General features: G+C 63.0%; 48 protein-coding genes (2 of these 48 running past the window's edge). 29 read left to right on the forward strand and 19 right to left on the reverse strand.

All coding sequences use genetic code 11. The features are described 5' to 3' along the window. Both FQ705_RS18485 and FQ705_RS18490 read left to right on the forward strand, forming a co-directional pair. Window positions 1-1,124, forward strand: partial view of a flippase gene (locus FQ705_RS18485; RefSeq protein WP_144143472.1) — the 3' portion only. The gene continues 343 nt to the left of window position 1, outside the view; only the last 1,124 of its 1,467 coding nucleotides appear in the window; its start codon lies off the left edge, out of view; the stop codon is at window positions 1,122-1,124. Next, entirely contained in the window at window positions 1,121-3,568 is a 2,448-nt protein-coding gene (locus FQ705_RS18490; RefSeq protein ID WP_144143473.1) for a glycosyltransferase family 4 protein, read from the forward strand. The genes FQ705_RS18485 and FQ705_RS18490 overlap by 4 nt, the downstream gene beginning before the upstream one ends. Before the next feature lie 174 nt (window positions 3,569-3,742). On the opposite strand, the gene FQ705_RS18495 is transcribed toward FQ705_RS18490, so the two are convergent. Further along, window positions 3,743-4,945, reverse strand: a complete 1,203-nt coding sequence (locus FQ705_RS18495) for an acyltransferase family protein (RefSeq protein WP_144143474.1) — start codon at window positions 4,943-4,945, stop codon at window positions 3,743-3,745. A 251-nt stretch (window positions 4,946-5,196) separates the two neighbouring features. Between FQ705_RS18495 and FQ705_RS34125 the strand changes: the two genes are divergently transcribed. Together FQ705_RS34125 and galU are read left to right on the forward strand one after the other, a co-directional pair. Next, a complete protein-coding gene (locus tag FQ705_RS34125) occupies window positions 5,197-5,340 on the forward strand; it encodes a hypothetical protein (RefSeq protein ID WP_186307893.1) in 144 nt (47 codons plus the stop codon). Between the two features lie 307 nt (window positions 5,341-5,647). Next, window positions 5,648-6,562, forward strand: coding sequence for a UTP--glucose-1-phosphate uridylyltransferase GalU (galU, locus tag FQ705_RS18500; RefSeq protein WP_144143475.1), 915 nt, complete (start codon window positions 5,648-5,650; stop codon window positions 6,560-6,562). A gap of 398 nt (window positions 6,563-6,960) precedes the next feature. On the opposite strand, the gene FQ705_RS18505 is transcribed toward galU, so the two are convergent. The 5 genes from FQ705_RS18505 to glcD form a co-directional block, all read right to left on the reverse strand. Beyond that, window positions 6,961-9,135 carry a malate synthase G gene (locus tag FQ705_RS18505; RefSeq protein WP_144143476.1) on the reverse strand — a complete coding sequence of 725 codons (2,175 nt, stop codon included), beginning with the start codon at window positions 9,133-9,135 and terminating at the stop codon, window positions 6,961-6,963. Window positions 9,136-9,231: 96 nt separating this feature from the next. Then, a complete protein-coding gene (locus FQ705_RS18510; RefSeq protein ID WP_144143477.1) occupies window positions 9,232-9,636 on the reverse strand; it encodes a heme-binding protein in 405 nt (134 codons plus the stop codon). 19 nt (window positions 9,637-9,655) lie between these two features. Further along, window positions 9,656-10,909 carry a glycolate oxidase subunit GlcF gene (glcF, locus tag FQ705_RS18515; protein WP_144143478.1) on the reverse strand — a complete coding sequence of 418 codons (1,254 nt, stop codon included), beginning with the start codon at window positions 10,907-10,909 and terminating at the stop codon, window positions 9,656-9,658. Window positions 10,910-10,931: 22 nt separating this feature from the next. Next, window positions 10,932-11,999 (reverse strand): glycolate oxidase subunit GlcE, encoded by a 1,068-nt coding sequence (glcE, locus tag FQ705_RS18520; RefSeq protein WP_144143479.1) that lies wholly within the window; start codon window positions 11,997-11,999, stop codon window positions 10,932-10,934. Beyond that, window positions 11,999-13,498: a glycolate oxidase subunit GlcD gene (glcD, locus tag FQ705_RS18525; protein WP_144143480.1), complete on the reverse strand. Its 1,500-nt coding sequence runs from the start codon at window positions 13,496-13,498 to the stop codon at window positions 11,999-12,001. Before glcD ends, glcE begins: the two co-directional genes overlap by 1 nt. 252 nt (window positions 13,499-13,750) lie before the next feature. Between glcD and glcC the strand changes: the two genes are divergently transcribed. After that, a complete protein-coding gene (glcC, locus tag FQ705_RS18530) occupies window positions 13,751-14,518 on the forward strand; it encodes a transcriptional regulator GlcC (protein ID WP_144143481.1) in 768 nt (255 codons plus the stop codon). A gap of 100 nt (window positions 14,519-14,618) precedes the next feature. Further along, window positions 14,619-15,497 carry an MOSC domain-containing protein gene (locus tag FQ705_RS18535; RefSeq protein WP_144143482.1) on the forward strand — a complete coding sequence of 293 codons (879 nt, stop codon included), beginning with the start codon at window positions 14,619-14,621 and terminating at the stop codon, window positions 15,495-15,497. A 79-nt stretch (window positions 15,498-15,576) separates the two neighbouring features. Here the strand turns inward: FQ705_RS18535 and FQ705_RS18540 are convergent, their stop codons facing one another. Together FQ705_RS18540 and cobA are read right to left on the reverse strand one after the other, a co-directional pair. Beyond that, window positions 15,577-15,957: a response regulator gene (locus FQ705_RS18540; protein ID WP_144143483.1), complete on the reverse strand. Its 381-nt coding sequence runs from the start codon at window positions 15,955-15,957 to the stop codon at window positions 15,577-15,579. Window positions 15,958-16,033: 76 nt separating this feature from the next. Further along, a complete protein-coding gene (cobA, locus tag FQ705_RS18545) occupies window positions 16,034-16,801 on the reverse strand; it encodes a uroporphyrinogen-III C-methyltransferase (protein WP_144143484.1) in 768 nt (255 codons plus the stop codon). Window positions 16,802-17,445: 644 nt separating this feature from the next. Here cobA and nirB point away from each other — a divergent pair. The 4 genes from nirB to FQ705_RS18565 all read left to right on the forward strand — a co-directional run bounded on the left by nirB (window position 17,446) and on the right by FQ705_RS18565 (window position 26,144). After that, window positions 17,446-19,986: a nitrite reductase large subunit NirB gene (gene nirB, locus FQ705_RS18550; protein ID WP_144143485.1), complete on the forward strand. Its 2,541-nt coding sequence runs from the start codon at window positions 17,446-17,448 to the stop codon at window positions 19,984-19,986. Between the two features lie 48 nt (window positions 19,987-20,034). Further along, window positions 20,035-20,388, forward strand: a complete 354-nt coding sequence (gene nirD, locus FQ705_RS18555) for a nitrite reductase small subunit NirD (RefSeq protein WP_144143486.1) — start codon at window positions 20,035-20,037, stop codon at window positions 20,386-20,388. 17 nt (window positions 20,389-20,405) lie between these two features. After that, window positions 20,406-24,602, forward strand: coding sequence for a bifunctional nitrate reductase/sulfite reductase flavoprotein subunit alpha (locus FQ705_RS18560; RefSeq protein ID WP_144143487.1), 4,197 nt, complete (start codon window positions 20,406-20,408; stop codon window positions 24,600-24,602). A 174-nt stretch (window positions 24,603-24,776) separates the two neighbouring features. Next, a complete protein-coding gene (locus FQ705_RS18565; protein WP_144143488.1) occupies window positions 24,777-26,144 on the forward strand; it encodes an MFS transporter in 1,368 nt (455 codons plus the stop codon). Window positions 26,145-26,246: 102 nt separating this feature from the next. Here FQ705_RS18565 and FQ705_RS18570 read toward each other — a convergent pair whose 3' ends face one another. Then, complete coding sequence (locus FQ705_RS18570; RefSeq protein WP_144143489.1) at window positions 26,247-27,404, reverse strand: porin; 1,158 nt, start codon at window positions 27,402-27,404, stop codon at window positions 26,247-26,249. A gap of 287 nt (window positions 27,405-27,691) precedes the next feature. On the opposite strand from FQ705_RS18570, the gene aldA reads away from it, so the two are divergent. The 4 genes from aldA (at window position 27,692) to FQ705_RS18590 (ending at window position 33,586) form a co-directional block, all read left to right on the forward strand. Then, window positions 27,692-29,134 (forward strand): aldehyde dehydrogenase, encoded by a 1,443-nt coding sequence (gene aldA, locus FQ705_RS18575; protein WP_144143490.1) that lies wholly within the window; start codon window positions 27,692-27,694, stop codon window positions 29,132-29,134. A 174-nt stretch (window positions 29,135-29,308) separates the two neighbouring features. Next, entirely contained in the window at window positions 29,309-30,634 is a 1,326-nt protein-coding gene (locus FQ705_RS18580; protein ID WP_144143491.1) for an MFS transporter, read from the forward strand. Continuing rightward, window positions 30,635-31,852 carry a mandelate racemase/muconate lactonizing enzyme family protein gene (locus tag FQ705_RS18585; protein ID WP_144143492.1) on the forward strand — a complete coding sequence of 406 codons (1,218 nt, stop codon included), beginning with the start codon at window positions 30,635-30,637 and terminating at the stop codon, window positions 31,850-31,852. 72 nt (window positions 31,853-31,924) lie between these two features. Then, complete coding sequence (locus FQ705_RS18590; RefSeq protein WP_144143493.1) at window positions 31,925-33,586, forward strand: GMC family oxidoreductase; 1,662 nt, start codon at window positions 31,925-31,927, stop codon at window positions 33,584-33,586. Between the two features lie 33 nt (window positions 33,587-33,619). Here the strand turns inward: FQ705_RS18590 and FQ705_RS18595 are convergent, their stop codons facing one another. From FQ705_RS18595 to tam, 3 genes are all read right to left on the reverse strand, one after another. After that, on the reverse strand, window positions 33,620-34,555 hold the full coding sequence (locus FQ705_RS18595) for a LysR substrate-binding domain-containing protein (RefSeq protein WP_144143494.1): 936 nt from the start codon (window positions 34,553-34,555) through the stop codon (window positions 33,620-33,622). A gap of 122 nt (window positions 34,556-34,677) precedes the next feature. Beyond that, complete coding sequence (locus FQ705_RS18600) at window positions 34,678-35,043, reverse strand: hypothetical protein (RefSeq protein WP_144143495.1); 366 nt, start codon at window positions 35,041-35,043, stop codon at window positions 34,678-34,680. 174 nt (window positions 35,044-35,217) lie between these two features. After that, complete coding sequence (tam, locus tag FQ705_RS18605; protein WP_144143496.1) at window positions 35,218-35,994, reverse strand: trans-aconitate 2-methyltransferase; 777 nt, start codon at window positions 35,992-35,994, stop codon at window positions 35,218-35,220. Window positions 35,995-36,116: 122 nt separating this feature from the next. On the opposite strand from tam, the gene FQ705_RS18610 reads away from it, so the two are divergent. Next, window positions 36,117-37,013, forward strand: coding sequence for a LysR family transcriptional regulator (locus FQ705_RS18610; protein ID WP_144143497.1), 897 nt, complete (start codon window positions 36,117-36,119; stop codon window positions 37,011-37,013). Between the two features lie 9 nt (window positions 37,014-37,022). Here the strand turns inward: FQ705_RS18610 and FQ705_RS18615 are convergent, their stop codons facing one another. Beyond that, window positions 37,023-37,853: an oxidoreductase gene (locus tag FQ705_RS18615; RefSeq protein WP_144143498.1), complete on the reverse strand. Its 831-nt coding sequence runs from the start codon at window positions 37,851-37,853 to the stop codon at window positions 37,023-37,025. Window positions 37,854-38,079: 226 nt separating this feature from the next. Here FQ705_RS18615 and FQ705_RS18620 point away from each other — a divergent pair, with 226 nt between their 5' ends. The 4 genes from FQ705_RS18620 to FQ705_RS18635 all read left to right on the forward strand — a co-directional run bounded on the left by FQ705_RS18620 (window position 38,080) and on the right by FQ705_RS18635 (window position 40,849). After that, entirely contained in the window at window positions 38,080-39,027 is a 948-nt protein-coding gene (locus FQ705_RS18620) for an AraC family transcriptional regulator (protein WP_144143499.1), read from the forward strand. 72 nt (window positions 39,028-39,099) lie between these two features. Then, window positions 39,100-39,723, forward strand: coding sequence for a glutathione S-transferase family protein (locus FQ705_RS18625; protein ID WP_144143500.1), 624 nt, complete (start codon window positions 39,100-39,102; stop codon window positions 39,721-39,723). Window positions 39,724-39,839: 116 nt separating this feature from the next. Further along, a complete protein-coding gene (locus FQ705_RS18630; RefSeq protein WP_144143501.1) occupies window positions 39,840-40,184 on the forward strand; it encodes a hypothetical protein in 345 nt (114 codons plus the stop codon). A 20-nt stretch (window positions 40,185-40,204) separates the two neighbouring features. Then, complete coding sequence (locus FQ705_RS18635; RefSeq protein WP_144143502.1) at window positions 40,205-40,849, forward strand: TetR/AcrR family transcriptional regulator; 645 nt, start codon at window positions 40,205-40,207, stop codon at window positions 40,847-40,849. Window positions 40,850-40,870: 21 nt separating this feature from the next. Here the strand turns inward: FQ705_RS18635 and fabV are convergent, their stop codons facing one another. Continuing rightward, a complete protein-coding gene (gene fabV, locus FQ705_RS18640; protein ID WP_144143503.1) occupies window positions 40,871-42,067 on the reverse strand; it encodes an enoyl-ACP reductase FabV in 1,197 nt (398 codons plus the stop codon). 150 nt (window positions 42,068-42,217) lie between these two features. Between fabV and FQ705_RS18645 the strand changes: the two genes are divergently transcribed. Further along, the gene (locus FQ705_RS18645; RefSeq protein WP_144143504.1) at window positions 42,218-44,743 is read left to right on the forward strand and encodes a penicillin-binding protein 1A; all 2,526 of its coding nucleotides are present in this window, start codon (window positions 42,218-42,220) and stop codon (window positions 44,741-44,743) included. Window positions 44,744-44,801: 58 nt separating this feature from the next. Here the strand turns inward: FQ705_RS18645 and FQ705_RS18650 are convergent, their stop codons facing one another. After that, window positions 44,802-46,652: a glycoside hydrolase family 15 protein gene (locus FQ705_RS18650; protein WP_144143505.1), complete on the reverse strand. Its 1,851-nt coding sequence runs from the start codon at window positions 46,650-46,652 to the stop codon at window positions 44,802-44,804. Window positions 46,653-46,910: 258 nt separating this feature from the next. Here FQ705_RS18650 and FQ705_RS18655 point away from each other — a divergent pair, with 258 nt between their 5' ends. Then, window positions 46,911-47,294 carry a hypothetical protein gene (locus FQ705_RS18655; RefSeq protein WP_409934720.1) on the forward strand — a complete coding sequence of 128 codons (384 nt, stop codon included), beginning with the start codon at window positions 46,911-46,913 and terminating at the stop codon, window positions 47,292-47,294. A gap of 90 nt (window positions 47,295-47,384) precedes the next feature. Here the strand turns inward: FQ705_RS18655 and FQ705_RS18660 are convergent, their stop codons facing one another. Both FQ705_RS18660 and FQ705_RS18665 read right to left on the reverse strand, forming a co-directional pair. Continuing rightward, window positions 47,385-47,816, reverse strand: coding sequence for a cupin domain-containing protein (locus FQ705_RS18660; RefSeq protein ID WP_144143507.1), 432 nt, complete (start codon window positions 47,814-47,816; stop codon window positions 47,385-47,387). Continuing rightward, on the reverse strand, window positions 47,813-48,502 hold the full coding sequence (locus FQ705_RS18665) for an FMN-dependent NADH-azoreductase (protein WP_144143508.1): 690 nt from the start codon (window positions 48,500-48,502) through the stop codon (window positions 47,813-47,815). The genes FQ705_RS18660 and FQ705_RS18665 overlap by 4 nt, the downstream gene beginning before the upstream one ends. Before the next feature lie 227 nt (window positions 48,503-48,729). On the opposite strand from FQ705_RS18665, the gene FQ705_RS18670 reads away from it, so the two are divergent. From FQ705_RS18670 to FQ705_RS18685, 4 genes are all read left to right on the forward strand, one after another. Next, the gene (locus FQ705_RS18670; RefSeq protein ID WP_144143509.1) at window positions 48,730-49,167 is read left to right on the forward strand and encodes a MarR family winged helix-turn-helix transcriptional regulator; all 438 of its coding nucleotides are present in this window, start codon (window positions 48,730-48,732) and stop codon (window positions 49,165-49,167) included. A 98-nt stretch (window positions 49,168-49,265) separates the two neighbouring features. Beyond that, a complete protein-coding gene (locus tag FQ705_RS18675; RefSeq protein WP_144143510.1) occupies window positions 49,266-50,789 on the forward strand; it encodes an efflux transporter outer membrane subunit in 1,524 nt (507 codons plus the stop codon). A gap of 43 nt (window positions 50,790-50,832) precedes the next feature. After that, window positions 50,833-52,098 (forward strand): HlyD family efflux transporter periplasmic adaptor subunit, encoded by a 1,266-nt coding sequence (locus FQ705_RS18680; protein WP_144143511.1) that lies wholly within the window; start codon window positions 50,833-50,835, stop codon window positions 52,096-52,098. Between the two features lie 82 nt (window positions 52,099-52,180). Then, the gene (locus tag FQ705_RS18685) at window positions 52,181-53,743 is read left to right on the forward strand and encodes a DHA2 family efflux MFS transporter permease subunit (RefSeq protein WP_144143512.1); all 1,563 of its coding nucleotides are present in this window, start codon (window positions 52,181-52,183) and stop codon (window positions 53,741-53,743) included. A 12-nt stretch (window positions 53,744-53,755) separates the two neighbouring features. Here the strand turns inward: FQ705_RS18685 and FQ705_RS34565 are convergent, their stop codons facing one another. Beyond that, the gene (locus FQ705_RS34565; protein ID WP_260854557.1) at window positions 53,756-53,890 is read right to left on the reverse strand and encodes a hypothetical protein; all 135 of its coding nucleotides are present in this window, start codon (window positions 53,888-53,890) and stop codon (window positions 53,756-53,758) included. Between the two features lie 103 nt (window positions 53,891-53,993). On the opposite strand from FQ705_RS34565, the gene FQ705_RS18690 reads away from it, so the two are divergent. Further along, entirely contained in the window at window positions 53,994-54,386 is a 393-nt protein-coding gene (locus FQ705_RS18690; protein ID WP_144143513.1) for a VOC family protein, read from the forward strand. Between the two features lie 23 nt (window positions 54,387-54,409). On the opposite strand, the gene FQ705_RS18695 is transcribed toward FQ705_RS18690, so the two are convergent. Continuing rightward, window positions 54,410-55,831: a dienelactone hydrolase family protein gene (locus FQ705_RS18695; RefSeq protein ID WP_144143514.1), complete on the reverse strand. Its 1,422-nt coding sequence runs from the start codon at window positions 55,829-55,831 to the stop codon at window positions 54,410-54,412. A gap of 195 nt (window positions 55,832-56,026) precedes the next feature. Here FQ705_RS18695 and FQ705_RS18700 point away from each other — a divergent pair, with 195 nt between their 5' ends. The 3 genes from FQ705_RS18700 to FQ705_RS18710 form a co-directional block, all read left to right on the forward strand. Further along, window positions 56,027-56,350, forward strand: coding sequence for a hypothetical protein (locus tag FQ705_RS18700; protein ID WP_144143575.1), 324 nt, complete (start codon window positions 56,027-56,029; stop codon window positions 56,348-56,350). Between the two features lie 49 nt (window positions 56,351-56,399). Then, window positions 56,400-56,888: a GNAT family N-acetyltransferase gene (locus FQ705_RS18705; RefSeq protein ID WP_144143515.1), complete on the forward strand. Its 489-nt coding sequence runs from the start codon at window positions 56,400-56,402 to the stop codon at window positions 56,886-56,888. A gap of 148 nt (window positions 56,889-57,036) precedes the next feature. After that, a protein-coding gene (locus tag FQ705_RS18710) for a M3 family metallopeptidase (protein ID WP_144143516.1) crosses the window boundary here: on the forward strand, window positions 57,037-57,671 show its start. It continues 1,405 nt past the right edge of the window; only the first 635 of its 2,040 coding nucleotides appear in the window; its start codon is at window positions 57,037-57,039; its stop codon lies off the right edge, out of view.

Below are 57,671 nucleotides of genomic sequence, written 5' to 3' on the forward strand. Positions count from 1 at the left end.
TGTCGCCCGAGTTGCAGCACGAGGTTTATATGGCGCTGCCGTGGCTCGCGGTGGCGATTCCGATCGCCAACGTGTCGTGGGTGTTCGCGGGCGCGATCAACGGCGCGGAACGCTTCGCCGTCTACAACACCAATCAGACCATCGGTACGTTTCTGTTCCAGTTGCTGCCGCTCGGCGCCGCCCTATGGATGGGCGCGACCTTGCAGAACGTGCTCGCCGCAGCCGTGTTCGCGCGGATCATCGCGGCCTTGCTGCTCGGCCGCTCCGCGCTGAAGGTGCTGGAGATTCGCAGCATCCTGCCGCCGCAGTTCGGCGTGGCGAAGGGGCTGTTCAATTTCGGCGGCTGGATGCTGATTGCGAGCGTGACGACCATGATCGCCGATTCGCTCGATCGCGTGATGCTCGGCACGAGTCTCGGGGCACGTTTCGTGACCTACTACACGGTGCCGCAAAACCTCGTGACGCGTTTGAATATCGTGCCGACCGCCTTGGTGCGCACGTTATTTCCGCGCCTCTCCGCCGTGGGTCGCGCCGACGCCGACACCATCACCCAGCAGTCGCTCGAATTCCTCAATGGCGTGTTTACGCCGGTCGCGCTGGTCGCGATGCTCGTGCTCGAACCGTTCCTGCATCTGTGGGTCGGCAATGAGATCGCCACGGTCGCGGCGCCGGTCGGCCGGATCATGATCATCGCGGTGTGGCTCGTCGGCCAGGCCAATGTGACGCGGATTCTGATCCAGTCGCAGGTGCATCCGGCCACTGCCGCGCGTGTCGGTTTGTTCGAATTGCCCCTGTTTGCCGGGGCATTGTGGTTCGGCATTACGCATTACGGGTTGACCGGCGCGGCCTTCGCGGTGGCCGGCCGTGCGTTGTTCGATTACGCGGTGCTGCTGCGCTTTGCGAAGATCCGCTCGCGCCAGATCGCGCTCGACATGCTCGCCCACCTTGCTTTCCTGCTGGCGAGCCTGTGGCTCGCGAGCTTTCTGCCGGGTCTCGCGGTGGCGATCGTCGCCGGCCTGTTGATGGTCGGTGCGAATGTCGCCTGGTCCATCACGATGACCCCCGCTTTGCGCGATCTTGCGCGTTCACTGCTGTTGCGACTGAATCCGAGGAAAAGCGCATGAACCAGGAAGTCCTTGAAGAAGCCGCGCTGCAACCCGCCAAGCGTAGCGCACTGGCTGAACTCACTACGGTGCCGGCGGTTGCGGCGCCGCCGCGCCGCGCCGCCTTGCGCGCCGATAAGACCGTGCGCGTGGCGATCGTGCACGACTGGCTCGTCACCTATGCGGGTGCGGAGAAAGTGCTCGAGCAGATCGTCGCGTGCTTTCCGGACGCGGATCTCTTCAGCCTCGTCGACTTTCTCGACGACCGCAGCTTTTTGCGTGGCAAGCCGGTGACGACTTCGTTCATCCAGAAGCTGCCGCGCGCGCGCACCAAGTACCGGGCGTATCTGCCGTTGATGCCGCTCGCGATCGAACAACTCGACGTGTCGGCCTACGACGTGGTGATTTCGAGCAGCCACGCGGTCGCCAAGGGCATTCTCACGGGCCCCGATCAGGTGCATATCAGCTATGTGCATTCGCCGATCCGCTACGCGTGGGATTTGCAGCATCAGTATCTGCAGCAGTCGAAGCTGACCAATGGACCGAAGTCGGCCATGGCGCGGCTGATTCTGCATTACATCCGCAACTGGGATATCCGCACCTCGAATTCGGTGGATGGCTTCATCGCCAATTCCGACTTCATCGCGCGGCGCATCAAGAAGGTCTATCAGCGCGAAGCCCAGGTGATTTTTCCACCCGTGGACGTCGAAGCCTTTTCTCTTTGCACCGACAAGGAAGACTTCTATCTGACCGCCTCGCGGATGGTCCCGTACAAGAAGATCGATCTGATCGTCGAAGCTTTCGCGCGCATGCCCGAGCGCAGGCTGGTCGTGATCGGCGACGGCCCCGACATGCAGAAGATCCGCGCCAAAGCGGGCCCGAACGTGGAGATCATGGGCTACCAGCCGTTCAAGGTGCTCGAGGACCGCATGAGCCGCGCCAAGGCCTTCGTGTTCGCTGCCGAGGAAGACTTCGGCATTTCGGTGGTCGAAGCCCAGGCGTGCGGCACGCCGGTCATCGCTTACGGCAAGGGCGGGGCGCTCGAAACCGTGCGCGATCTGTCCGAGACGCGGCCCACGGGCATGTTCTTCGACGAACAGAACGCCGAGTCGATCATCGCCGCCGTCGAGCGTTTCGACGAATTCGGGCAGCGATTTTCGCCGGTGGATTGCCGCGCCAATGCCGAGCAGTTTTCGGCGGCGAATTTCCGCGAGCGTTTCTTCGGACATGTACGGGCCTCGGTGCCGGCGTTGCGTACCGCGACGCTGCCGCCCTATGTGCCCTACAAGGCTGAAGCCGCAGCCGACGCCCCGCGCATTCTCGCGGTCGATCAAAGCGGCGTGCTCGGCGGCGCCGAGTTGTCGCTGCTGGAAATCGTCAAGGCGCTGCGCTCGCGCATCGAGGTCGTGCTGTTCGACGACGGGCCGTTCCGCACCGCGCTGGCGAAAGCCGGTGTGACGGTCAACGTGCTCGAAGCCGGCGCGCTGCGTCACGTGCGCAAACAGGGCGGCTCGCTGCCCATGGGCCAGGCGCTGAAGGGTTTGATGTCGCTCGTGCGCGCCACCGCCAAACGCGCGCGCAATGTCGACGTGATCTACGCGAACACGCAGCGCGCGATGGTGATCGGCGCGATCGCCGGCAAGCTGGCGCGGCGTCCGGTGGTCTGGCATCTGCGCGACATCGTGAGTCCCGAGCATTTCGGCAACAAGCAACTGGCCATCATCAAGTGGTGCGCGCGATTCGGGCTTGCGCACGTGATCGCCAATTCAGCCGCCTCGGCGCGTGCATTTGCCGAGCTCACGCAATTCGACGACAAGCGCATCGACGTGGTGTTCAACGGTATCTCCGCGGCGCCGTTCGACGCGTTGCGCACGGTCCCGCAAGCCGCCTTGCGCCAGCGCCTGAATTTGCCGCCGGACGCGTTTCTGGTCGGCTCGTTCAGCCGGCTCGCGCGCTGGAAGGGGCAACACGTGCTCCTCGAGGCGATGGTCCTGAATCCGCAGATGCACGCTGTGCTGGTGGGCGCGCCGCTGTTCGGCGAAGACCAGTACGAAATCGAATTGCACGCCTTCGTCGCCGCGCACAATCTGGGCGACCGGGTGCATTTTCTCGGCTTTCAGCACGATATCCCCGCCTGCATGTGCGCGGTCGATGCGGTCGTGCATACGTCGATCACGCCGGAGCCGTTCGGCCGGGTGATCGTCGAAGGCATGTTGGCGCAGCGGCCCGTGGTGGCGGCGCGCGCGGGCGGCGTGCTGGAGATCGTCGACGATTATCAGAACGGTGTGTTGTGCACGCCAGGCGACGCGCATGGCCTCGCCGACGTGCTCGCCGAACTGCGCTCGAACGACGAACTGCGCAACAAACTCGTCAGGAACGGCTATCAGACGGCGCTGAGCCGGTTTGGTACGGAAACCTATGTGGCGGGCGTCGAACGGATTCTGAAGCGCGTGGCGGGGCGTTAAACGCGACGCTGGGCGGCTACCGGCAGGTGGCCGCCTCGTGTGGCGGTTCAGCAGGTTTTTACGCGGGGGTAGGCAGGGACTTGGCCGGTTCCAGTCGTTGGCGCAGCGGAGCGACAGTCGAAAGACTCTCGCTCCGTTTTTTTATGTCGCGGTCGGCGCAGACGTTCCGCAGACTCAGGCGGTCTTCTTCGGTTTGAAGCTCGCGGACCACTTCATCGCGGGCAGCTCGACCAGCCGATAGAACACGTAAGCCACCGGCACGGCCACGAACATATAAGCGAACGAAGGCCAGATCGACATCTGCAAGGCCGAGCGGAACAGCAGCGACGACAGCAGCACGAAGATCGGCAGATGGATCAGATACAGCGAGAAGCTGAAATCGCCGAAACGCGACAGCAGGCGCGTACCGAATGTTGCGCGTTGCACAGCCTGGCGGCGGTCCAGCGCTTTATACAGGTAGAGCGCGAAGCCGATCGCCCAGAACTGGAACGCCCCGTACTGACCGAAATGAAAGGCCACGCAGCCCAGCGCGATGAACGCCGCGGCAAGCCCGTAGAGCCAGACCGGTGAGCGAGTTTGCGGCGTGCTGCGGACACGGGCGTCGGCGATCCAGGCGCCGAGCGTCCACGAAAACCAGTACGACGTGAAGAACTGGATGTCGTGCCGCTCCAGCACCAGGGCCGACACGACGTTGATCACCGCCACGGCCGCCAGCACGTTGGTCATGCCGATACGACGGCGCAGCGCGAATAGCAGCGGGTAGATCGCATAGAACTGCACCTCGAGCGAGAGCGTCCAGAGTGCTCCGTTCGAGCCGAAGGTCTTGCCGGCCACGCCTTGCAGCGAAAACAGATTGACCAGAAAGGACTGCAGCCCGATCTCGCGAATCTTGTGATTCACCGGCGGCAATTGCAGGCTGAACCAGTCGAGTGCGAAGGTCAGCACCAGCGCGGCGAGCAGCACCGGATAGATGCGCGCGAAGCGGCGCACCCAGAAATTGCCCGCATCGAGCCGGTAAGCGGGATTGCCGGCGAGCCGCAGCGCGCCGCCCCGGTGAATGCAATAACCGCTGATCACGAAGAAAATCGGCACGCCGGCCGAGCCCCACGCAATCGGGAAGGTCAGATAGGCGGCGATCGCGCTCAGACTGAATGAATGTCCGACGCTCTGGTGAAACGCCTGCATGCCGACCCATTCGACCTGGCGGCAATGAAAATACGCCACCAGTAGCGCGGCGAAACCGCGCATCGCGTCGATCACATGCTCTTTACCGGCGCTGTCGACCCGCGCGTCGCTATGGACTCGCGGCGCGGCGGCCGTACGGGGGGAAGACAGGGGCAGGGATGAGCCGGCGGCATCCAAAGCTGAGTCGCTCATGCGCGGTCCTTATTCTGGAGAAGAAAAATGCGGACTCGCGGGCGCGATGTCGCGTCGCAGTGTGCCCGGAGTGCATGACATGCTAGTGCACCCGCGCGGCAAAAAATCGATAAAAAAATCTGCTCCAATTCGAATTAGGCGGCGATTTTGTGACGAATTGTAATTGAGCATAAGCAGTTGCTGCATTGAATTATTTGCTGGTTTTGTCGTGCTAATTTAAGCCACGGATTCTCTTGACCTGAGGTGAAGTCATGAACCTGCATTTACTCGCCGGCATCGCCGTGCTGCTGATCCTCGTGGCTGCGTCGGCCTACCGTGAAGCGTTGCGCAACGAGCCCATCCGCCGTTTTCGCGTGAATCCGGGCAAGCTGCCGCAACTCGACGAAAACGAATGAAGCCGCTGACAAAGGGTGGATGAACGTTAGCTTTCAATAAGCCTGACGTTGCCCGGATGCGGTAAGCAAGTTGGTCGCATGCGTAAATTTTTCGGATTCGCTGAAAAATAATTCGATTTCTATCTGCAATTGTTGCCAGTGTTTTTCCACTATGTGGCAGATCGAAATCGAATAGATCGATTCATTCCGAATTTAATTTTCACACGTGAATTTACCGACATTTTTTGCTAGTCTTTTCCAGCGATATCGATTGGCCGCTGGCCCGCGAAACCATACTAATTTCTAACCGACAGTGGGAATGCCTACCATGCTGAAAGTCACCAAAGCCGTGTTTCCCGTAGCGGGCCTCGGGACACGATTCCTGCCGGCTACCAAGGCAAGTCCTAAGGAAATGCTGCCGATCGTCGACAAGCCGCTGATTCAATACGCGGTCGAAGAAGCGATTGCCGCCGGCATCACCGAGATGATCTTTGTCACCGGCCGCAGCAAGCGCGCCATCGAAGATCATTTCGACAAGTCCTACGAGATCGAGGCCGAACTCGAGGCACGCAACAAGCAGAAGCTGCTCGATCTCGTGCGCAGCATCAAGCCGGCTAACGTCGATTGTTTTTATGTGCGTCAGGCCGAAGCACTCGGTCTTGGCCATGCCGTGTTGTGCGCCGAAAAACTGGTGGGCGACAGCCCGTTCGCAGTGATTCTGGCCGACGACTTGCTGCACAGCTCGAAGCCGGTGATGAGCCAGCTGGTCGACACGTTCAATCACTATCACAGCTCGGTGATCGGCGTCGAAACCATCGCGCGTGAGGACAGCCGCTCGTATGGCGTGGTCGATGGCCGCGAGTGGGAAGACAATGTCATCAAGCTCTCGGGCATCATCGAAAAGCCGGCGCCGGACAAGGCGCCGTCGAATCTCGGCGTGGTAGGCCGTTATGTGTTGATGCCGACGATCTTCAAGCATATCCGCGCGTTGAAGCCGGGTGCGGGCGGCGAGTTGCAATTGACCGATGCGGTGCAGTCGCTGCTGACGGAAGAGCAGGTGCTCGCGTATCGTTACTTTGGCACTCGTTTTGATTGCGGCAGCAAGCTGGGTTATCTGAAGGCGACGGTGGAATTCGCGCTGCGTCATCCAGAAGTGAAGGCGGAATTCGAGGCTTATCTGCAGGCGTATATGCAGAATAATATGCAAGGCGAGCCGACGCAGTACACGGCGGAGGCGGCTTGAGTTAAGGGCTGAAGGGTTTGTAGGGCTCAGGAGGCCAGACGGTCGCTTGACCTTTACCTCACCATCGCATCACGGAAGCACCACGCAAATTGGAACGGGCGCCGCTCACGCGGTGCCCGTCTTTTTTTGCTCGTGCGGTTCGTTGATCTTGATCGGTAGTTGACGCGACCTTTGCAAAACGTGACAAAAACAAGGTGGGCGCAGGGGCATTTGTTCGATATCTTTTTGCTAATTAGTTAGCAAACCTCGTAATGATTGCCGTCGAACCTTGTGCGATCGCGAAGCTGCGTAGGTAGGCACGGAGTGGCATAGCGAGTAAAAAAACGGACGCCGCGAACGTGCGGCGCCCATCGTTCTTTATCCGGTTCTCACTTTACATGCTGCCCGGTGCAACACCCTCAACCTTCCTTCTTCACCTCCAACCGGAACTTATGCAGCAACGGTTCCGTGTACCCACTCGGCTGCTGACGCCCTTCGAAAACCAGCGCCTGCGCCGCCTTGAACGCGATCGTATCGAACCCCGGCGCCATCGGTTTGTAATGCGGATCGCCGGCGTTCTGCTCGTCGACTACCTTCGCCATACGCTTGAAGGTTTCCTCGACCAGATCCCGCGTCACCACGCCGTGATACAGCCAGTTGGCAATATGCTGGCTCGAAATCCGCAGCGTGGCACGGTCTTCCATCAAGCCGACGTTGTGAATATCCGGCACCTTCGAGCAGCCCACGCCCTGATCGATCCAGCGCACCACGTAACCGAGAATGCCCTGCGCGTTGTTGTCGATCTCGCTGCGGATCTCTTCCTCGCTCCATTTCGCCGATTCGACGACCGGAATCGTCAGCAGCCCGTCGAGCAGTTCGTCACGCACGTTCGCGTAATCCGTGCGCTCCAGTTCGCGCTGAACCGCTTGCACGTCGACCTGGTGATAGTGCAGCGCGTGTAGCGTCGCCGCGGTCGGCGAGGGCACCCAGGCGGTGTTCGCGCCGGCCTTCGGATGAGCGATCTTCTGTTCGAGCATGGCGTGCATCAGATCGGGCATTGCCCACATCCCCTTGCCGATCTGCGAGCGGCCGCGCAGGCCCGCATTAAGACCAACCAGCACGTTGCTGCGCTCGTACGCCGCAATCCAGGCGCTCGATTTCATCTCGCCCTTGCGCATCATCGGACCGGCTTCCATCGCCGTATGCATTTCGTCGCCGGTGCGGTCGAGGAAACCCGTGTTGATGAACGCGACACGCTCCGATGCTTCGGCGATACAGGCGAGCAGGTTGACGCTGGTGCGGCGCTCCTCGTCCATGATGCCCATCTTGATCGTGTTGCGCGGCAGCTTCAGCAAATCTTCGACGCGCGCAAACAACTCGCTGGCAAACGCGACTTCCGCCGGGCCGTGCATCTTCGGCTTGACGATGTAGATCGAGCCGGTGCGCGAATTCAGCTGGTGCTTGCGATCGTGCAATGCGCACAGCGTGGTGATGACCGCATCGAGAATGCCTTCCGGAATCTCGTGGCCGTCTTTCGTGAGCACGGCCGGGTTGGTCATCAAATGGCCGACGTTGCGGATGAACAGCAGCGAGCGGCCATGCAGCACGACCGGCGCGGTGCCGTTCGCGGCGGTGTACACCCGATCCGCATTCAGGCGACGCGTGAAGGTCTTGCCGTTCTTCGTGACTTCTTCGGTCAGGTCGCCGGTCATCAGGCCGAGCCAGTTGCGATACAGCAGGACCTTGTCGTCCGCATCCACCGCCGCGACCGAGTCTTCGCAGTCGATGATCGTGCTCACCGCCGCTTCGACCAGAACGTCCTTCACGTGTGCCGCGTCGGTCTTGCCGATCGAATCGTTCGCGTCGATCTGGATTTCGAAGTGCAGGCCGTTGTGCTTGAGCAGCAGAGCCGTCGGCGCACTTTCCTCGCCCTGATAACCGATGAATTGCGCCGGCGTCTTCAGCTCGCTCGTGCCGTTCTTCAAGGTGACGATCAGCTTGCCGGCTTCGATGCTATAGCGCACCGCGTCGACATGCGATCCATTGGCGAGCGGCGCGGCCTGATCGAGAAACTTGCGCGCATAGGCAATGACCGCGGCGCCACGCACCGGATTGAAGGCCTGCTGTTTTTCCGCGCCGTTAGTTTCGGGGATCGCATCGGTCCCATACAGCGCGTCGTACAGGCTGCCCCAGCGCGCGTTCGCGGCGTTCAGCGCATAGCGCTGATTCGACAGCGGCACCACGAGTTGCGGCCCGGCCTGTTCGGCGATTTCGGTGTCTACCTGGTCGGTCGTGGCCTGGACGCTGGCCGGTGCAGGCACGATATAGCCGATGCCTTCGAGAAACGCACGATAGGCACGCAGATCGCGCACCGGACCCGGATTGGCGCGATGCCATGTGTCGAGTTCGGTTTGCAGGCGGTCGCGTTCGGCGAGCAGCGCACGATTTTTGGGCGCCAGTTCGTGCACGAGGGCGTCGAAACCTGACCAGAATGCTGCGCTGTCGATTCCGGTGCCGGGCAGGGCTTCGGTTTCGACGAACTGGTCGAGGTTGGCGGCGACTTGCAGTCCACCGCGCGGGTTCATCTGAGTCATCGACTGCTCCATCTGTCTGAATGGGGCCGATGAGGGGGCATCGGCCCGCGTTGAGCTACTGCTGATTAACGTCTTTCTTCGTTGGCAAGCTCGGGCTCAGGCGGCGATGGCCTGAATACCCGCTTTGGCGATCTGCGCGTCCTGATCCGACTTCACACCCGACACGCCGACCGCGCCAACCACCTGGCCGTCGACGATCACCGGTACGCCGCCTTCCAGCGTGCCTTGCAGCGGCGCGCTCAGGAACGCGGTGCGGCCGTTGTTGATCATGTCTTCGTATACCTTCGTTTCGCGGCGGCCGATCGCCGAAGTGCGGGCTTTTTCCGTCGCGATGTACGAGCTGGCCGGGGCGCTGCCGTCCAGGCGCAGCATGCCGAGTTGATGACCGCCATCGTCGACCACCACGATGGCGACGGCCCACTGATGCTTCTCGGCCTCCGCACGGGCGGCTTCGAGGATGCGGGTCGTTTCAGCGATGGTCAACACGGGTTTGCTCAGCATAATGAATTTCCTGGTTCGGTTATGGTAAGGAAGCTTCTACAAGTTCTATCCAGTGATGCACCGGAGTCCGCCCGGCGCCGTCCAGATGCATCTGGCAGCCGATGTTGGCCGTGACGATCAACTCCGGCTTGCCGCTCTCCAGTGCATCGAGCCGGTTGTCGCGCAGGGTCTGCGCAAGCTCGGGCTGGGTGATCGAATACGTGCCTGCCGAGCCGCAGCACAGATGCGCGTCGGGCACGGCGGTGAGATCGAAGCCGAGCCTCTGCAGGATCGACTCGACCGCGCCGCCCAACTTCTGCGCGTGCTGCAACGTGCACGGGCAATGAAAGGCGATTCTCCGGCGTGCTTCGTTTCGGGCTTCCTTGCGTGTCTCGTCTTGCGACTGCACCGACAACGGATCGAGCGGCTCGTTAGCCAGCACCTCGACGAGGTCTCGCGCCAGTTCGCTGACCCGCTGCGCTTTTGACGCATAGCGAGGGTCATCGCGCAACAGATGCCCATACTCCTTGACGAACGCGCCGCAGCCACTCGCGGTTTGCACGATGGCTTCGGCGCCGGCCTCGATGGCGGGCCACCACGCGTCGATATTGCGCCGTGCCCGCGCGAGGCCTGCCTCTTGCGCATCCAGATGATAATCGGTCGCCCCGCAGCAGCCGACCCGCCCGGCATTCACGATGCTGATGCCGAGCCGGTCGAGCACGCGCGCGGCGGCCGCGTTGGTGTTCGGTGACAGCGCGGGTTGCACGCAGCCTTCCAGCATCAGCATTTTGCGCGGATGCCGCGGCGCCGGCCGTGCTTTCGGGCGCGCGCTCCGCCTGGGGATTTTACGTCCAAGCGCGGCCGGAAGAAACGGCCGCATCGCCCGGCCGGTTTTCAGCAGCGCGTCGAATACCGCCGGATGCGGGATAACCCGGCGCAAACCCTCGCGCAGCAGGCGTTCGGACGCCGGACGCCGAATCCGTCGCTCCAGTTCGGCGCGGCCGATATCCAGCAGCGCGTGGTAGGTGACACCGGACGGGCAGGTGGTTTCACAGTTGCGGCAGGTCAGGCAGCGGTCGAGGTGCAACCGGGTTTTCTGCGTCACCGGTTCGCCTTCGAGCATCTGCTTGATCAGATAGATACGCCCGCGCGGCCCGTCGAGTTCGTTGCCGAGTAGCTGATACGTCGGACAGGTCGCGTTGCAGAAGCCGCAGTGCACGCAGGCGCGCAGGATCTGCTCGGCTTCGTCCGCACGCGACAGGGTTTTGGCGGCATCGCTGAGATTGGTTTGCATGGTGTCGTGTGCCTTCGTGTCTTCACAGGCTGGCGTACAGGCGGCCGGGGTTGAAGAGACCGCGCGGGTCGATCTGCTGTTTGAGTTGCCGGTGAAAACGCAGCAACGCCGGCGCCAGGGGCGTGAACGGCTCGGCATCCACGCGGGGCGTGAAGCAGGTCGCGTGACCGCCGGCCGCGTGCGCGATCTGGCGGATCGTCGCGGCCGGGGCGTCGCTTTTCAGCCAGCGTTGCGCGCCGGCCCAGTCGAGCAGCGCGTCGCCGGGCAGTGGGGTCAAGGGCGATGCGCCCGGCAAGGACAGACGCCACAACGGACGCGGGTCGCTGAAAAAGGCCAGCCGATGTTCGCGCAGATCGTCCCAGAAGCGCGGCTCGAGTTCGGCACCGCCGATGCGATCCACCGCCGACGCAACCGAGCCCACGCCACCTTCGAGCCGCACATGAAGACGGCCGTCGACCTGACACGCGGCACTGATCGGCAGAGCCGCGCGGCGCCATGCGGACAGCTCACGCAGTGCTTCGGGCGCATCGAGTTCAAGCGCGAGGCAGGCAAGTGCACGCGGTTTGGGCAAGACCTTCAGCGAGACTTCCGTCATCAGGGCGAGGCTGCCGAAGCTGCCCGCAAGCAGTCGCGACACGTCGAAACCCGCCACGTTCTTCATCACTTCGCCGCCGAAGCGCAGATGCTTCGCCTCGCCGGTGATCACGCGGCAACCCAGCACGAAGTCGCGCACCGAGCCGGACCACGGCCGGCGCGGACCGGCCATGCCGGCCGCCACCATGCCGCCGACGGTCGCCGCGCCATCGAACGTGGGCGGCTCGCAGGGGAGCATCTGTCCCGCGGCGTCGAGCGTGGCATTCAGTTCCGCGACGGGCGTGCCGGCGCGCGCGGTGATCACGAGTTCGGTCGGGTCGTAGCTCACCACGCCGCGATGCGAGCGTGTGTCGAGCGGTGTGCCTTGTACCGGCCGACCGAGAAAAGCCTTGCTGTTGCCGCCACGAATCCTGAGCGGCGTGCCGCTTTGCAGCGCTTGCGAGACTTCGGCGACGAGGCGCTCGCTGTCGTCCATCGAAACGGGTTCGATCAGCATCAGAAACGCTCCAGTTCGGGGAAGGGCAACGCGCCGCGATGCACGTGCATCGAGCCGAATTCGGCACAGCGGTGCAGGGTTGGCACGTTCTTGCCGGGATTGAGCAAGCCGCCCGGATCGAAGGCGGCTTTCAGCGCATGGAAGAAGGTGAGCTCGTCGTGGTTGAACTGAGCGCACATCTGATTGATTTTTTCGCGGCCGACGCCGTGTTCGCCGGTGATGCTGCCGCCCACCGCCACACATAGTTCGAGAATGCGCGCGCCGAGCGCTTCGGCGCGGTCGGTTTCGCCGGGTGCGTTGGCATCGAACAGGATCAGCGGATGCATATTGCCGTCGCCGGCATGAAAGACGTTCGCCACTTTCAGACCGTATTCGAGCGAGAGGTCTTCGATGCCCTTCAGCACGCGCGGCAACTCACGGCGTGGAATCGTGCCGTCCATGCAGTAATAGTCGGGTGAGATGCGGCCCACCGCAGGAAACGCATTCTTGCGACCCGCCCAGAAGCGCTGGCGCTCGGCCTCGTCTCTGGCAATGCGGATGTCGGTGGCACCGGCTTCGCGCAGCAGCGCCTCGACGCATTCCACGTCTTCCTGCACGTCGCTTTCCGCGCCGTCGACTTCGCACAGCAGGATCGCGGCGGCATCGACGGGATAGCCCGCGTGAATGAAATCTTCCGCTGCACGGATCGCGAGGTTGTCCATCATTTCCAGACCGCCCGGAATCACGCCTGCGCCGATGATGCGCGCGACCGCCGCGCCGGCCTGCTCGACGTCGTCGAAACTGGCGAGCAACACCTTGGCGCTTTGCGGCCGGGTGAGCAGCTTGACCGTGACCTCGGTGACGATGCCGAGCATGCCCTCCGAGCCGGTGAAGAGCGCGAGGAAGTCGAAGCCGGGTGCGTCGAGCGCTTCGGAGCCGAGCGTGATGCGCTCGCCGTCGATGGTGAGAATCTCGAGCTTGAGGATATTGTTGACGGTCAGCCCGTACTTCAGGCAATGCACGCCGCCCGCGTTTTCCGCGACATTGCCGCCGATCGAGCAGGCGATCTGCGAGGACGGGTCTGGCGCGTAATAGAGCCCGTGAGGCGCGGCGGCCTGCGAGATCGCGAGATTGCGCACCCCTGGTTGCACGCGGGCTACGCAGGCTTCAGGGTCGATGTCGAGAATCCGGTTGAAGCGCGCCATCACCAGCAGAATGCCTTTTTCCAGTGGCAGCGCGCCGCCCGACAGACCCGTGCCGGCTCCTCGGGCGACGACCGGAATCTTTTTCGCACTGGCGAATTTCAGCAGCGCTTCGACCTGTTCGACCTTGTCGGGCAGTGCGACCAGCATCGGCGTCGCGCGATAGGCGGCGAGGCCGTCGCATTCGAAAGGGCGCAGGTCTTCCTGTTCGTGAAGTAATTGCAAGTCGGGAATCAGCGCCTGCAATTGCGCGACGACGACGGCTTTGTCGTGGGTCGCGAGCGGGCCGTCGACGTTTTCGTCGTAGTGGTAACTCATGGCGGGGGTCTCCTGGCAGCGCGCCGAATCTGGCGGGAATCCAGGGGATTCGGGCGCGCGGGCGTGTGTCCCATGGGATTGTTGCGGGTATGAAGCGGGGTGTCGAGGCTCACGGCCAGTGGTCGTACCAGTTTTTGAAAGCGAGTTGTTGGAGAAAAGTGGCCGAAAACACGATCAAACATGACTCACACGACCTGCGTGCAGAAGCCACGTGATAGGATTAAAAAGTGGTCATACCAGTTGGGACAAGCAATGCAAATAGCGGATCAGGAGAGCCCGCGCCAGGTCGCGGACGTGGTGGCCGAACGCATCGAGCGCCTGATCGTCGACGGCGTGCTGAAAACCGGCCAGGCGTTGCCTTCCGAGCGGCGTCTGACAGACAAGCTCGGCGTGTCGCGCACGGCGTTGCGTGAAGGCCTCAAGCTGCTGCGGGCGCGCGGCATCATCGAGACGTCGCACGGCAGGGGCTCGTTCGTCGCGAGCCTTACCGTGCAACCGGCGCTCACGCCGATGATGCATCTGCTCGGCTCGCAACCGCGCACGCTTTACGACCTGTTCGAAGTGCGCGCTTTGCTCGAAGGCGAATCGGCACGACTCGCGGCGCTGCGCGGTACGCCCGCCGACTTTGTGATGATTACGCGGCGCTACGAGGAAATGATCGCGGCGCACGGCGCCGAGACGAGTGCGTCGACGCATGCGCGACTCGATCACGCGTTTCATCTCGCGATCTGCGAGGCATCGCATAACCCAGTGCTGGTCCATACCTTGAGTTCGCTGACCGATCTGCTGCTGAGTTCGGTGTTTGCGTCGGTCAACAATCTCTATCACCGCGAGCCGCAAAAGAAGGTGATCGACCGGCAACACGCGCGGCTCTACAACGCAGTGACCGGCAAGCTGCCCGACCAGGCGCGCAAGGCGGCCACCAACCATGTCGACAGCGTGTGCGCCAATCTGCGCGAAATCGAGCAGGAAGAACAACGACTCGTGCGCGCGACATTGCGGCTGGAAGGCTGGGAATGACAGCTTGATCTAGCAGCTTGAATCAACGGCCTGATTTGATGCGCCTTACAATCGAGCCTCGAACCCAAGCATTCACATGCACTTCACGCGTATTGAGATCATGCCGACCATCAGCGAGCTTTTCGTTTATCCGATCAAATCTTGTGCCGGCATTGCGCTGCACGAAGCGCGTCTGCTTGCCACCGGCCTCGAATACGACCGTTACTGGATGGTGACCGACCCGGCCGGCGCCATGCTCACGCAGCGCAAGTATCCGCGCATGGCGCTGATCGCGGTCGAACTCGCCGACACGGAGCTGGTGATTCGCGCGCCCGGCATGAGCGAATTGCGCACGCCGCTCGACGCCGCACAACTTGCTTCAACGCACAAGGTCGAGACGCGGGTCTGGCGCGATGCAGCCTACGGACTCGACACGGGCGAAGCGAGCGCCGTGTGGTTTTCGAGCTTTCTCGGCGTGCCGGCGCGGCTTCTGCGTTTCGATCCCGAGGGCGAGCGCGTCGTCGATCCTGACTACACGACCAGCGTGGGCGGCGCCACGACCCATTTCGCGGACGGTTTTCCGCTGCTGGTGATCGGCCAGGCCTCGCTCGACGATCTGAATACGCGTTTGAACAGCAAGGGCGCGCCGTCGATTCCCATCGATCGGTTTCGTCCCAATCTCGTGTTGAGCGGCCTCGAAGCGTACGAAGAAGACTACGTGGAGACGCTGAGCGTGGACGGCGAAGCAGACGGCGCGGCCGTGCAGTTGCAACTCGTCAAGCCGTGCACGCGCTGTCCCTTGCCGACCGTCGATCAGGCGACCGGCGCGCCCAATCCTCACTGGCCAAACGAGCCGACCGACACGATGAGCGTGTATCGGGGCAACCCGCAGTTCAACGGCGCGATCACCTTCGGCAATAACGCGCTGGTCGCGCGCGGCGCCGGAGTCTGGCTGCGGGTGGGGCAGGCGGTCGAGGCGGAATTGGGCTTCGGCGATTGAAAAAACGCTTAAGAACAGCAATTCGAACGGCGAAGAAAAAGCACTCGAGCGCAGCTCAAGGCCGTAGTTCGGCACGACATCAATGCCGCACTTTGCCGCTCAAGGCTGCAAGAATTTCCGGCATGGGTGCCGGCTTGACGAAATGATGGTCGAAGCCGGACCTCAGCGAAGCAGTCTTTTCGTCGGCGCGCTCGAGGCCGCTGACGGCGACCAGCATCGGCTCCGGCACGTCGGCCACGTAACGGATGCGCCGCGCAACCGCGCGTCCGTCGAGGCGCGGCATCTCGACATCGAGCAAGGCCGCCGCCGGGTGCCACGCGCAATACTGCGCGAGCGCGTCGAGTCCGTTGCCTGCCGTGCGCACGTCGAAACCGTGGGCGCTGAAGAACAGCGCGTAGGCGGCTAGCAGATCGGCGTCGTCGTCGGCGATTAGCAGGCGTGCTGCTTCGAAATGTGGCATCCCGCTCCCCCTGGTTGTGTTCCTGATGGTGAGCAATTTGAGGTCCCGATAAAACCCAGCCTCAATATTTCGCGTGTCAGGCCGCCTGTGCAATCCGCTCGCGTGCCAAGGTTGCGCCGGCTTGCCCGACAGCCTCGCCAATCGCGCCGCCGACCAGAATCACCGCCGGACTGCCGAAACCCGCGCGCGTCGCCTCGGCGGCGAGCCGATCGAGGCGCGTGACCAGTCTTCGTTCATCGACCCCGCCGGCCCATTGCACGACGGCCGCTGGCGTGTCGGCGGGCAAGCTCGCCAGCAAGGCCGTGGCGATCTGCTCGATGCGCCGCATCCCCATATAGATAGCCAATGTCATGCGGGTGGCGGCCAACGCGGCCCAGTTCGGCTCGCCATGATCCTCCGTATGGGCGGTGACAAAACTCACACCGTTGCAATGACGGCGGTGAGTCAGTGAAATGCCGAGTCCCGCGGCAGCTGCAAACCCGGACGAAATGCCATTGACGATCTCCACTTCGATACCGGCGTCGCGCAAAGCCGTCAGTTCTTCACCCGCGCGTCCGAACAGCAAGGCCTCGCCGCCCTTGACCCGCACCACGTGCAGCCCTTTGAGCGCGTAACGTCGCATCAGGCGCTCGATAAACGCCTGAGGTGTCGAGCGGCAACCGCCGCGTTTGCCGACGCGAATCACGCGCGCGCGTGGGGCGAGCGTCACGATGTCGGGGTTCGCGAGGTCGTCGAGCAGCACCACGTCAGCGGCCGCCAGCACTTTTGCGGCCTTCAGCGTGAGCAGATCGAGCTCGCCGGGGCCGGCGCTCAATAGCGTGACCTTGCCGGTGTTCGTCTTCATCGCAGTGTCCTTTGCCTTGGTGTTGACCGATGCAAATCGATGCATCGACGTCCAATAAAAAACGGCGTCCGCTCGTGAAGCTCACGAGGGGACGCCGTTGTCCGTGTACTGCCTGGTCGATTCGTCGTGTTACGTCACCGCGTTGTGACGCAACCTGATTCCCACGTATCGATGCAAGGTCCACGCCAACCCGCGACGCGGTGTGCCTATTTCCACGTTCTGTCTGCTGGCGCGCTGAAAGAAGCCAGCCGAACGCGCATCCATTGCGGCGCTCACGCTATTCCTTTTCGCACGCACGTAGTGCTGCGTTGCACTATGCCTGTGCCTGCGTGCATCGAAACAAGCCGCGCGAGTGTCGCTTCGTGCGGCTGCTCCATTCGTCGCAAAGCACCGTGATACGGCATTTCAGACGGTAATTCATGAGATTGGCATAGGCCTTGCATAAGGCCTACCCGTCGGATCAACGTGGATCCGGTGCGGGTGCAACACAAAGCACTCGCCGAAGTACAGATCAGGACAACGGCGTCCCCTGAATCCAGTCATCGACTGGCTTCGCGGGACGCCGTTTTTATTTCCGGAATCGCTTTCGCCCGATGCCCCACGGCGGCGGCGTTCGAAGCCCAGCACACTGAGGAACCGCGGTCATGAAAATCATCGTTATCGGTCACGGGATGGTCGGCCACAAACTGGTGGAATGCCTGGCGCAGGACGCCGCGCACGGCCTCGACATCACCGTGCTGTGCGAAGAATCGCGACCGGCCTACGACCGCGTGCATCTGTCGGAATTTTTCGCGGGCAAGACCGCCGCTGATCTCTCGCTCGTCGAACCGGGTTTCTTCGAACGTCAGAACGTGCTGCTCAAGCTCAATGCAAAGGCCGTGTCGATCGATCGCGAGGCGCGCATCGTGACCGTGTCGACCGGCGAGACCCTGCCGTACGACAAGCTGGTGTTCGCCACCGGTTCCTTTCCGTTCGTGCCGCCCGTGCAGGGCCGCGAACGCGCCGATTGTTTCGTGTACCGAACCATCGACGACCTCGAAGCGATGCAGGAATGTGGCGCGCGCTCGAAGACGGGCACGGTGGTAGGCGGCGGCCTGCTCGGTCTCGAATGCGCGAAGGCGTTGCGCGACATGGGGCTGCAAACCAGCGTGGTCGAATTCGCGCCGCGCCTGATGGCCGTTCAGGTGGACGAGGGCGGTGGCCGCGTGTTGCGCACGAAGATCGAAGAGCTGGGCGTAAGCGTGCACACACAGAAAAACACCACGGCGATCGTCGACGGCGAAGCGGGTACGCACCGTATGCAGTTCGCGGACGGCAGTCACCTCGACACCGACATGATCGTGTTCTCCGCGGGCATCCGTCCGCGTGACGACCTCGCGCGCGAAAGCGGCCTGACGCTCGGCGCGCGTGGCGGCATCGTGATCGACAACGCTTGCCGCACGAGCGACCCGCACATCTACGCGATCGGCGAGTGCGCGCTGTGGAACGGTCAACTGTTCGGTCTGGTTGCACCCGGCTACGAGATGGCGCGCGCGGTGGCGAAGCAGTTGTTCGGCGATCCGGCGGAATTCGCCGGTGCCGACATGAGCACCAAACTCAAGCTGATGGGCGTGGACGTGGCGAGCATCGGCGACGCGCATGGCAACACGCCGGGCAGCCGCGCCTATCAGTTCAGCGACGAACGCAAGCAGGTCTACAAAAAGCTGGTGGTGTCCGAATGCGGCAAGTATCTGCTCGGCGGCGTGATGGTCGGCGACGCGAGCGAATACGGCACGCTGCTGCAGATGATGCTCAACCGCATCGAACTGCCGGAAGCGCCGGAGTTTCTGATCCTGCCGCAAGCCGACGGCAACGCAAAACCCGCGCTCGGCATCGAAGCCTTGCCCGCGAGCGCGCAAATCTGTTCCTGCAACAACGTCTCGAAGGGCGAGCTGTGCGCGGCGGTGTGCGCGGGCGCGACCGACATCGGCGCGCTCAAATGCGCGACCAGCGCAGGAACCTCGTGCGGCGGCTGCGTGCCGCTCGTCACGCAGGTGATGAAGGCCGAGATGAAAAAGCAGGGCCTTGCGGTCAACAACCATGTTTGCGAGCACTTTCCGTATTCGCGTCAGGAGTTGTATCACCTGGTGCGCGTGGAAGGCGTGCGCAGCTTCCCCGAACTGCTCGCCAGACACGGTCACGGCCTCGGCTGCGATATCTGCAAGCCGGTGGCGGCGAGCATTCTCGCCTCGTGCTGGAACGAATTCGTGTTGAAGAAAGAGCATGCCTCGCTGCAGGACACCAACGATTACTACCTCGCCAATATCCAGCGCGACGGCACGTATTCCGTCGTGCCGCGCATGGCAGGCGGCGAGGTGACGCCGGACGGTTTGATCGCCGTGGGCCAGGTCGCGAAGAAATACGGTCTCTATACCAAGATCACCGGCGGTCAGCGCGTCGATCTGTTTGGCGCGCGCGTCGAGCAACTGCCGTTCATCTGGGAAGAACTGATCGCGGCCGGTTTCGAATCCGGCCATGCGTACGGCAAGTCGCTGCGCACGGTGAAATCGTGCGTCGGCTCGACATGGTGCCGCTACGGCGTCGGCGATTCGGTGGGTCTCGCGGTGGAGATCGAGAACCGCTACAAGGGTCTGCGCACGCCGCACAAGATCAAGTTCGGCGTGTCGGGCTGCACACGCGAGTGCGCCGAAGCGCAGGGCAAGGACGTCGGCATCATCGCTACCGAAAAAGGCTGGAACCTCTACGTCTGCGGCAATGGCGGGATGAAACCGCGTCACGCCGAACTGCTCGCGTCGGACCTCGATAAGGAAACGCTGGTGCGTTATATCGACCGCTTCCTGATGTTCTACGTGCGCACGGCCGACCGTTTGCAGCGCACCAGCGTGTGGCGCGACAACCTCGAAGGCGGGCTTCAGTACCTGATCGACGTGGTCGTGAACGATCGCCTGGGTGTGGCCGCCGAACTCGAAACGGAACTGCAGCATGTGGTCGACACCTACGAGTGTGAATGGAAGAAAGCCGTCACCGATCCCGAAACACGCAAGCGCTTCCGCCATTTCGTCAACAGCGGCGAGGCCGATAGCAATGTGAGCTTTGTCGAGGAGCGCGGGCAGATTCGCCCGGCGACAGCCGCCGAGCGCCAATCGAGACTCATCGCGATTCCGGTCGTGGTCGAGACCGTTTAGTTTTTCACGCCACGCCACGCCGTGTGTCATTTACCGAGGACTTCCGCCATGAACAACGACCGCTTGCCGCACGACTGGACAGCCATTTGCCCGCTCGACGAAATCGTCCCCAACACGGGCGTCTGCGCGCTCGTCAACGGCGAACAGGTCGCGGTTTTTCATGTGGACAAGGGCGACGCGCCGGCGGCCGTGTATGCGATCGGCAATTTCGATCCGGGCTCGCAGGCCGCCGTGCTCTCGCGCGGGCTGATCGGCAGCCTCGGTGAACGCGTCGTGGTCGCCTCGCCGATCTACAAGCATCACTTCGATCTGCGTACCGGCGAATGCCTCGAGACACCGGCGTATTCCGTCAGCGCGTTTGCCGCGCGGGTGGAAAACGGCCAGGTGTGGGTCGCGGTTTAACGCGCTGGTTGCCCGACATGTCCCCGTCTACCGTGAAAACCGTGTGCCCCTACTGCGGCGTCGGCTGCGGCATGGTGCTGCACGTCGAAGACGGGCAGGTGGTGAAGATCGCCGGCGACAAGGAGCACCCGGCCAACTTCGGGCGCTTGTGCACGAAAGGGCAGTCGGCGCACGTCGCGTTGCGCAAGTCCGGACGTCTCGAAGACGCGTTCGTGCGCCATGCGCGCGGCCAGGACCCCGTGCCCCTGCCGATGGCGCAGGCGATCAGCACGACGGCCGCGCGTTTGCGCGGTCTGCTCGACCAGCATGGACCGGACGCCTTGTCGTTCTACGTCTCCGGGCAGATGTCGATCGAGGCGCAGTACCTCGTCAACAAACTCGCCAAGGGTTTTGTCGGCACCAATAACATCGAATCGAATTCGCGCCTGTGCATGGCGAGTGCGGGCAGCGGCTACAAACTCTCGCTCGGTGCGGACGGGCCGCCAGGGTCGTACGAAGACATCGATCACGCCGACCTGTTCTTCGTGATCGGCGCGAATATGGCCGACTGTCACCCGATTCTGTTCCTGCGCATGATGGATCGTGTCAAGGCGGGCGCAAAGCTGATCGTGGTCGATCCGCGCCGCAATACGACGGCGGAGAAGGCCGATCTGTTCCTGCAGATCAAACCGGGCACCGATCTCGCGTTGCTCAACGGCCTCCTGCATCTGCTGCACGAAAACGGCCAGACGGATAGCAATTTCATCGCCGAAGCCACCGAAGGCTGGGACGCGATGCCTGCCTTCCTCGCGGACTATACGCCCGGGAAAGTCGCGCAGATCACCGGCCTTTCCGTGGATGAGATTCGCCGCGCCGCGCAGATGATCGGCGCCGCAAAGGAATGGATCAGCTGCTGGACCATGGGTCTGAATCAAAGCACGCATGGCACGTGGCACACCAACGCGATCTGCAATCTGCATCTGGCGACGGGCAAGATCTGCCGCCGCGGCAGCGGCCCGTTTTCGCTGACCGGTCAGCCCAATGCGATGGGCGGACGCGAAATGGGCTACATGGGGCCCGGTTTGCCGGGTCAACGTTCCGTGCTGGTCGAAGAAGATCGCGCCTTCGTCGAGACCCGCTGGGGCATTCCGGCGGGCACGCTGAAGCCCGACGCCGGCAACGGCACGATCGACATGTTCACGCGCATGGCCGCGGGCGAGATCAAGGCGTGCTGGATCATCTGCACGAACCCGGTGGCGAGCGTGGCGAATCGTCAGAACGCAATGGCGGGGCTGAGCGCGGCCGAACTGGTGATTGCGCAGGACGCTTTTCTCGACACCGAGACCAACCGCTATGCCGACGTCTTGCTGCCCGGCGCGCTGTGGGCCGAAGCGGAAGGCGTGATGATCAACTCCGAGCGCAATCTGACGCTGATGCAAAAGGGCGTCGAGCCGCCCGGCGCCGCGTTGCCCGACTGGCAGATCATTGCGCGCGTCGCGTGTGAAATGGGCTTCGCCGAGGCGTTCAGTTATGCGAGCGCCGAGGAAGTGTTCGAGGAAATCACGGGCTTCTCGAACCCCAGGACCGGTTACGACTTACGCGGCGCGAGCCATCGCCGTCTGCGCAATACGCCGTTGCAATGGCCGCTTGCGAGTGACGCCGGCGCCGATCGCAACCCGGTGCGTTATCTCAACGACGGCGTGAGTCAGACGTTGAAGACCTTGCCCGACGGCACGCGTCCACGGCTCCTTTTCCCGACGGCAAGCGGACGCGCCACTTTTTTCGCGCGGGCTTATGCGGCTCCCGCCGAATTGCCCGACCGTGAGTTTCCGATCGTCCTGAACACGGGCCGCCTGCAGCATCAATGGCACACGATGACCAAGACCGGCAAGGTCGCGATGCTCAACAAGCTGAATCCGGGGCCGTTCGTCGAGATTCATCCCGAAGACGCGGCCACGCTCGGCATCAAGCCGAAAGACCCTGTCGAGATCCGTTCACGCCGTGGCCGCGCGGTGCTGCCCGCTGTCGTGACCGAACGCGTGAGCGCGGGCAACTGCTTCGCGCCGATGCACTGGAACGACGTATTCGGCGACGACCTGTGCATCAACGCGGTGACGAGCGACGCCATCGATCCGGTTTCGCAGCAACCCGAACTCAAGTTCTGCGCAGTAGCGCTGAGCCTGATTCGTGTCGACGTCGTCGAACCGGTTTCACACGGCGACGATGCGACGCTCACTGACGCAACCGCGAGTGCCGCGAGTGCCGCGTCAGCGAACATCATCACGGCGAGCGCCGAGGAGCCGACCATGCCGCGTATCGACGCACTCACGACGCTTCTGCAATTGCCATCGACGCCCGCGCCTTCTTTCGCGGATGCGCAGCGTACCTATCTGGCCGGTTTCGTCAGCGGCTTGCGTTCCGCGGAGTCGCAGGGAATCGAGGGCGTCCCGATGCTGCCGCCGCACGCACCGTTCGACACGACGAATCGGCTCTACGTGGACGGTTTGCTGGCGGGTCTGTACAGCCGTGGCGGGAAGCTCGCGGCGACGGCGGCCGGCCCGCTGACCGCGGCCGAGCCCGTGCAGGCGTCTGGCGTGCGCATCGTGCGCGCGCGGCCCAAGGTGACCTTGCTGTGGGCGTCGCAAACCGGCAACACCGAATCGCTCACGGAACGCTATGCCACGCGGTTGATGGAGTCGGGCTTCGAAATCCGCACCTCGTGCATGTCGGACTATCCGGCCGCATCGCTCGTCAAAGCGCAATACGTGTTGCTGATGTCGAGCACGTTCGGTGACGGCGATCCGCCGGACAACGCACAAAGTTTCTGGACTGAATTGAACACGGAGAACGCACCGCGTCTGGAGGGCGTGCGGTTCGCGGTGCTCGCGCTGGGCGACCGCAATTACGATCAGTTCTGCGGCCACGGTCGCCGCCTCGACGAGCGACTCGCCACGCAGGGCGCGTTGCGTCTGATGGAGCGCGTCGATTGCGACGGCGAATACCAGGAGAGTGCCGACGCGTGGCTCGAGCAAATCATCCTGCGCATCAAAGAGGAAGACGCCGCGCTACATGCCGTGCCGCCGGACGGCATGATCAACGCCGTGGTGCCGGGTGTCGTACCGAGCAAGATGCAACCGGCAGCGTCGCGCCTCGTCAGCAATCTGCGACTGAACAAGCAGGGCGCGGCGAAAGATACGCGTTATTTCTCGCTCGATACAGCGGATTGCGGCCTCGAATACGAAGCGGGCGATGCGCTGGGCGTGTGGCCGAGCAACTGTCCCGAACTGGTCGACGAACTACTCGGTTTGAGCCGCCTGAGCGCCGACACCCCGGTGCACGTCGCAGGCGCGGGCGAGATGGGCCTTGCCGACGCGCTCGGCAAACACTACGAGATCGCGCGTCCCAGCGCCGATGCGCTCGCGTTCATCGCGGCGCGCAGCAACCACGGCGTGCTCCGCGAACTGCTGAAACCCGAGCGCAAGGCCGACCTGAAAAACTGGTTGTGGGGGCAGCAACTCGCCGATGTATTACACGAATTTCCCGTCAGCCTCACAGCCACTGAACTGACCGGCATGCTCAAGCGTCTGCAGCCGCGTCTTTATTCGATCGCCTCGAGCCCGAAGGCGCATCCCGGTGAAGTTCATCTGACGGTTTGCGCCGTGCGTTACGGCAACGGCCGGCGTCATCGCAAAGGCGTGTCGTCGACTTTTCTCGCCGACCGCGCCGCCGAAGCCAACGTGCCGGTGTTCGTCCAGAAGTCCGCGCATTTCCGCCCGCCGCACAGCGCCGACACGCCAGTGATCATGGTCGGTCCCGGCACCGGCGTTGCACCGTTTCGCGGCTTCCTGCACGAGCGGCGTGCACGCGGCGACAAGGGCCGCAACTGGCTGTTCTTCGGCGAGCAGCATGCAGCCACCGATTTTTACTATCGCGACGAACTCGAAGCGATGCGCGACAGCGGTGTCCTGACACGACTCGACGTCGCGTTCTCACGCGACCAGGCCGACAAGATCTACGTGCAGGACCGCATGCGCGAGCAGGGCGCGCAACTGTGGTCGTGGCTCGAAGACGGCGCGCACTTCTATGTGTGCGGCGACGCGAATCGCATGGCGAAGGACGTCGATACGGCGCTCAAGGAAGTGATCGCGCGACATGGCGGCATGAGCGACGACAAGGCGCTCGACTACGTGAGCCGTCTCGCGCGCGACAAGCGCTACGCACGCGACGTCTATTGACAGTTTCAAGTTTCAGAGAGTACGCAGCTTGCTTCAAAAAGACGGACCCGGACGAATCCGAATGGCATGGAGGTTGCATGTTCAGGCCGGTTTTCAACATCGTCATCATTTCGGTGCGTCGCGCGCGGCGCAATCCGCCGGAGAGATGAACAATCAGTTTTGTGAGGATGTCTGATGAAAAACGTAATGAGCTCCCTAAAGAGTGGGGACTGGCGCGCGCTGGTGGCGTGCTTCCTCTATTTCGACACCGGTTTCACCGTCTGGGTGCTGTACGGACCGCTCGCACCGTTCATCAGCAAGAGCATTGCGATGACGCCGGCGCAGCAGGGTTTGCTGGTGGCCGTGCCGGTGTTGTCGGCGGCGATTCTGCGCGTGACGCTGGGCAATCTGTATCAGTCCGCGCACGGCAAGCGGATTGCGCTGATGGGGGTGTTGCTGTCCGCCGTGCCGACCATCGTGCTGCCGCTGTTGCCGTTCGTGCCGTCATACACCTTGCTGCTGGTGCTGGGCGTGTTCCTCGGCGTGGGTGGCGCGAGTTTCGCGGTGGCGTTGCCGATGGCGGGCAGCAACTATCCGCCGAAGGTGCAGGGGCTCGTGCTCGGTCTGGCCGCGGCCGGCAATATCGGCGCGGTGCTCGACGGCTTTCTGTTCCCGCAACTGGCCACCCACTACGGCTGGCAAATGGCCGCGGGCGGTGCGCTGCCTCTACTCGCGATTGCCGCGATTACGCTGTACTTCTGGGCCAACGATACGGGTATCAAGTCGGGTAGCGTGCGGCGCGCATTCGGCAGCTTCGCGGTGACGCTGGCTGGTTTGATCGTGCTCGTGTTGCTCGTCGAAGCCGGCATGTTCGGCTCGGGCAAGACCGGTGTGCTGCTGTTGCCGGTGATCGGCGCGCTGCTGGCGATCGCGGTGCTGCCCAAGCGTTATCGCGCGGTACTGACGGAGCGTGACACGTGGGCGATCATGCTGGTGTACAGCATTACCTTCGGCGGCTTCGTCGGCATGTCCTCGTATGTGACGCTGCTGCTGACCAATCTCTATCAGCTCTCGAAGATCGACGCGGGCCTGTTCATGGCGTTGCTCGCCGCGACCGGCGCGATGGTGCGCCCGCTCGGCGGACTGATCGCCGATAAGGTGTCGGGCGTGCGCGCGCTGACCTTCCTGCTGGCGATCATCTCGCTATGCGACTTCGTGTTCGCTGCCATGATGCCTGCGATGGCGGGAGGCATTGCCTTGCTGTTGTGCCTCTACGTGGCTTTCGGCCTCGGCAACGGCGCGACCTTCCAGCTGGTGCCGCATCGCTGGGCGGGCCGCACGGGATTGATGTCGGGGATCGTCGGCGCCGCGGGTGGCATCGGCGGCTTTTATCTGCCGGTCGTGATGGGCATCGCTAAGGAAAGCACCGGCAGTTATCAGATGGGTTTTGCGACCTTCGGCGCGCTGGCTGCGTGTGCGTTTCTTGCGATCGTCGCGCTGCGTCGCCCGTGGATGGCGTGGTCGATGCAAACCGGAGTGATGCACGCTCACGCGACGGAGTAAGGCTGCACGGCTCTTGCCGATGCATCCCCGGAAGTGTGGCGCGCGGGGCGCCTTGGGCAGCACGCCCACGGCACCCGCGTTTAAACAGCAATACAGCGCGCCTTAAAACTTATGCCGCAGCGCCAGCCGCACGGCCAACTGCGTGCCCGTCGACGACGGCGCCTGCGTACCCGGAATGAACGCAGCGTCGAGAATCGAGTGGGTCGAGTCGCCCGCGACCTTCTGATACTCGCCCTGCACATACACGTCCGTGCGCTGCGACAGGTTGTAGTCCGCCATCAAGCCGACCGAGTGAATCTTCGGCTTCACGCTGCCTGAGGACGCGTCGTAGTTTTCCATCGTGTACACATACTGCGCGCCGACGAAGAAGGCCGGCGTGAACTGGTACTTGCCGTTCACTTCGAAGTTCTGATACCTGAGCGTATTCAGTTCGACGCCGGCCGCGGCCAGCGGAATGCCGATATAGCCGTTGCCGGTCGGATTCCTGTAGTTCGAGTTGGTATAGGCAAAGCCGGCCGTTGCCGAACCGAACGTATAGTTGATGCCGCCGCCGAACACCCGCATGCGTCCGGCAATGAAGCTCGCGTCGTTCGCCGTGATCGCGCCCGTCGACCCCACGCCCGGATTGTCTGCCTGCATGTACGCCGCCGCGACGAGCAAGCCGCCATTCGCATACTGACCGCCGAAGCTATACGCGCGGTTGTTCGCGAAGTTCGTGTCGTTGCTGAAGCTGTAGACGCCACCGAACTGGAAGCCGCCCATCTCCGGGCTCGCGTATTTCACGCTATTGCCGAGGCGGAACGAGTTGTCGGTATTGTCGTTGTCGTACGGATGGGCGAACAGGTAACCCGCCCAGTTGCCGTTCGCCGTGGTCTGCGCGAGGTAATCGACTACCGAGTCGTACTGGCGCCCAAGCGTGACCGTGCCGAACCGGCTGTCGCTCAGGCCCACATAGGCCTGGCGGCCGAACATGCGGCCGCCCTGGCCGAGCCTTCCCGAGCTCACGTCGAAGCCGTTTTCCAGCTGGAACACCGCCTTCATGCCGCCGCCCAGATCCTCCGACCCCTTCATGCCCCAGCGGCTGCCTTGCGCATAGCCGCTGGCCATCTCCCAGACCGCGCCGTGCCCGGCGTTGTTGGTGTAGTCGATCCCCTCGTCGAGCACGCCGTACAGGGTCACGCTGCTCTGGGCAAACGCGGACAAGGCGGCCAGTGAGGCGAGTGCGCTCAAGGCGGCGGTGGCGAAGCAATGCTTTTTCATCAAGAGCTCCAGACGTTGGTAGTGAGCGGACGGCCTGTTCCGAAGAAATTCGAAGCCAGTCGAAGACCGCTGCTTTTTTTGGCGAAGCCCGGATTCTGCTATTTCGAAAGGCTGATCGCGTATGAGGCACATCCCTGGATAAACGTGATTTTTTTGAATGTTTGTCCCGCGAATTATTCGCTTGTGGGCGTTGGTGGGGAGGGGAAAAATTCCATCCATGCACCTTTGGCATGTCGCCGATAGCCAAAGGCAATGCGTTTTCGCACCACGACATTCAGGAGACGACCATGCGACTCGACCGCAATTTCGCTAACGGACGGTTCATCGAACCGGCTGCCGATTCCGCTAGCAGCGAGCTCATCGCCGTCTACAACCCGGCCACCGAGGCCGTGATTGCTCACGTGACGGGCGCGACCCAGGCGGAAGCCATCGCCGCCGTGGACGCCGCCGCCGTCGCGCAGAAAAGCTGGCGCAAGCTGCCGTCCGCCGAGCGTGCCACCTATCTGCACAAGCTTGCCGAGGCGCTGACCGACTGCGCGCCCGCCATCGGCGCAGCGCTCGCGCTGGAGTCGGGCAAGAGCGTCGCCGACGCCACCAACGAGGCCATCTACGCCGGCCAGATCACGCGTTATCACGCCGAGTGGGCGCGGCGTATCGAAGGCGAAGTGATTCCGAGCGACACGCCCGACGAAAACCTCGTGCTGCATCGCGAGCCGATCGGCGTGGTGGCCTGTCTGATTCCGTTCAATTACCCCGTCTACACGTTCATGCGCAAAGTGGCGCCGGCGCTGATCGCCGGTAACACAGTCGTCGTGCGTCCGAGCAACAACACGCCGACCTCCGCATTCGAAATCGCCAGGGCGGTCGAGAAAGCCGGCTTACCCGCAGGCGTCGTCAACATTCTCGCGATGAATCACGCTACCGCCGAAGCGCTTTGCACGCATCCCAAGGTCGGCATGATTACGCTGACGGGTAGCGTTGGCGCCGGTCGCAAGGTGCTCGACTACTGCAAGGCGAACATCGCCAAGCCGTCGCTCGAACTGGGCGGCAAGACGCCCGCGATCATCGAGGCCGACGCCGATCTGGAGAAGGCCGCGCGCGACCTGGTGGCGTCCAAAACCACGCACTGCGGCCAGTTGTGCACGGCGATCGAACGTGTGTACGTGCAGGAAAGCGTGCATGACCGCTTCGTCGCGCTGCTCAGGCAGCACATGAGCGCAGTCGAATTCGGCGACCGCAGCGAACAACCCTCGCTGATGGGGCCGCTCGTCAACGAAGCTTCGCGCCAATCGATTCACGCGATGGTCGAGCGCGCCGTTGCAGAAGGCGCCAGGCTCGAAACCGGCGGCAAGCTGCCCACGGGTGACGGCAAGGGCTTTTTCTATCCGGCCACGTTGCTGTCGAACTGCGGTCAGGACATGGAAATCATCCAGGAAGAAACCTTCGGTCCGATCATGCCGGTCGTCAAATACCGCACGCTGGACGAAGCACTGGAAATGGCCAATGACCACCAGTTCGGTTTGTCGTCGGTGCTGTACACGGAGAACTATCGCGCGGCGATGAAAGTCGCCAACGGTATCGAAGCAGGCGAGTTGTATGTGAACCGTACGCCGGCCGATCCGTATCAAGGTTTTCACGCCGGCTGGAAGCGTTCCGGCCTCGGCGGCGACGACGGCAAACACGGCATGCTCGAATTCACCCAGACCCGCCTCGTGGTCATGAAGTACTGAAGCTGAATCGGCGCGCGTCGTCCTGAATGATCGATCCAGGAGGCGCGCGTCTTTTTTAAAACCGCAGTTCGTCACCCTGTAAAACCGCAGCGAACACGCTGCCAACCCATAACAAAACATATTGGAGACCCGGCGGTCCGGCAGACCGGCGCTGTGTCTCCCAGGAGCGCATTCGTGTCATCCCAACCCGTCCAAAGCACTCAGGCTTCGCTCGCGTCCAGCGACGCCGAAGCCGCCTTGCAAAACAGCAAGACGCAACGCTATATCCAGCTGGTGCTGCTGGTCATCGCAGCCGGCGCCATCTATCCGATTCTGTATCTGCGGCAGGTGTATCAGCCGACGATGCTCGAAGTGTTCCACATCACCGATAGCCAGCTGGGCTATCTATATTCGTCGCTGGGCACGATTTTTCTGCTGAGTTACCTGCCGAGCGGCTGGCTCGCGGACCGCATCGCACCGCGTCTGCTGATCTGCTTTTCGTTGATCGCCACCGGCGCGCTTGGGCTGGTCTATTCGACCGCGCCGTCGTTCAACGTGTTGATGCTGATTTTCGGCGGCTGGGGCCTGTCGACGGGTTTGACCTTCTGGGCCGCCGTCATCAAGCGCGTGACGATGATCGCCGGCGCTCACGAGCAAGGCCGTTTCTTCGGTTTGCTCGACGGCGGCCGCGGTCTGATCGAAGCGATGCTCGCCACGATCGCGATCACGTTGTTCGCCTGGGTCACGCAGACGAAGGGGGAAACGGTCGCGGCCGGCTTCAGGCTGGTCGTCTACCTGTACGCGTTTCTTTGCATTGCGTTGGGCGTCGTGCTCGCGCTCGTCAAAGACCCGCAAGGCACCCAGGATGCCGCCGCCAATCGCGCCGCGCGCAAACGCAACAACGTGCTCGTCGATCTGAAAACGCTCGCGAAGATTCCCGAGTTGTGGCTCGTCGCCGCGATCGTGTTCTGCGGCTATCAGGTGTTCTGGGCAACCTACAGTTTCTCCGCCTATCTGCACGAAGGCGAGATCGGTCTGACGGTCGTGATGGCCGGCACGATCACCACACTCAAGCTGTGGATGCGTCCGATCGGCGGCATCGGCGGCGGTTTTCTCGGCGACCGTTACTCGAAGGTCTCGGTGCTCGTGATCGCGTTGTTTCTCGCGGCGATCTCCCTGCTGGGTCTGATGGCCGCGCCGCTTATCTCGAGCCACGTGCTGCTGGTGTTCCTTGTGCTCTTCATCGGCATTCTGACGTACGCGATTCGCGGCCTGTACTGGTCGCTGCTCGATCGCTGCAACATTCCGGTCACCACGATGGGCCTCGCCATCGGCCTCATCTCCGTGCTGGGTTATTCGCCGGACGTGTTCCTGCCGCTCATCAACGGCTATCTGACGCAGACGTTCCCGGGCGTCTTCGGTTATCAACTGTATTTCGGCTATGTCGCCGCCATGGCGGCGCTCGGCGGTTTCGCCGGGCTTGCGCTGAAAAACATGCTCAACAGGAAAGAGGGTGCGTAAATGAAAGTTGTCTCGCTCGAAACGCATATCGTCGCCGTACCGCCGCCGCACGTGGGCGGCATGTACTGGATCTTCGTCAAGCTCAAGACCGATTGCGGGATTGAAGGTGTCGGCGAAATCTATTCCGCGACGTTCCATCCGAAAGCGATGACGCCCATCATCGACGATGTGTTTGGCCGTTATCTGCTCGATCACGATCCGCATCACGTCGAGCGGCTTTGGCGCGAAGCGTATTCGAGCGGTTTCACGCAACGCCCCGATCTGACGATGATGGGCGTCGTCAGCGGTCTGGAAATGGCGTGCTGGGACATCATCGGCAAGGCGGCCAACAAGCCCGTGTACGAGTTGCTGGGCGGCATGGTGAACCGGCGTCTGCGTTCGTACACGTACCTGTATCCGAAGAACAGCCGCGGCGAGTACGACTACGACGATCCCGATCTTGCGGCCGAGTGTGCAGTCGAGAACGTCGAGCGCGGCTTCACCGCCGTCAAGTTCGATCCGGCGGGTCCGTACACCGCTTATTCGGGTCATCAACTGTCGATGGAAGTGCTGGACCGCTGCGAGACCTTCTGCCGCCGCGTGCGCGAAGCCGTCGGCAGCAAAGCGGATCTGCTGTTCGGCACGCATGGTCAGATGGTGCCGTCCTCTGCGATCCGGCTCGCCAAACGCCTCGAAAAATACGATCCGCTGTGGTTCGAGGAACCGGTGCCGCCGGGTCAGGAAGGCGCGATGGCGCAGGTCGCCCGGCATACCAGCATTCCGATCGCGGCAGGCGAGCGTCTCACCACCAAGTACGAATTCTCCAAGCTGCTCGAAGCGGGCGCCGCGTCGATTCTGCAATTGAACGTGGCGCGCGTGGGTGGCCTGCTCGAAGCGAAGAAGGTGGCAACGCTGGCCGAGGTGTATTACGCACAGATCGCGCCGCACCTTTACAACGGACCGATTGGCGCGGCGGCCAGCATTCAGCTCGCCACCTGCACGCCGAATTTTCTGATTCAGGAAAGCATCGGCACGTGGGACGGTTTCCATGCGGCTGTGCTGAAGAAGCCGATTCAATGGGAAGACGGCTACATCATTCCGTCGCAGGAACCGGGTCTCGGCGTCGAGTTGAATATGGACGTGGTCAAGGCGCATACGCCGTACACAGGCGAGCGTCTGCATCTGCAAATGGCTTCACAGCCTGTCGACGTGAAAGATCTCGCGCCGGCCAAAGGTTGAGCCAGGTTCGAACCCGGTGTGACTCTGGCTTAAAGTATTCAATGGATTGAGCGCCGTCTGGCGACATAGAGCATGAACTACGATTACATCATTGTCGGCGCGGGATCGGCGGGCTGCATTCTCGCCAACCGCTTGTCCGCGTCGGGCCAATACTCGGTGCTGCTGCTTGAAGCGGGCGGCAAGGACAGCTCGTTCTGGTTCAGGATTCCGGTGGGTTTCACCAAGACGTACTACAACGAAACCTACAACTGGATGTATTACAGCGAACCGGAAAAGGAACTCGACAACCGGCCGATCTATTGTCCGCGCGGCAAGGTGCAGGGCGGCTCGGGCTCGATCAACGCGATGATCTATGTGCGCGGTCAGCCGCACGACTTCGACGATTGGGCGGCGGCCGGCAACGCGGGTTGGACGTTTCGCGACGTGTTGCCGTATTTCCGCAAGCTCGAATCGCATCCGCTCGGCAACACGGAATATCACGGTGCAGACGGCCCGATCCGCATCTCGCCGATGAAAGACGATGTGCATCCGATCTGTCACGTGTTCCTGCGCGGCTGTGAGCAGGCCGGCTACCAACGCAGCGACGACTTTAACGGCGCGCAATTCGAAGGCGCGGGCATCTACGACGTGAACACGCGTAACGGCCAGCGTTCGTCCAGCAGTTTCGAGTATCTGCATCCGGTGCTGACCCGCAAGAACCTGACGGTGGAGCGCGACGTGTTGGCGAGCCGTGTGCTGTTCGACGGCAATCAGCGCGCGATCGGCGTGAGCGTCACGCAAAACGGCGCGACGCGGCAATTTATGGCGAACCGGGAAGTGATTCTCTCGGCGGGCGCCGTGGATTCGCCGAAGTTGCTGCAACTGTCGGGCGTGGGCGATAGCGCGCTGCTGGCAAAGCATCGCATCGCGACGGTCAAGGAACTGCCCGCGGTCGGTCAAAACCTGCAAGACCATCTGTGCGTGAGCTTCTACTATCGCGCGAACATCAGGACGCTGAACGACGAGATGCGTCCGCTGCTCGGCAAGCTCAAGCTCGGTCTGCAATACATTTTCACGCGCAAGGGACCGCTCGCGATGAGCGTGAACCAGTCGGGTGGCTTTTTCAAGGGCAGCGAGCGCGAAGCGCAGCCGAATCTGCAGTTGTACTTCAATCCGCTGTCGTACCGGATTCCGAAGAGCAGCAAGGCGAATCTCGAGCCGGAACCGTATTCGGGCTTCTTGCTGGCCTTCAATCCGTGCCGCCCGACCAGTCGTGGTTCGATCGAAATCGCGTCGAATCGTGCCGAAGACGCGGCGACGATTCGCATCAACGCGCTGACCACGGAAAAGGATATCGACGAGGTCATCCAGGGCTGCGAACTGGTTCGCAAGGTGATGGCCGCGCCGGCGCTGCAGGCCATTACCGTCGAGGAAATTTCGCCGGGGCCGCAGGTGAATACGCGCGAAGGGTTCCTGCAGTACTTCCGCGAGCAGTCGGGTTCGATCTATCACCTGTGCGGCTCGTGCGCGATGGGCGATGATCCGCGCAGCTCGGTGGTCGACGCGCGCTTGCGCGTGCATGGTATCGCTGGCTTGCGCGTGGTCGATGCGTCGATTTTCCCGAACATCACCTCGGGCAATATCAATGCACCGACGATGATGGTGGCCGAGAAGGGCGCCGAGATGATTCTCGAAGATGCCGCGCGTGAAGCTGCGCATCGTCCGCAGGCGGCGGAACTGGCTGCGGCGGCTTGACGGGAAGAGAGGCGCGGTCCAGGGCGCGGTGACCTAGCTCCGATCGCCCAACGGCACCGATTCCGACGAATCGATCGCGCGTTCGCTCAGCCAGATTTCCTGCTGCAGCCAGTCGCGGAATAGCGCGACGTGAGGCAGATCGTCCTGTTCCGCGCGCGTGACGAGCCAGTACGACTGATGTCCGTCCACGTGCACGTTGAGCACTTGCACGAGTTGGCCCTCCGCCAGTTCGCGGGCGATCATGTGACGGTCGGCGATGGTCACACCGAGCCCGTCGATCGCCGCGCTGATCGCGTGATCCAGCAGATCGAATTCGTAGCCGCCGCGTGTGTCGACGTTGTCGATACCGGCAGCCTTGAGCCAGTGTTGCCAGGTGAGGTAACGCTGATCGGCGCTGGCGAGCACGTGCAGCAGCGTGAACTGATTCAGGTCGATCGCGGCGCGGCCGGACTGCCGGGCCAGCAGGCTGGGGGCGCAGACGGCGATATGCCGCTCGTTCATCAGCAGACGGTTGTCGAAACCTTCCCATTCGCCGTTGCCGAAACGGATGGCGCAATCGAGCACGCCGGATTCGGCGAGGTTGTCGTCGACGCGGGTCGACAGGCTGAGTTCGAGATGCGGATGGGCGTCGCGCAGGCGCCCGAGACGCGGCATCAGCCAGCGGCTGGTGAAAGTGGGAGGCGCGTTGATGCGCAGACGGTTGCGGTGGGTTTTTTCCTGCAGGCTGCGTACGGTGAGTTCGATGCGGTCGAACGACTGTTGCAGCGCTTGCAGAAGCATGCGGCCGGCGGCCGACAGTTCCAGATGATGGTGGTGGCGTTGCAGAAGGGTTTCGCCGAGTTGCGACTCGAGTTGGCGGACTTGTCGGCTGACGGCGCTTTGCGTGACGTTTAGCAGTTCCGCTGCGCGGGTGAAACTGCCCGTGCGGCCGGCGACTTCAAAGGCTTTTAGCGCGTTTAGCGCGGGCATTTTGCGTTTCAAGGTTTTTGGGGGGCGGTTTTGGGTGTGGGGTTATTTTAGCTGGCGGTGGCGGTGCACTTTGTTTCGAATTCGACCAGAACCCAAACCACCCAGCCAGAAAAACAAAACCCCTAATCCGCCAACCTCTTATCCGCCAAAGCCCGCTGGCAATCCTCGAAAACCTGCTTGAAAAGCCGCCCCTGCGGATCGATCTCATCCGTGCCGAGAATCTCCTCCACCGCGTCGCGCGCCCAATCCGCCTCGACGAACCGCGCATGCCGTCGCGCAATTTCCACCGCCGTCGCCGACAGCTTCGCGATGCTCAGCCAATCCGCCTCCCGCGATCTGCGATCGAGCCACTTATGCGCGCTCTGCACATGAAACGCGGCATCGGGCCAATCCTCATTCAGGTAATAAGCGCCAAGACTTCCGCATGTGAGCCAGCACAACAGCTCCAGACGGTCCCGTGGACTCAGATGATGGCGTACATCACTCATGGCGACGCTCGCTGCTGAAATTGCAATTCCGGTGAGAAGGGCATGCCGCCATCCTCCGCTTTCGTCAACAATATCACGCAGAATTCAACAGCGGCAATTCCTGACCTACCCTGGCGCGCCAGCGCCACATCCGGCCGCAACCCGCCTGGGCAGGCCGCGCGCCAGCACGCCTCCTTAACGCGTCGCGACGATAAAAAGCCGCGGAAACGGCAGCAACACCGTGCCGTCGGCGAGCGCCGGATAAGCCCGCGCAATCGCGTCCCGGTAACGCTGCAAAAAGGCCGCCTGGCCAGCGTCGTCGAGCTCGGCAAGGAAGGGGCGAAGCGAGCTGCCCTTGAACCATTCCACCACCGCGTCCGCACCGCCCGCCAGCGGGTGATGGTAAACCGTGCGCCACACGTCGACCCGTGCACACTGCGGCTCGAGCAACGCGTAATACCACTCGGCACCGTAGCGCATGGTGCGCTCCACGCCCGCGAGTCTGGGCGCCCAGGGGCCGTCGGCGGCGATCTCACGCAGAACGCGATGCGCCGGTTCGTCCAGGTTATCCGGCATTTGCACGGCAAGACTGCCGCCCGGCGCCAGTTTCTTCACGAGCGACGCAAACAGCCGCTCGTGGTCAGGCACCCATTGCAGCACGGCATTGGCAAGGATCAGGTCGTACGGTCCCGGCGCCTGCCACGTCGAAATATCGACGACGTCGAACCGGAACTGCGGCAGCCGTTGGCGCGCGGCGGCGATCATGTCGGGCGAGTTGTCGAGACCGCTCACCGCCGCGCCCGGCAGGCGCGCGGCGAGCGCCTCGGTGGAGTTGCCGGGCCCGCAGCCGATGTCGACCGCGACCCGCACGTCCGTGGCCGGCACGGCGGCCAGCAGGTCCCGCACCGGTCGCGTGCGCTCGTTTTCGAACATCGCATATTGCTTTGCGTGCCAATCCGTCGTCAATTTCATGGGTTCCTCCTGTGTGTCCAATGGACGAACCGATGTTTTTCAATCGGTTCAATCCGTTGATTCTCGGCCGCACCGACGGCGGAGTAAAATGAATTTATCATTCCGATTCCTTCATTTTTCCAATGAAAATCGACACCCTTGGCGTTCAGGCATTCGTCGCGATTGCGGATCGAGGCAGTTTTCAGGGCGCGGCCGACGCGCTGCACGTCACCCAAACCGCCATCACGCAGCGGCTGCGCAAGCTCGAAAGCTTTCTCGGCGTCACGCTGATCGAACGAACCACCCGCTCGATGTCACTGACTGAAATTGGCCGCAGTTTTTTGCCGCAGGCGCGTCGCTTGCTGGGCGAACTCGCCGACGCGCTGATGGAAATCCGCGAGACTGGCGTGGCGCGTCGCGGCGATGTGTCGATTGCCTGCGTGCCGACCGTCGGCGTGCAGTATCTGCCGCGCATTCTGCAGGCGTATTCATCGCGTTATCCGCATAACCGCATCAAGATTCTCGATCACGCGTCGTCGGCGGTGGAGCAGGCCGTGCTGCGCCGGGAGGTGGAGTTCGGCATCAACATCGCACGCGACCGTCATCCGGAACTGGACAGCGTGCCGCTCACGGAAGACCGCTACGTGTTGATCTGCCATGAAGCGCATCCGCTGGCGAAACGGCGGCGCATCGCGTGGGCGCAGTTGCAGTCCTACCCGCTGATTTTTGCGGGCGAAGTGAGCGGCAACCGGGCCTTGCTGGACGTCGCGCTGCAAACCAGCGAACTGGCGTTGCGCTCGTTCTACGAAGTCCAGCGCAGCTCGACGGCCGTGGGACTCGTCGCGCAAGGCGTGGGCGCGGCCGTGGTGCCCGCCCTCGCGTTGCAGAAGGGCGCCTATCCGACGGTGCGCACGATCGAGTTGACCCATCCGGTCGTGTCGCGCACCCTCGTGCTGGTGGCGCGCAAGACCGCGCAGTTGTCGCCGGCCGCGCAGGCGCTCTACGACATGATCCTCGATCAGGCGACCCTGAAAACCTGACGCGCCGGCTCAAGAAAAATCGGTCGAACGCGACAGCGTCTCCCAGTCATCCATCTCCGCGCGCAGCGCGGTCAACCGGCTTGCCACGAGGTCGAACGCGTCGTTGCCCAGCAGCAGATGCACCGGCGGATTCCCAGCTTCGACCACTTGCAGGAGCGCCTGTGCGGCTTTCTGCGGGTCGCCCGCCTGCTGACCGCTTTTCGCCTCGCGCGCCGCGCGAACCGGATCGAACAGGCGGTCATAGTCGGCGATGCTGCGTCCCGCACGGACCATCGAGCGGCCAGCCCAGTCCGTGCGGAACGAGCCTGGCGCGACCGCCGTCACCTTGATACCGAATCCGGCAACTTCTTTCGCAAGCGTGTCGGTGATGCCTTCGAGGGCGAACTTGCTGCCGCAGTAGTACGCGATGCCGGGCATCGTGATGAAGCCGCCCATCGACGTAATGTTGACGATGTGCCCCGAGCGGCGTTCGCGCATGGCGGGCAGCACGGCCTTGATCATGGCAACCGCGCCGAACACGTTGACGTCGAACTGACGGCGCAGATCGTCGAGCGGCGACTCTTCGAGCGTGCCTTCGTGTCCGTAGCCCGCGTTATTCACGAGCACGTCGATCGGCCCGGCAAGCGCGGTCATGCGCGCGACGGCCGGCGCGATCGCATCGAACTGCGTCACATCGAGAATGACGGCGTGGGCCCGTTCGGCGGACAGTGCATCGAACGCCTCGCGCGCCGCGGCGTCGCGCACGGTGCCGATGACCGTATGCCCCGCATTGAGCGCGGCCTCGGCGAACGCACGGCCAAAACCGGAACTGACGCCGGTGATCAGAAATGTTTTGCTCATGATGAATGGCTCCTTGATTTCGGCCATCGAGCGAAGCACTTTCGGGCGAAAGCGCACCTGGTCGACAGCGTCTGGGACAAGGCTGTATGTTAGAAGCGGCAGGGCGCGGCGCGAATGCCGGTTCGTCTGGCTTGTTTGCCTGATCCTATGAACGCGTGGCTTTTTGGGCGCGCCGGTGGCACATTGCAGACTGACCGATCGACTGGCAAAGGCGGCAGGAGCCGAATTGACACGCAAACACATTGATCCGGCGATACAGCAGCGCATGGTGACGCTGCTGCAAGCGCTCGCGCCGCTGGAAGGCTACAACCTCACCGTCCTTCCCGACGTGCGGTTACTGCGCTCGAACCGGCCGCTCAGCCGCACGCCGGTGCTGTACGATCCCGGCATCGTGATCGTGTGCCAGGGACGCAAGCGCGGTTTTCTCGGCGACACGGTGTACGTCTACGACGCGCAGCATTACCTGGCGGTCTCGGTACCCGTGCCGTTTTCGATGGAAACCGAAGCGAGCGCGGCCAAACCTTTGCTCGCGATTTATTTCCGGCTCGATTTCAAGGTCGCAGCCGATTTGCTGCTACAACTCGACGAACGCGAGAGCACAGTGCCGGCGAGGCCGCACGGCATGATGTCGTCGCCGCTCGGCGGCAGGTTGAGCGCATCGGTACTGCGTTTTCTCGAAGCCATGCAGACGCCATTGGAAGCAGAACTGCTCGGGCCGGCCCTCGTGCGCGAAATCTATTTTCACGTGCTGACCGGCGAGCAGGGTGGCTCGCTGCGCGCCGCGCTCACGGCGCAGGGTCAATTCGCCCGCATCGCCAGGGTCATTCGCAAGATTCACGCGTGCTACCGCGAACCGCTGGATGTGGAGCAACTCGCGCTCGAGGCGAGCATGAGCGTGCCCAGCTTCCATTCGCACTTCAAGACGGTCACGAGCACATCGCCGATGCAGTATCTGAAGTCGACGCGGCTCCATCAGGCGCGTCTGCTGATGGTCCGCAACGAAGTCACGGCGGCGCTCGCCTGTGTGCAGGTCGGCTATGAGAGCGCGTCGCAATTCAGCCGCGAGTTCAAGCGTCTGTTCGGGCGCAGTCCGGTCGAAGAGGCAGAGCGGATGCGCAAGACCTTCGCCGTGCCGCCGCCCGCACCGGGTTCGATTTTCGTCGCATCACATTGAGCCGGCTGGACCGGCAACCCCGGTGCGAATTGTCCATGTCGAACAGAACGAAGCGCCGTTACGCTAACGTCCATGCTACAGATACTCGGCAAGACCACCTCGATCAACGTTCGCAAAGTCCTCTGGATGGCGACGGAGCTCGGCCTCGCGTTCGAACAGCAAGACTGGGGCAGCGGCTTTCGCTCGACCGAAGCGCCGGAATTCGTCGCGTTGAATCCGAATGCCATGGTGCCCGTCATCAAGGACGGCGAGTTCGTGCTGTGGGAGTCCAATTCGATCATCCGCTACCTGGCGGGACGTTATGACGGCGCATTCCTGTATCCGTCCGATCCCTGCGAACGCGCGCGATGCGATCAATGGATCGACTGGCAGGCGAGCGAGTTGAATCGCTCCTGGAGCTATGCTTTCCTCGCGCTCGTGCGGCGCTCCGCGGCGCATCAGGACTCGCGGCAGATCGAGCTGTCATGCGCAAACTGGACGAAGCATATGGCGATCGTCGAGCGCCAACTCGAAAAGACGGGCGCGTTCATCGCCGGGCGCGCGTTTTCGCTCGCGGATATTCCGATCGCGCTGTCGATCAACCGTTGGCTGGAAACGCCGCTGGCGCACGCGGAGTTCGCCGCGCTCACGGCTTACATGGAACGCCTCGCGCCGCGCCAGGGCTTTCGCGAATATTGTCGCAACGGCACGCCCTGAGCTTTCAAATTCCCTTCGAAATGCCTGCGAATTGACGTGCGAGGTTCGTATCTGCGTGCCATTACCCAAGTCACCTACAATGAGCGCTTTTGCGACATGAATTGAAGGCTTCGACGATGCGGTTATCGACCTATGCGCTGGCTTTGCTGACAGCCTGTTTCACTCTCAACGCGAACGCCGAGATGACGGCCTCGCAATACAAGCTTTGGGCCCATACCGACAACAACTCGGTCTATGCAGCCTACATTACGGGCACGATCAACGCGCTCGGGTGGGCCAACGGCGACCTGGTGTCGAAGAATCGCCCGGCGCTGTTCTGCCCGCCGAAAGACCTCGCGATCGGCAATCAGAACGTGTACCCCTTGCTCGACCGGTTCTTCGCCAGCCATCCCAGCATTTCGGACGACTTCCCCATCGGCCTTGCGATTCTTCGCTCGCTGCAGGGCGCATTTCCCTGCTGATCGCCAGTCGTCGTCCTGCCATGCCTAAATCGGCCGCCACCCAGCGTCTCAAACCCCGCAAAGCACCGGTTCAACGGCGTTCGGCGCAAACCGTCGAAGCCGTGCTCGAAGCGGCAGCGCAAATTCTCGAGACGCAAGGATTCGAAGGTTATACGACCAATGCGGTCGCGGAGCGCGCGGGAGCGAGTATCGGCTCGCTCTATCAATACTTTCCGAATCGCGATGCGTTGACGGTCGCGCTGATCGAGCGCGAGACCGGGCCGTTGCTGGCGGACATCGAGGCCGCCGCGCTGCTGGAGGGTTCGCGCGACTGCGTGCGGGCGCTCGTGCGCGCGGCAGTCGCGCATCAGATGCGCAGGCCGGAACTGGCGCGCCTGATCGATTTTGAGGAACGTCGCTTGCCGGTCGACGAGCGCGACCAGCGGCTCGGCGATCGTCTCTATGCGGTGCTGATGGAGGCGCTGACGGTCAAGCCGCAAGCGCCTGAACTGGATGACGCGAGCGAGGTCGCACTCGATCTGCTGGCGATCGTGCGCGGCATGGTCGACGACGCGGGCGAGCGTGCCGAACAGGATGCCGCGGCGCTGGAAGTGCGCGTGATGCGCGCGGTGGATGGCTATGTCTCGCTATCGCGGCGCGACAGCGGTGAGCGCGGCGCCGCGTAAAGCACGCAGCGCCGCCGTGACTTACATCTGCACGAGCTTCGGAATCTGCACGTCCGGATTGACGTCGGCCTCGTAGTCCACGCCGGCGATCTCAAAGCCGAACAGGCGCAGGAAGTCGGTCTTGTAGCCGCTGAAGTCGGTGAGTTCGTAGATATTCTCGTTGGTCACCTGATTCCACAGCGCCTGAACGCGTTCCTGCACTTCCGGGTCGAGTTCCTTGTAGTCGGCGCGCAGACGGCCTTCGTCGTCGAGATGCGGCGCCGTGCCGTACAGGCTGTCCTTGTACAGACCGTAGACCTGTTCGATGCAGCCCTCGTGCGTGCCTTTCTCCTTCATCACCTTGAAGAGCAGCGACAGATACAGCGGCATCATCGGAATCGCCGAACTGGCTTGGGTGACGACCGCCTTGAGCACGGAGACGCGCGCGTCGCCGCCCTTGGCCGCCAGCTTCCCGCGAATGCCGAGCACCTTCTGGTCGAGATCCTTCTTGGCCGCGCCGATCGAACCGTTCCAGTAGATGTCGTGGGTGATCTTTTCACCGAGGTAGGTGAAGGCGGTGGTCTTCGCGCCGTCGGCCAGCACGCCGGCTTCGAGCAGGGCATCGATCCACATCTGCCAGTCTTCACCGCCCATTACCGCGACGGTGTCGTCGATCTCTTGCTGCGTGGCAGGTTCGAGCACCGTTTCCTTGATGACTTCCTTATCTGTATCGATGCCGCGCAGTTTGACGGACTGGCCGATCGGCTTGAGCGTCGAACTGAACACCTGACCGGTTTTCGGATGCGTGCGCTTGGGCGAGGCGAGGCTGTAGACCACCAGATCGACCTGGCCGAGATCGCGCTTGATGACCTCGATGGTGCGTGCCTTGACTGCGTCGGAGAAAGCGTCGCCGTTGATGCTGGTCGCGTACAGGCCCTTTTCCGAGGCGAATTTCTCGAACGCGGCGGTGTTGTACCAGCCGGCCGTGCCGGCCTTGGTCTCGCTGCCCGCGCGCTCGAAGAACACACCGAGCGTGGCGGCGTCGGAGCCGAAGGCCGCGCTGATGCGGGCGGCCAGGCCGTAGCCCGTGGATGCGCCGATCACGAGCACCTTCTTCGGGCCGTTGGCGATGGGACCGCGTGCCTTGACGTAGTCGATCTGTTCCTTGACGTTGGCTTCGCAGCCGGTCGGATGGGTCGATACACAAATGAAGCCACGCACGCGCGGTTTGATGATCATGAAGCACCTCTTGTCGGAATTGCCGACATTATAGTGGCCCTCGGCGGCTTGCCCATGCAGCCGGTCGTTTCAGGCGCGCGCGGCGCAAAAATCGGTCGGCGCCGCGCGTCTTGGTAGGATTGCGCCTTTCCAAGCAGACGGTAAGCCAGTGTGAAGCGCCTGATCGACTTTTTCCTGCAGACCCTCGAGAAGGGCCTGACTCTCGCGAATCCGCGTATCGCCCAGGCCTGGTGGCATTTGCGCCATCCGACGTGGCGCGGCGCCGTGAAGGCCTGCGCCGCGCTGCCGCTGCTGTTCGTGCTGTATGTGCTGATCCTGATTCCGTTCACGCCCAGCATCGGCGATATTCGCAAGGCGAAAATCGAGCAGCCGGCCCAGATTCTCTCGGCGGACGGCAAGCTGCTGGCCGAATTCAAACCCTCGAACCGCGAATGGGTGGCGCTCAAGGACATCTCGCCGAACGTAGTCGACGCACTGATCGCGACCGAAGATCACCGCTTCTACCAGCATTGGGGTCTCGACTGGCGTCGTACGGCGTCGGCCGCCCTGCATACGTTTTCCGGCGACCGCCAGGGCGGCTCGACCATCACCCAGCAGCTTGCGCGCAATCTGTATCCCGATGAGATCGGCCGTGCGCCGACGCTGACCCGCAAGCTCAAGGAGGCGATCACCGCCCTGAAGATCGAGGCGCTCTACACCAAGGACGAGATTCTCGAGACCTATCTCAACACCGTGCCGTTCCTCTATAACGCCTACGGCATCGAGATGGCCGCGCGCACCTATTTCGACAAGTCGGCCTCCGACCTGACGGTGCTCGAAAGCGCGACGCTGACCGGCATGCTCAAGGGCAACAGCTACTACAACCCGGTGATCAATCCCGAGCGGGCTTTGCAGCGCCGCAATACGGTGCTCGGGCAGATGGTCAAGTACGGCAAGCTGACGCCGGTCGCGTTCAACACGCTCAGCCGCAAGCCCTTGCGCATCGATTTCGAGCGCCAGACCGAGCCGCCCGGGCCCGCGCCGCACTTCGCGCAACAGTTGCGCAAGTGGCTCGCCGCGTGGGCCGATCGCAACGACTACAACATGTATTCCGATGGCCTCGTGGTGCGCACCACGATCGATTCGCGGTTGCAGACCATGGCCACCCAGGCCGTCACGCTGCAGGGCAACCAGCTGCAGGGGATCGCGAATTCGGCGTGGGGCGCGCGGTCGGGATGCTCGAACGGCAAGGATCTCCTGCAAACCTTCCTGCGCGAAACGCCGGACTACCGTGCGGCCAAAGATGCTGGTCTGACGGACGACGACGCGCTCAAACGCGTCTCGTCGGACCGGCGCCTCGTGCAGTCGGTCTGCGAGTCGAAGACCCGCGTGCAAGCCGATTTTCTGGCGATGGACCCGCGCAACGGCCAGATCCGCGCATGGGTCGGCAGCCGTGATTTCAGCGACGACCCGTTCGATCACGTCCAGCAGGCGCGCCGTCAGCCGGGGTCGACCTTCAAGCCGTTCGTCTACGCGGCGGCCTTCGAGTCCGGCGCGAAGCCGGCCGACACCTTTATCGACAAACCGGTGGAGATCGCACTCGCCGGTGGCGAAGTCTGGCGTCCGAACGACGAAGACGAACCGAGCGACCGTGCCATCAGCCTGCGCGACGGCCTTGCGTATTCGCGCAACCGGATCACCGCACAACTGATGGAAACGGTCGGCCCGAACAAGGTCGCGCGGCTCGCCCGCGCCATGGGCGTGCGCGACAGCGAACTCGATCCGGTGCCGTCGCTCGCGCTCGGCACGAGTCCCGTGACGTTGAAGGAAATGGTCTCCGCCTACGGCACGATCGCCAATCTCGGTGCTTACGTCGAGCCGGTGATGGTGACGCGCATCGAAAATCGCAAGGGCGAGGTGCTGGCCGAATTCGCGCCCGTGACACCGCGCCAGGAACTGCCCGCCGACGCCGACCGCATGCTCATCGACATCATGCGCGACGTGGTGAACCGGGGCACGGGCTCGACGATCCGCAGCCGCTTCGGGATACGTGGCGACGTCGCCGGGAAGACCGGCACGACTCAGGGCAACGCGGACGGCTGGTTCATCCTGATCCATCCGCAACTGGTGGCGGGCGCGTGGGTCGGGTTCAACGACAGCCGTGTGACCTTGCGTAGCGACTATTGGGGCCAGGGGGCACACAGCGCGCTGCCGATCGTCGGCGATTTTTTCCAGCGCGCGCAGCGCTCGAAGCTGGTCGACAGCCGCGTCAAGTTCGAGACGGAGCAGCAGCCGGGTTGGTTCGAAGCGCGCACAGGCAGACTGCGTGACTGGTTCGAGCACGCGTTCGAGCCCGCGCCCACGAAGACGGCCACGCCGGTGGCGACGCATGGCGCGACGCGTCGCGCGCCGACCGCACCGCCGGTCGCGACGACGCCTGCCGCGCCGTTCGCCTCGGCGTCCTCAGCGTCCTCAGCCTCGGCGACGCCTGCGGCACCGCGCGCGCTGCCGCCGCTGCTCCAGCCTTCGGGCTCCGCGCCAATGGCCGCGAGCGGGGCGGTCGATGGCGAAGCGCACGGCAACGGCGAGCCGGCGCTCGCGCCGACCCCGACCCCGGACGACGCGCCGCCGTCCGATGCGGGCAGTCCAGCGAACCTGCTGCAAGGCGGGTCGGCGAGTGGCGCAACCTCGCCCTGATTGACGGGCGCTGCCCGCTACGGCATCACGCCGCCTGGACTGGCGTCGGCAATCTGGATCACGTCCATGGAATATGAACGCGATCCAGATTGCGATCCAGCTGATACGCCGCGCTGATCAGCGCAAGATGCGTCAAGGCCTGCGGAAAGTTGCCGAGCGCTTCGCCGCTGGTCGCCACTTCTTCCGAAAACAGGCCCACGTGATTCGCGTAGGCCAGCATCTTCTCGAACACGAGACGCCCTTCGTCGACGCGGCCGGCTCGCGCCAACGCCTCCGCATACCAGAACGAACAGGCGCTGAAGCCGCCTTCGATGCCGGGCAGGCCGTCGAGCGTTTCGCCGCGCGTGTAGCGGAAGATCAGCGGATCGACCCGTAAACCGTCGCCGATCGCATCGAGCGTGCCGAGCCAGCGCGGATCGGTCGGGCCAATGAAACGCACGAGCGGCATCATCAACGCGGACGCATCGAGCGTCTTCGAATCCGGCGTCTGCACGAAAGCGTTCAGTTCCTCGTTCCAGAAATGCTCGTGAATATCGCGGTGAATCGCGTCGCGGGCATCGAACCAGCGTTTGAGCGGCGCGGGCAGCGAGCGCTTTTCCGCCAGACGTAACGCGCGATCCACCGTGACCCAGCACATCAGCCGCGAATGCAGAAGGGGCCGCAAGCCATTGCGAAATTCCCAGATGCCGTGGTCCGGTTCGCGCCAGTGGTCCACCACGTAATCGACGGTGCGCACCACGTCGCGCCAGCCGTCGTAGGAAATCGCGGCGCCGTACTTGTTGTACAGATAGATCGCATCGAGCAGCGCGCCGTATACGTCAAGCTGCGTCTGGTCGCGCGCGGCGTTGCCGACGAGCGGTACGCCCGCCGTGCCGTCCGCCAGCGACGCGGCTTCGGTTTCTTCGGGCGGCGCCTTGCCGTCGACGGTGTACATCACGTTGAGCGAGCCGTCCGAGTCGCAATGGCGGCTGCGTTCGGCGATCCATCGCATGAAATGCCGGGCTTCGCCGGTATAGCCGAGGCGCAGCAGCGCGTAGACGGAGAATGCGGCGTCACGGATCCACGTGAAGCGATAGTCCCAGCGGCGCGAGCCGTCGAGCGCTTCGGCGAGGCCGAACGTCGGCGCGGCCACGATCGCGCCGTATTCACTGGAACTCAGCAGCTTGAGCGTGAGCGCCGAGCGCATCACGACTTCGCGGTAACGGCCGCGATAAGTGGATTGCGCCGACCACGCTCGCCAGTAGCGAATCGTATGGTCCAGCACCGTCTCGCAGTGGAACGACTTCTCGCGCAAGCCCTCGGCCTCGCCGAAGACGAAGCCCGCCGACTGGCCATCGCCCAGTTCGAATTCGGCATGCGCGGCGCCGTCGTCGATCTCCACCGGCAAGGTGCTGTCGAGCCGCAGTTGCAACGCGCCGTCGATCTCGTGGAATTCGACTGCGCCATCCTCGATCCGATGAGTGCGGTGTGCGCCGCGCGCATAGCCGAAGCGCGGCTCGCAGCGCATGCTCAGGCGCATGCTGCCGTGGACCATGCGCGCCACGCGGATCACGCAGTTCGGCAGCGGCGCGGGGGTGTCCGCAGCGTCGCCGTTTTCCGGAACCGGCATGAAGTCCATCAATTCGCACACCCCCTCGGCTGTCATGAAGCGCGTCAGCAGCACGTTGGTGTCCGGCAGGTACATCTGCTTGACGTTGGCCGTCCCGTTGGCGGGTTCGATCGAGAACGCGCCGCCGTGCGACGGTTCGATCAGGCCCGCGAAAATCGTCGGTGAATCGATGCGCGGGAAACACATGAAGTCGATCGCACCGCGCAGCGAAACCAGTGCGGTGGTCTTCATGTTGCCGATCATGCCTCGAGCGTCCGCGGGGAGCGCGGGTCGGGGAGGAGTAGGGCGCCGGTCGGGCATAAGGGCTGACTCCGAGGGAAAGATGCTGCGCCGGGGCCGCGACGAAAGCGTGCCAGCGCCGTCGCGTGCGCCACGTCAATTCAGGTTCCGGTAGCAACGCGTGTGCCGCGCCGCCGCGCGAGTTGTCGATGCACGCAGGCGGGTGGTCGATTGTTAGTCGGGATGCAACAGTGTTTTCAGTCCACGTGGCTGATCTCCGGCGCACATTTACGGATAATTTCCTGATTGGAAAACTGGCTAGGAGTACGCAGGCACACGATGGTCAACAGGAACGCAAACCCCATGAGGGACACGCAGAGTCGGGAAGCAGCGTCCCGGAGCAGGAGGCTACGGTGCAAAGGCGTGCGCAACGCCGTTGCGGCGTTCGTGGCGCTCGTGGCGTGCGCCGCCAGTCTGGTCGGATGTACCTCGACGACCCAGGTCGTGAGTGCCGATAAACCCGGCACCTACACCGTCGAGGCGAGCGCAACCGGCGGACGGATGGCGTGGGCTCGTGCCCATGAAGAAGCGCTGACCCAGGCGCACGACTACTGCGAGCGCCGCGGCATGCAAAGCAGTGTCACGAAGGAAACGGTGAGTGGCGTGCAGATGCTGAGCGCGCATGCTTCGTCGGTGAATTTCGAATGCCATCCGAAGTTCTAGCGAAGCGGCGGGCAGGTGAGTGCACGCGAAAACGCCGGGCGCGGTGAATCGCGGCCCGGCGTCGAGGACTGATGCTTGAAAGGGCGACGCTTACTTCGCGTCCATCACCACGAGGTTCTTGTCTTTCGAATCGGACACGAAGATGGCCAGCAGTTTGGCGGGTTCGGTCGCGCTCGCATTGGCGCTGACGGTGTGATGGTCGCCGGGCTTCTCGGTCCAGTGTTCGCCTGCATGATAAACATGCTCTTCGCCGTTGTTCACGCGGCTGCGGATCGCGCCCGACAGCACATAGCCGACCACGAACGCCTGGCCGTGCCGATGCGCCGGCGTCCTCGCGCCAGGCGCATAGTCGACCACCAGGGCGGTCATCGTCTTGCCCGGCACATTGGCGATGGCTTCGGCGAAGGCCGGCGTAATCGTCTGACCGGCCATGGCGGCGTCGGCCGCGAACGCGCCTGGCGAGGCGCTCATCAAGGTGCAGCCAGCGAACGTCGCTGCTGCGATCAAGGTACGAATGCTCATGCTGCGACTCCCGATGCGGTTGCGGTAGTGTCCTTGCCCGATACGCCGGCCGCGGCCGACTTCGCCCACTGCACCGCCACCGCGGACAACTCGTTGCGGGCCCGTGCGAGTGCCTCGGTGCGCGCTTCCTGATCCGCGAACTGCAGCGGCTGGGCGTCGACAAACGTCGGATGATTCGCGCCGAGAAAACCGAAGGCGGCTTTCAAGGCAGGCGTGAGCGCGTCCATCGCTTCATACGACGAACCCGGGCGCAGATCGGCGCCACGGCTCGTAATGAACAACACCTTCTGCCGTCCAAGCTGGCCGACGATGCTGCCGTCTGCATTCAGCAGATATGTCACGTTCGTACGTGTGATGCTGTCGATGAACGCCTTGAAGACGGAAGGCATCGACCAGTTGTACATGGGCATAGCGAGGACCAGCGCGTCGGCGGCGAGCACGCGTGCGCACAGCGCATCCGACGAAGCCAGCGTCGCTTTCATGGCCGGCGTACGATCAGCGGCAGCCGTGTAGGTAGCAATCGCGAACGCTTCGGTAACGTGCGGCGGGGTGTCGACCGTGACATCCAGATAGTCGATTTCCACATCCGCATGCTGTTCGCGCAACTGTTCGAGAAAAAAGCGGCTCAGTGCGCGGGAGTTGGAGCGCTCGCGCTTGGCGCTGGCATCGACGTGCATGATCTTCATGATTTGCGTCCTTAGGAGAGGTTGTGCATGAACGCAGATTAAACGCTCGACTGGCTTGATGAAATGACCGGTTTTATCTAAATCAAGGTAACCACTTTCGCAAGGCGACCGTAAGTGAATCAGCGCGGTATCCTCATGCCTGCCGTTGAAACAGTGAAGTGCGGAATCCAACTTTGACAATATCTGACCTTGCAGATAAAGTTCGCTTCACTTAACTGGAGATGCCCGTGAACCACTACACGCCGGAGAGTTTCAGCCTGACGCAGAGCGTGGGGTTCGCGATCAGCAAGGCGCGCAACGTGCTGATCGCTGAAATGGACGCAGCGTTGAAGGAACTCGACATCACGTCGCAGCAAATGGGCATTCTGTTGTCGATGCAGCGCGGTATGGCCGCCACGCCGTTCGAGCTGTCGAAGATCCTCGGCATCGATACCGGTTTGATGACGCGCATGCTCGACAAACTGGAGACGAAAGGTCTGCTGGAGCGTTCGCGCAGTATCGAGGATCGCCGCGTGGTCAATCTGAAACTGACGCGTGCGGGCGAAGCGGTGGCCGGACGTTTGCCGCAGATCGCGCCCGTGGTGCTGAACCGGCGGCTGAAGAAGTTCAGTAAAACGGAGTTCGAGGAATTGCGCCGTCTGCTCAACAAGTTTCTCGCGGATTAGACGACGGTAGACGACAACGCGCGGCAATAGACGGCCGGGGCAGACACGCCGCATCACTCGCGGAGATTTTTTCACTCATTTATCTGACAGGTCAGACAATGAAATCACAGCTAGTTTCGCGGATCGCCGGTGCGCGGGCCGCCAGGGCGGGGGTGACGGTGATTTTCGCGGCCGTGCTATCGGCCTGTGCGAATTACGCCGGTATCTCCAGCAACAGTCAGATGGCGCAGCCGCAGACCTACGCGACGCAACAGAGCATCGTGGCCGATGGTGGACATTGGCCCGCTGCAGACTGGGCCGATCAGTTCGGCGACGTTCAACTGAAGGCATTGCTTGCCGAAGCACTGCGCGGCAACCCGACGATCGACCAGGCGCGCGCCCGGGTGGCCGCCGCCGCTGCCTATGCCGACACCGCGAAGGCCAGCACCTTGCCGAAAGTCGGCGCGACGTATTCGTTCACGCGTCAGTTGTACTCGGGCACGGCGCTCGTGCCGCCGCCGTCGGGCGGCTCCTGGCAATCGGAAAACACAGGCTTGCTGTCGGCTTCTTACGACCTCGACCTGTGGGGCAAGAATCGCGAAGCGCTGAAGGCTTCGCTGTCGCAATTGCAGGCGAGCCAGGCCGATGCGGAAGTGGTCAAGCTGTCGCTGACCTCGGCCACGGCGCGTGCGTACAACCAGTTCGCGCGGCTCTATGCATTGCGCGACATCGCGCAGCAGGAAATCACCCAGCGCGAACAGATCGACCGCATCACGGCGGGGCGCATCGCGACGGGTCTCGACACACAAGTCGAGCGCAAGACGGCGCAGGCGAATCTCGCCACCAGTCGCGCGACACTGGCATCGATCGACGGCAGCATTCTGACCACGCGCTATCAACTGGCCGCCTTGCTCGGTGCCGGTCCCGATCGCGGGCTCGCCATTGCGCGGCCGACGCTCGGCGTGGGCGACGAAGTGCGCGTACCGGCCAATCTGCCGGCGGACCTCGTGAGCCGCCGCCCGGATCTGGTCGCGGCCCGCTGGCGGGTCGACGCGCTCACGCACGATGTGAAGGAGGCCAAGGCCGAGTTCTATCCCGACATCAATCTGAGCGCCGCGATCGGCCTCGACGCATTCGGCTTCGGCCGCTTTCTCACGGCGGCGAGCCGCACGGAATCGGCGGGGCCGGCGATTCATCTGCCGATTTTCGACGGCGGTCAATTGCGCGCGCAGTTGAAGGGTCGCTATGCCGACTTCGACTACGCCGTCGCTACCTATGACCAGACGCTCGTGAGCGCGTTGTCGGAAGTGGCGACCCAACTCGCCCAAATCCGTTCGACCGACGATCAACTCGGCGACGCGCAAACCGCGCAGCAGGCCGCGCGCGACGCCGATCAACTGGCGCTCACGCAGTACAAGGCCGGCCTCGCGAATCAGCTCACCGTACTCAACGCCGACACCACTGCGCTCGTCGCCGATCAGCAGGTCGCGAATCTGAAGATGGACCGGCGCGATCAACAGATCGCGCTGGCCGCGGCACTCGGCGGCGGTTATGTCGATGAGGCCGGCGCCGCAGCGAGCGCTACGGCGAGCGCATCCGCGGGCTCGGGCGCCACTGGGGCTTCCGTCGTCGCCACGCGCTGAGAAGCCTTCTCGACACGTTTCACTCTCTGTCTGGAGTTACATCATGAGCGACACGATCACCCCTCGCCGCACGACGGCGGAAGCATCTGCGACCGCGGCAACGCCCACGCCGACACCCGTCGACGCGCAGCCGCCCGGCAAACGCAAACTGCTGCTCTCGCTGCTCGCCGCCGCCGTGGTGGTGGGTGGCGCGGGCTACGGCGCGTATTACTACACGACGGGCCGCTACTATCAATCCACCGACGACGCCTACGTCAGCGGCAACCTCGTACAACTGACGCCGCAAGTGAGCGGCACCGTGGTCGCGGTGAACGCCGACGACACGCAGATCGTCAAAGAGGGCGCGCCGGTCGTCACGCTCGACAACGCCGACGCGCGGGTCGCGCTGCAAAACTCGGAAGCCACCCTGGGCCAGACGGTTCGGCAGGTGAGCGGACTTTATGTCGATAACGCGTTCTATGCCGCGACCGTTGCGCAACGTCAGTCCGATCTCGCGCGCGCCAACGACGACCTGAAGCGTCGTCAGGCGGTGGCCGAAACCGGTGCGGTTTCCGGCGAAGACATTGCGCATGCGCGCGACGCCGTCAGCTCCGCACAGGCCGCGCTCGACGCCGCCCGTCAGCAGGCCGAAGCGAATCACGCGCTGACCGATCGCACCTCGATCGAACAACATCCGAACGTGCAGGCGGCGGCGTCGAAGGTGCGCGACGCTTACCTGAACTACGCGCGCAACACCTTGCCCGCGCCGGTCACCGGCTACGTGGCGCGGCGCTCGGTGCAGGTCGGTCAGCGCGTCGCGCCGGGCACGCCGCTGATGGCGATCGTGCCGCTCGACGGCGTGTGGGTCGACGCCAATTTCAAGGAGGGACAACTTCGCCACATGCGCATCGGCCAGGCGGTCACGCTGTGCGCCGATGTCTATGGTTCCAGCGTCAAATATCACGGCCGGGTGGTCGGCTTCTCCGCGGGCACGGGCGCGGCCTTCGCCGTGCTGCCCGCGCAGAACGCGACCGGCAACTGGATCAAGGTCGTGCAGCGTCTGCCGGCGCGGATTCAACTGCAGCAGGACGAGTTGAACGCGCATCCGTTGCGGATCGGTCTGTCGATGCAAGTCGATGTCGACACCCACGATCAATCGGGCGCGCAGCTCGGCGCGGCGCTCAGCACCTCGTATCGCACCGACGTATTCGCCCAGTACGGTGCGGATGCCGACGCGGAAATCGCCCGCATCATCGCGCAAAACATGCCGGCCGGACGTGAGCTTGCGGTCGGCACCGCGCAAAAAAGCGCAGCCCGCAAAACAGGCTGAACACGCGGCACGACAAGGCCGATTTTTTTCGGCTGTTAACTGATAAGTCAGATAGTTTCAGGTTTCCTCGACAGGTGAAGAAATGAATGGAGCGACGAATTCCGCCCCGCTGCCGCCGCTGAGCGGCGGCAAGCTCGTGCTGGCGACGCTTGCCGTGGCACTCGCCACCTTTATGAACGTGCTCGATTCGTCGATCGCGAACGTGGCGATTCCGACGATCGCCGGCAATCTCGGTGTCTCCGTGGATGAGGGCACCTGGGTGATCACCCTGTTTGCCGCGGCCAATGCGATTGCAATTCCGCTGACCGGTTGGCTCACGCAGCGGGTGGGCACGATCAAACTATTCGTGTGGGCCATTTTGCTGTTCGTGCTGTCGTCCTGGTTGTGCGGGATGGCGCCGAATCTGCCGGTGCTGCTCGGCGCGCGGATTCTGCAGGGTGCCGTGGCCGGGCCGTTGATTCCGCTCTCGCAAGCGATTCTGCTCGGCTCGTACCCGAAGGAAAAAAGCTCGTACGCACTGTCCTTGTGGGCCATGACCGCAACCGTCGGGCCGATCGCCGGTCCCGCGCTGGGCGGCTGGATCACCGACAGCTACTCGTGGTCGTGGATCTTCTACATCAATATTCCGGTGGGCCTGTTCGCCGCGGGCGTGACGTGGGCGATCTATCGCACGCGCGAAACGCCGACTCGCCGTCTGCCGATCGACAAGGTCGGGCTGCTCTCACTGATCGCCTGGGTGGGGTCGTTGCAGATCATGCTCGATAAGGGCAAGGACCTCGACTGGTTCAACTCGCCCGTAATCGTCGCGCTGACGGTGTTCGCCGCGATCAGTTTTGTCTTCTTCGTGATCTGGGAGTTGACGGAAAAAAATCCGATCGTCGATCTGAAACTGTTTGGGCAGCGCAACTTTCTGGGCGGGACGATTGCGATATCGATCGCCTACGCGGTGTTTTTCTCCAACCTCGTGCTGCTGCCCCAATGGATGCAGGCCTATCTGAATTACCGCTCGGTGGACGCCGGACTGGCGACCGCGCCGCTCGGTATTTTCGCGGTGCTTCTCGCCCCCGTGATGGCGAAGATCATGCCGAAATCCGACGCGCGGGTTTTGGCGACGGTGGCCTTCGTCGGCTTTGCCGCCGTGTTTTTCATGCGCTCGAATTACACCACGGGCGTCGATACGTGGACACTCGTGCTGCCCACACTGCTGCAGGGGATTCCGACCGCGTTCTTCTTCGTCCCGCTCACCGCGATCATTCTGTCCGGGCTCGCCGCCAATCGCATTCCGGCCGCCGCGGGTCTGTCGAATTTCGTGCGGGTGTTTGCCGGGGCGGTCGGCACGTCGCTCGCTTCGACTGGCTGGAACGATCGGACGATCCTGCATCATGCCCGCCTCGCCGAGCAGACGAGCGTGAACAACCCCATGTTCACGTCCGCGCTCGATTCGCTGCACGCCACGCTCGGCGGCAGTCAGGCGCAGACCATGGCGTTCTTCGAACAGGCGATGAATAGCCAGGCGGCCATGCTGGGCCTGAACGACATTTTCTGGCTGTCGGCGGTGATCTTTATCCTGATCATTCCACTGATCTGGGTGACCAGGCCCGATCATTCCAGCGCGGCGGCCGCGGCAGGGGCGGGTGGACATTGAGGGCAGGCGCGCTTACTCGAACGATTTCTCGAACGATGACTCGAACCTATCCGGCTGCTGCGCCACCAGTTGATCGTAGCTCGTCTGGAATTGCAGCCAGCCGATGAACGGGTCCCCCACATGTCGCGCAAGATCCCGCAGTTTCATGACTGGCTCTTGCGTGAATCGCGGGCTTGTCGGCCGAGGAACCCGTCGGCGGCGAAGTAAGATTCAGGTTCCGGAGCCGTTTCCTCATCCACCGAGCCTCGCCATGCCCGTCACCGGTCTCAGTCACTACAACCTTCGCGCGGATCGTCTCGTCCTCGATACCTTGCGGGACTTTTATGTCGATGTCGTCGGACTCGCGGCCGGCTATCGGCCGCCGTTCAACAGTCACGGCTACTGGCTTTATGCCGGCTCGCAAGCGGTACTGCATCTTTCGGAAGCTTCGTCCGGTGAAGCGCGCCGCGTCAACGTGACGAATACCTTCGACCACGTTGCGTTCGTCTGTGAAGACATCGCGGCGTCGGTGGCCCGTTTGCAGCGATTCAATGTTCCCTACCGAAGCGACGATGTCCCGCTGACCCGGCAGCACCAGTTATTTTTCTCCGACCCGGCGGGTAACGGCGTGGAACTGAATTTTGCTCAAGACGACGCGCGTTGACAAAGTAAGCGTTATTCGCCCGATCATCGTGCGGCCCACACGACATCGCCGTCCACCGCGTAGAGCCGGCAACCTTCGTGGCCGTTTGCGCACTGCACCAGCGCGTCGTTGATCGGGTCCACGCCCGAGCTTGCGCCCCAGGCGCCGTCCGGGGCCAGCGCGAAAGCGCGCGGTCGCCGTGAGATCAGGAAATGCGCGTAGGCTTCGCGTCCCGTCGGGTTGAGAAAAGGCACGGCGCCGACATTCGCGAGCGTGGCGAAGTTCGTGCGCGGCGGCGCGGAGGCCTGGCGCTGCCAGACGACCGTGTTGTCCACCGCGTACAACTGGCAGTAGCGCGAGAGGGTCCAGCATCGATTCATCGCGCCGACGGCCGGATCGAAGCCACCCGAAGCCCACGTGCCGTTCGTGCTGCCGATCGCGAAAGCGCGCGGAAGCGGTGCGGCCAGAAACGCCCGATAGAGTTTTTCTTTCTGCGCGTCGCTCAGATACGGCACGGCACCCAGATCGTCGATGTCGGCATAGCGGGTGGCGCCCGGCGCGTGTCCCGGCAAATATTCGGCATTCACCTCCTGGCCGGGCATGCCGATGCTCGTGAGAAACGCATCGGCTTTCTGCACCCAGAGCGGCAAGCCCGCACCCGACGCGGTCATCGCATGCGCGTCTTTCTGGAAAGAACCGTAGTCCACCAGTTCCGCATGTGCGCCCGCCGCCGTGTATTGCCTGAACATGCCTTGCCAGGTCGGCGTCGAGAAGATCTGGTCGTTTTCGCCATAGAGCCAGAGCGAGCGCAATCGTGTTTTCGCGCCCAGTTGTCCGGCGCTGGTCACGAGACTTTCGTCGGGCGTACGGCAGTCCGATTCCTTCACGCCGCCGGCAAAGTTGAGCAGGCCTTTCACATCCGGCGGGTTCGACGCGCCGAACACCAGCGTGCTCCAGCCGCCCATACTTTTTCCCGCGACGACGATGCGCGACGCGTCGATCCCCGGCAGCGCTTTTATGCGATCCAGCACCGTACGGATATCGCGCGCGGCGTCCTGGCCGATGGCAATGACGTCGCATCCGTGCGGCACGGGGTGTCCACCGGAGCGCGCATAACCGCGCATCATCGGCATGGCGACTGCATAGCCGCGCGAGAGGAAATAGAAAGGAATGAACTCGTCGGCAACGCGCGGCGCATTCGGCAGGTCTTTCGACGAACCATGATTGACCAGCGCCAGCGGAAACGGGCCGCCGCGCGACGGCATGTACAACGTGACCTCCAGACGGACCGGCGTCGGCGACGATTCGACCGGCACGTAGAGGATTTTTTCGTTGAGCGGCGCGTCGGGTGAAGCGCCGGGACGAGTCAGGGTATCAGCGAAACCAGAGCTGGAAAGTAGCCATGCGCACAGCGCGGGAAGCAGCCTCGCCAGCAGAAAGTGGGCGAGAGGTCTCTCTTTGTTCATGTATTTATTCGACGACACGCGATTGGCGTGATTACGGCAATTTCAAATGAAACTTGAGTACGCAGCGCGCCGACTGTTGTAAAAATGTCGTATCCCTTATACGTCATAATTTTGAAAAGTATTCGCGACCGATTGGCTGTGCCAACATGGGTCGTCGAGCTTTCGATCCAAGAGAACCAGATTCACGGGGGCTTCATGAGTAGCCATTCGCTCATTTGGGCAGCGGTGCCGCACAACAGTGACGGCGTCGTCTTCCAGATCCGTATTGCCCGCGGACAACAACGTTTCCATGTATCGCGGCGCGTGCTCGAAGATATTTTCGAGCTGGAGCGAAGGGCTCCGGACGCGCGGCAACTTCAACTGTTCTATGCATGCATCGAGCGCATTCTCGCGAAAGCCGCGACCAAACGGTCGATCGCCGGAGCGGACACCGTCGCGCTTCTGAGCATCGATTTCGACTCGTCCAGCAGCACGCGGGACAGGTGGACAGGGCAGGCAGGCGCGCGAGGCGCGCTGTAACAGCGTCAGCCGCACGGCCGGCGCTTTTTGATAATTATTTTTGCTATTGATGAATCAACTCTGTTCGATCCGCCGTGCCCGCGCCACCGATCTGCCGTCCATTTATGTCGGCGAACTGGATTACATCCGGCAAATCGAGCCGGAGCAGGAAGCACGCTGGAAAGACGGCATGCGCTTTCACCTGAAACAATGGACCAACGACCTCGATCGCATGTTCATTGCAGAATGTGCTGATGGCGCCGAGGGCGCCGACCCGCAGGTGGGCTATTGTTTCTGGGAAGTCCACGGTGAGGCCGCCGTACTCGCCTCGATTTACGTCACACCGCAGCGACGTGGCAGCGGACTCGGCCAACAACTGCTGGCACGGTTCATCGCCGACGCTCAGGCTCAGGGTTTCAGCAAACTGACGCTCGGGGTGAAGGCGGACAATCCCGCACGCCGTCTCTACGAAAAAGCAGGCTTCGTCTACACACACGACGAACACGGCTATCGCCACTACCTCTATTCGATGTCGCCCGTCGACGAAATGCGCCAATAGAGCAAGCGGACTTTTCGCAACGTCAGAAGCCTGGCCCTAACCCGCTCGAGTGTCCCCTGCGATGGCGGTGTCGCCGCCATATTTTTGTTGGTCCGTGATGTCTTATCATGTCGGCTCTTACACCTTGATGCCCACAAGGCAGATCGCGATGACCGACCACAGCAACCCGCTGTTGCAAGACTGGCAAACGGCATATCAATTGCCACCCTTTGCCGAAATCAAACCCGAACACTTCGCCCCGGCTTTTGCCGAGTCGTTCGCCGCGCATCTGGCGCAGATCGATGCGCTGGCCGCCAATCCGGCCGTGCCCACGTTCGACAACACCGTCGCCGCGTTCGATGCCACCGGCGCCCAGTTGGAGCGCGTGCGCCTGACTTTCGAGAATCTCTGTTCATCGGAGTCGTCGCCCGCCTTGCAGGCCGTGGAGCGCGACATGGCGCCGCTGCTGGCTGCGCACGATAGCCAGGTGTCCATGCACGCCGGCTTCTTTGCCCGCCTGGACTCGGTTTATCAGCAGGCCCGCACGCTCGATCTGAACGAAGAACAGCATCGCCTGCTGCAGCGCATCCATACCGATTTCGTCCGCACCGGCGCCCAACTGCATGGCGTGGCGCGTGAGCGCTTCGCGGCCATTGCGGAGCGGCTCGCCGAGTTGTACACGAGCTTCGCGCAAAACGTTCTCGCCGACGAATCGAGCTATCAACTGCCCCTCGTCAACGAGGACGACTTCGCCGGTCTGCCCGATTTTCTTCGTCAATCCGCACATAGCGCGGCGCGGGAGCG

This window comes from Paraburkholderia sp. BCC1884 (genome assembly GCF_900996225.1).
Classification (GTDB): domain Bacteria; phylum Pseudomonadota; class Gammaproteobacteria; order Burkholderiales; family Burkholderiaceae; genus Paraburkholderia.

Bases quoted from the DNA above. Each gene is read 5' to 3' on its own strand.
- FQ705_RS18490 (WP_144143473.1), top strand. From the start codon at position 1,121: ATGAACCAGGAAGTCCTTGAAGAAGCCGCGCTGCAACCCGCCAAGCGT.
- FQ705_RS18495 (WP_144143474.1), bottom strand. From the start codon at position 4,945: ATGAGCGACTCAGCTTTGGATGCCGCCGGCTCATCCCTGCCCCTGTCT.
- FQ705_RS34125 (WP_186307893.1), top strand. From the start codon at position 5,197: ATGAACCTGCATTTACTCGCCGGCATCGCCGTGCTGCTGATCCTCGTG.
- galU (WP_144143475.1), top strand. From the start codon at position 5,648: ATGCTGAAAGTCACCAAAGCCGTGTTTCCCGTAGCGGGCCTCGGGACA.
- FQ705_RS18505 (WP_144143476.1), bottom strand. From the start codon at position 9,135: ATGACTCAGATGAACCCGCGCGGTGGACTGCAAGTCGCCGCCAACCTC.
- FQ705_RS18510 (WP_144143477.1), bottom strand. From the start codon at position 9,636: ATGCTGAGCAAACCCGTGTTGACCATCGCTGAAACGACCCGCATCCTC.
- glcF (WP_144143478.1), bottom strand. From the start codon at position 10,909: ATGCAAACCAATCTCAGCGATGCCGCCAAAACCCTGTCGCGTGCGGAC.
- glcE (WP_144143479.1), bottom strand. From the start codon at position 11,999: ATGCTGATCGAACCCGTTTCGATGGACGACAGCGAGCGCCTCGTCGCC.
- glcD (WP_144143480.1), bottom strand. From the start codon at position 13,498: ATGAGTTACCACTACGACGAAAACGTCGACGGCCCGCTCGCGACCCAC.
- glcC (WP_144143481.1), top strand. From the start codon at position 13,751: ATGCAAATAGCGGATCAGGAGAGCCCGCGCCAGGTCGCGGACGTGGTG.
- FQ705_RS18535 (WP_144143482.1), top strand. From the start codon at position 14,619: ATGCCGACCATCAGCGAGCTTTTCGTTTATCCGATCAAATCTTGTGCC.
- FQ705_RS18540 (WP_144143483.1), bottom strand. From the start codon at position 15,957: ATGCCACATTTCGAAGCAGCACGCCTGCTAATCGCCGACGACGACGCC.
- cobA (WP_144143484.1), bottom strand. From the start codon at position 16,801: ATGAAGACGAACACCGGCAAGGTCACGCTATTGAGCGCCGGCCCCGGC.
- nirB (WP_144143485.1), top strand. From the start codon at position 17,446: ATGAAAATCATCGTTATCGGTCACGGGATGGTCGGCCACAAACTGGTG.
- nirD (WP_144143486.1), top strand. From the start codon at position 20,035: ATGAACAACGACCGCTTGCCGCACGACTGGACAGCCATTTGCCCGCTC.
- FQ705_RS18560 (WP_144143487.1), top strand. From the start codon at position 20,406: ATGTCCCCGTCTACCGTGAAAACCGTGTGCCCCTACTGCGGCGTCGGC.
- FQ705_RS18565 (WP_144143488.1), top strand. From the start codon at position 24,777: ATGAAAAACGTAATGAGCTCCCTAAAGAGTGGGGACTGGCGCGCGCTG.
- FQ705_RS18570 (WP_144143489.1), bottom strand. From the start codon at position 27,404: ATGAAAAAGCATTGCTTCGCCACCGCCGCCTTGAGCGCACTCGCCTCA.
- aldA (WP_144143490.1), top strand. From the start codon at position 27,692: ATGCGACTCGACCGCAATTTCGCTAACGGACGGTTCATCGAACCGGCT.
- FQ705_RS18585 (WP_144143492.1), top strand. From the start codon at position 30,635: ATGAAAGTTGTCTCGCTCGAAACGCATATCGTCGCCGTACCGCCGCCG.
- FQ705_RS18590 (WP_144143493.1), top strand. From the start codon at position 31,925: ATGAACTACGATTACATCATTGTCGGCGCGGGATCGGCGGGCTGCATT.
- FQ705_RS18595 (WP_144143494.1), bottom strand. From the start codon at position 34,555: ATGCCCGCGCTAAACGCGCTAAAAGCCTTTGAAGTCGCCGGCCGCACG.
- FQ705_RS18600 (WP_144143495.1), bottom strand. From the start codon at position 35,043: ATGAGTGATGTACGCCATCATCTGAGTCCACGGGACCGTCTGGAGCTG.
- tam (WP_144143496.1), bottom strand. From the start codon at position 35,994: ATGAAATTGACGACGGATTGGCACGCAAAGCAATATGCGATGTTCGAA.
- FQ705_RS18610 (WP_144143497.1), top strand. From the start codon at position 36,117: ATGAAAATCGACACCCTTGGCGTTCAGGCATTCGTCGCGATTGCGGAT.
- FQ705_RS18615 (WP_144143498.1), bottom strand. From the start codon at position 37,853: ATGAGCAAAACATTTCTGATCACCGGCGTCAGTTCCGGTTTTGGCCGT.
- FQ705_RS18625 (WP_144143500.1), top strand. From the start codon at position 39,100: ATGCTACAGATACTCGGCAAGACCACCTCGATCAACGTTCGCAAAGTC.
- FQ705_RS18630 (WP_144143501.1), top strand. From the start codon at position 39,840: ATGCGGTTATCGACCTATGCGCTGGCTTTGCTGACAGCCTGTTTCACT.
- FQ705_RS18635 (WP_144143502.1), top strand. From the start codon at position 40,205: ATGCCTAAATCGGCCGCCACCCAGCGTCTCAAACCCCGCAAAGCACCG.
- fabV (WP_144143503.1), bottom strand. From the start codon at position 42,067: ATGATCATCAAACCGCGCGTGCGTGGCTTCATTTGTGTATCGACCCAT.
- FQ705_RS18650 (WP_144143505.1), bottom strand. From the start codon at position 46,652: ATGCCCGACCGGCGCCCTACTCCTCCCCGACCCGCGCTCCCCGCGGAC.
- FQ705_RS18655 (WP_409934720.1), top strand. From the start codon at position 46,911: ATGGTCAACAGGAACGCAAACCCCATGAGGGACACGCAGAGTCGGGAA.
- FQ705_RS18660 (WP_144143507.1), bottom strand. From the start codon at position 47,816: ATGAGCATTCGTACCTTGATCGCAGCAGCGACGTTCGCTGGCTGCACC.
- FQ705_RS18665 (WP_144143508.1), bottom strand. From the start codon at position 48,502: ATGAAGATCATGCACGTCGATGCCAGCGCCAAGCGCGAGCGCTCCAAC.
- FQ705_RS18675 (WP_144143510.1), top strand. From the start codon at position 49,266: ATGAAATCACAGCTAGTTTCGCGGATCGCCGGTGCGCGGGCCGCCAGG.
- FQ705_RS18680 (WP_144143511.1), top strand. From the start codon at position 50,833: ATGAGCGACACGATCACCCCTCGCCGCACGACGGCGGAAGCATCTGCG.
- FQ705_RS18685 (WP_144143512.1), top strand. From the start codon at position 52,181: ATGAATGGAGCGACGAATTCCGCCCCGCTGCCGCCGCTGAGCGGCGGC.
- FQ705_RS34565 (WP_260854557.1), bottom strand. From the start codon at position 53,890: ATGAAACTGCGGGATCTTGCGCGACATGTGGGGGACCCGTTCATCGGC.
- FQ705_RS18690 (WP_144143513.1), top strand. From the start codon at position 53,994: ATGCCCGTCACCGGTCTCAGTCACTACAACCTTCGCGCGGATCGTCTC.
- FQ705_RS18695 (WP_144143514.1), bottom strand. From the start codon at position 55,831: ATGAACAAAGAGAGACCTCTCGCCCACTTTCTGCTGGCGAGGCTGCTT.
- FQ705_RS18700 (WP_144143575.1), top strand. From the start codon at position 56,027: ATGAGTAGCCATTCGCTCATTTGGGCAGCGGTGCCGCACAACAGTGAC.
- FQ705_RS18705 (WP_144143515.1), top strand. From the start codon at position 56,400: ATGAATCAACTCTGTTCGATCCGCCGTGCCCGCGCCACCGATCTGCCG.